Below are 57,671 nucleotides of genomic sequence, written 5' to 3'. Positions count from 1 at the left end.
GCTGTATCATTTGTACTTGGTTTTGCTCTTACTTACATGTTTGGTTACGAAGATGAAGTAGAAGAAGTTTCAGGAGCAATTTCTGAAGCTGAAACTGACCGTTTAACAGAAGAAGCAGTAACTGGTACTGTGGTTTCACCTAGCGAAGGTGTTATCCAAACACCAATCGTTGGTGATGTCGTTGCTCTTTCAAATGTGAATGACCCAGTATTCTCAAGTGGAGCTATGGGACAAGGTATCGCTGTAAAACCAAGTGAAGATGTTGTTTACGCACCAGCTGATGCTGAAGTGACAATTGTCTTCCCAACAGGACATGCTTATGGCCTAAGAACAGCTAACGGAGCTGAAATCTTGATCCACGTTGGTATCGACACTGTTTCAATGAACGGTGAAGGATTTAACCATAAAGTTGCCCAAGGTGACAAGGTTAAAGCTGGAGATGTTCTTGGAACATTTGACTCAGCTAAGATTGCTGCTGCAGGTCTGGATAACACAACAATGGTTATTGTGACAAACACTGCAGACTTTGCTTCAGTAAATCCAGTTGCTTCTGGATCAGTTGCTAAGGGTGACGCAGTCATTGAAGTTAAAGCTTAATAAATCAAAAAACGAACAAATGTCATGTTTGTTCGTTTTTGATTGAATGGTAAAATTTACAGAGGAAAATCTAAAATATTGAGCAATTTTCAGTCTGGAAATATGCTATAATAAAGAAAATAAATACAAGAGGTTAATCATGACAAAACTATACGGAAGCTTGGAAGCGGGCGGTACAAAATTTGTCTGTGCTGTCGGAGATGAAAACTATAACGTTGTAGAAAAAGTACAATTTCCTACAACAACACCTATTGAAACAATCGATAAAACCATCGAGTTCTTCTCAAAATTCGACAATCTTGCAGGACTTGCCATTGGTTCATTTGGTCCAATCGATATCGATAAAAACTCAAAAACTTACGGATTTATCACAACAACTCCAAAACCTAACTGGGCAAATGTAGACTTGCTTGGTGCTCTTCGTCGCGCTCTAAACGTGCCTATGTATTTCACGACAGACGTAAACAGTTCTGCATACGGTGAAGTGGTTGCTCGTAATAATGCCGGCGGTCGTATCGAAAACTTGGTTTATTACACAATCGGTACAGGTATCGGTGCAGGTGTTATCCAACGTGGCGAGTTTATTGGCGGTGTTGGTCACCCTGAGATGGGGCATTATTATGTGGCTAGACACCCAATGGATATTGAAAAAGAATTTAAAGGTGTTTGTCCTTTCCATAATGGATGTTTGGAAGGTTATGCAGCTGGTCCAAGTTTGGAAGCTCGTACAGGTGTTCGTGGGGAAAACATTGAACCCAACAACTCTGTCTGGGATGTTCAAGCCTACTACATTGCTCAAGCTGCAGTGAATGCGACTGTAACTTTCCGTCCAGATCTCATCGTCTTTGGTGGTGGGGTTATGGCTCAACAACATATGCTTGACCGTGTACGTGAGAAATTCACATCCTTGCTCAACGGCTACCTACCAGTTCCAGATGTGCGCGACTATATCGTGACTCCAGCTGTTGCTGGCAATGGTTCAGCTACACTAGGAAACTTCGTTCTTGCTAAGAGCGTTGCAAAATAAGAATATAAAAAACTCCCAACTGAGAAAGTTGGGAGTTTTGCTTTAGTCTTTTTCTATTTTTGTTTCCTGATGGAAAATATTTTGCCAAGTTTCGTGGCGACGCCAGATGCTGGTATGAATGGTATCACCGACTTGGTAGCGGATGAGCTTTGTTTTCTGACTGATAGAAGTTAAATGAAGCTCCTTGATAGCAGAGGTTAATTCTTTTTCAGCCTTATAGGCATCCTTGTCCAGTTCTTGTCCGTCCTGGCGGATATAAATGAAGTCTTCTGCAAGTAATTCCTCCAGTTGATTTCCTTGGTCGATTAGTTGCTCTCTCATGAGCAATTTTTTATAGACATTATCTAGAATTTCATCCTCAGGGATTGGTGCTGGTTCAATATGAATGTCTGTATCAAAGACACCAAATCGTTCTGATAACATGGATTCAACTTGGTCCGCAATTTCGTGACTTTCAAAAACAGACAGGTCTGGGTTCATCTCAAGTGTAATGTCTAGATAAATATTGCTTCCGTAGGTACGACCCCTTTGAGATTTGACCTTGCTAATCTTAGGAATTTCCATGATAGCTTTTTGGTAATCTTCCAGCAAGTGCTCATCAAAACCGTCAGAAAGACTGAAGGATGACTCGATAAAGATATCATAGGCAGTCTTGAGGATAAAGAAGGTAATGATGATGGCGACTAATTTATCCACGATTGGATAGTTGAAGCTACTAGCCAGGATAGCGATAGAAGTTCCAAGAGATGTCACGGCATCTGACAGATTGTCCTTAGCTGCAGCCTTGAGGGCCTTTGATTTAGCTTGCTTACTCAGATGGGTATTGTAGAGATAAACGGCAAACATGATGATGGCAGAGACGACTCCCAGAGTCGCACCAAGTGGGTCAATGCCCGTTTGTTCTCGGCTGAGTATCTTTTGAATGGTGTCACGTAGAACATCAAAGCCAACGTAAAACATGATGATGGAAGTGATGAGACTTGCCAAATCCTCGATTTTCCAGTGACCGAAGCGATGATCTCTATCTGCCGGTTGGCGAGCCAAACGAATCCCGATGAGAAGGGCCACGTTTCCAACGATATCTGAAACGTTGTTAAAACCATCAGCTACCAAACTGGATGAATGGAGGAGGTGTCCGGTCGCTAGCTTAGCTGCAGATAAGAATAGATAGGTCAAGATGCTGATAATGGCACCACGCTCAGCTAATTTTAAGTTTGAAACCGATTGATTCATCTAACTCCCCTTCTAGCATTTTAGTATTCTTTCATTATACTGGTTTTCCAAGGAAAATTCAAATGTGGGAAGTAAGTTAAATACACCTCAAAACTTGAAAACTTTTGAAATTCTGATATAATAGAACTACTCAAGGGAGTAGCTGGCGGGAAACCGCGATAGTGTCGTCATTACGAATTTTTTCCGGCACTATATTAAACAGCGAGACTTGTTTTTTTAAAAAACAGGTCTCTTTTTTTGTAAAAAGAGGCCAAAAAGGAGGAGACTGTTTTGTCAAAAGAACAAAATAAAGACTTGTTTTACACACAGACCTCAGAAGAAGTCCTAAAGAACTTAGACTCATCTATCGAGGGTTTGTCAACTGCTCAAGCTCAAGAACGACTAGCGACTTATGGTCGTAATGAGTTGGAAGAGGGAGAGAAACGTAGCCTACTAGCTAAATTCCTTGATCAATTTAAGGATTTGATGATTATCATCTTGCTTGCGGCAGCGGCACTTTCTGTGATTACAGAAGGAATGGACGGCCTAACGGATGCCATTATCATCTTGGCCGTTGTTGTCTTGAATGCTGCCTTTGGGGTTTACCAGGAAGGGCAAGCAGAAGCAGCCATTGAAGCTCTGAAAAATATGTCTAGCCCGATGGCTCGTGTTCGTCGTGATGGTCATGTCATTGAGATTGACTCAAAAGAATTGGTACCTGGAGATATCGTCTTGCTTGAAGCGGGAGATGTCGTGCCCGCAGATATGCGTTTGTTTGAAGCAGCTTCCCTTAAAATTGAAGAAGCAGCTCTTACAGGAGAGTCTGTCCCAGTTGAAAAAGATGTGACAGGACTTGTTGAAGCAGATGCTGGTATCGGGGATCGTGTTAACATGGCTTACCAAAACTCAAACGTAACATACGGTCGTGGGATTGGTGTCGTGACCAACACTGGTATGTACACAGAAGTTGGTAAGATTGCGGACATGTTGGCTAATGCTGACGAGACAGAGACACCATTGAAGCAAAGCTTGGAACAATTATCTAAGGCCTTGACTTACTTGATCGTTGTGATTGCAGTGATCACTTTCTTGGTTGGTGTCTTTGTTCGTGGAGAACATCCATTAGAAGGCTTGATGGTGGCGGTTGCTCTTGCGGTTGCTGCGATTCCAGAAGGTCTCCCTGCCATTGTAACCATCGTTCTATCTTTGGGAACAACAACCCTTGCCAAACGGAATTCGATTGTTCGTAAATTACCAGCGGTTGAAACTCTTGGTTCAACAGAAATCATCGCATCTGATAAAACAGGTACTTTGACCATGAACCAAATGACGGTTGAAAAAGTTTATACCAACGGTCAATTGCAAAGCTCGGCATCCGAGATTGCTGCTGACAACAATACCCTTCGTATCATGAACTTTGCCAATGACACCAAGGTAGATCCATCTGGTAAGTTGATTGGGGACCCAACTGAGACAGCTCTTGTACAGTTTGGTTTGGACCACAACTTTGATGTTCGTGAAGTCTTGAAGGATGAACCACGTGTAGCTGAATTGCCATTTGACTCAGACCGTAAACTCATGTCTACCATTCATAAGGAAGCAGACGGTTCTTACTTTATCGCTGTCAAGGGTGCACCTGATCAGTTGCTCAAGCGCGTGACTCGTATTGAAGTCAATGGGGAAGTTCGCCCCATCACAGAAGAAGATAAACAAGCTATCCTTGCTACCAACAAAGACTTAGCTAAACAAGCCCTTCGTGTCTTGATGATGGCTTACAAGACAAGTAACGAAATTCCAACCTTGGAATCTGAAATTGTTGAATCTGACCTTATTTTCTCTGGTTTGGTCGGCATGATTGACCCTGAACGTCCAGAAGCTGCAGAAGCTGTTCGTGTCGCTAAGGAAGCGGGTATCCGTCCGATTATGATCACTGGTGACCACCAAGATACAGCGGAAGCTATCGCTAAACGTCTCGGTATCATCGATCCAAATGATACAGAAGACCATGTCTTCACGGGTGCTGAGTTGAATGAACTCACTGATGAAGAATTCCAAAAAGTCTTCAAGCAATACTCTGTTTACGCGCGTGTATCACCTGAGCACAAGGTTCGTATCGTGAAAGCATGGCAAAATGAAGGTAAAGTTGTTGCCATGACAGGTGATGGAGTTAACGATGCGCCTTCACTTAAGACAGCGGATATCGGTATCGGTATGGGGATTACAGGTACAGAAGTTTCTAAGGGAGCTTCGGATATGGTCCTTGCTGATGATAACTTTGCAACCATTATCGTAGCGGTAGAAGAAGGACGTAAGGTCTTCTCAAATATCCAAAAATCAATCCAATACCTCTTGTCTGCCAATATGGCTGAAGTTTTCACCATCTTCTTTGCAACCTTGTTAGGTTGGGATGTGCTTCAACCAGTGCATTTGCTATGGATTAACCTGGTAACAGATACGCTACCAGCCATCGCTCTTGGGGTGGAACCAGCTGAGCCAGGCGTTATGACTCACAAACCTCGTGGACGTAAGTCTAACTTCTTTGATGGTGGTGTCTTCGGAGCAATCATTTATCAAGGGATCTTCCAAACCATGCTCGTTTTAGGTGTTTATGGTTGGGCTCTTCTCTTCCCAGAGCACCAAAGTCATACTGAGATCCATGCGGATGCCCTTACCATGGCTTTTGCAACTCTCGGTTTGATCCAATTGCTCCATGCCTTTAACGTTAAGTCGGTTTACCAATCAATCTTTAAAGTGGGACTCTTTACAAACAAGACCTTTAACTGGTCTATCCCTGTTGCCTTTGTCCTCTTTGTGGTGACAATTTTGGTTCCTGGATTTAATAATCTCTTCCACGTGTCACATTTGAGTTTGACTCAATGGATGGTGGTCGCTGTAGGAGCACTTATGATCGTGGTCCTTGTTGAGATTGTCAAAGCAGTTCAACGAGCACTTGGAAAAGATAAAAACGCTATTTAAGCATTGAAAAGTCATCTTCGGATGGCTTTTTGCTTTTATATATGGTAAACAGAGATAGATTTTATGCTATAATCAAGTTGAGAAAAAGATGGAGGAATAGTAGTTGGAAAAGAAAATTGTAAAAGATATCTTGTTTTTGTCGCAGGTATCTCAGCCTGCTAGTCAGGAAGATTTACCCCTAGCAAAGGATTTGCAGGATACCCTATTGGCTAACCGAGAAAGCTGTGTTGGACTAGCGGCCAATATGATTGGGGTACAAAAACGCGTCATTATTTTTAATATCGGAATGATTCCCATGGTTATGTTTAATCCAGTTCTCCAATCTTTTGAAGGATCATACGAGACAGAGGAAGGTTGTTTGTCTTTGACGGGTGTAAGACCGACAACTAGGTATGAGAAGATTACAGTAAGCTACAGAGATATCCATTGGCAAGAGCAGACCATTACCCTGACAGGTTTTCCGGCTCAGATTTGTCAACACGAATTGGATCATTTGGAAGGGATTATCATATAGGCCTTGTATCCCAGATCAGGGTACATCCTTTAAGCTTAAGGAAACAACCTCGTTTTTCTTGCACTCTTGTTTGAAATTTGTGATAATAAATGAAAGAATAATAAATGGAGGACAGTCAAATGGGGTTTTATCTGATGATTGGTTCGATGTTGCTTGGTCTTTTCGCTTTGAAGATAGGATTTTCTCATCTAAAGGAGAAAAAGTTTAATCTGTCATCTATCTTGGCAAGCTGCCTTGGGACAGCACTAGTTCTCTTTGCAATCTGGTTAGGATTGCCAAAATAAGGAAAGAAGCCTCGGTATTCACCGAGGTTTTTAGGCTCAAATCCTTGGTAGTCCTAAAAAAATATGCTACACTAACACTATGAAAATTCTAATCCCAACCGCAAAAGAAATGAATACCGAAATCCCTAGTTTAGAGGCTAAACCATTGCCTCCTGAAAGTCAGGCAGTGCTGGATGAATTGGCCAGATATTCTGCCCAAGAGCTGGAGAGTTTTTACAAAATATCTGCCGAAAAAGCGCAAGAGGAGTATGACCATATCCAGGCCTTGAAAAATGAAACTGCGACAAACTATCCAGCCTTGCACCTCTTTGATGGACTCATGTATCGCAACCTCAAACGGGACGATCTCACCAAGGAGGAGCAAACATATCTCGAGAAACACCTCATGATAACGTCAGCTTTCTATGGTGTGATTCCAGCCTTTGAACCGATTGCGCCTCACAGACTGGACTTTTTGATGAAACTAAAAGTCGCTGGAAAAAGCTTGAAAAGTCATTGGCAGTCAGCCTATGAGGAGTCAATGAAAGACCAGGAGTTAATCTTTTCTCTCTTGTCATCAGAATTTGAGAATGTTTTTCCTAAAGAAATCCGTGAAAAAATGGTGACCTTTAAGTTTATGGAAGATAGAGATGGGAAACTAAAAATCCATTCAACCATTTCGAAAAAAGCTAGAGGCGCCTTCTTAACATCTTTGACGGAAAATCAGGTAACCTCAGTTGAAGAGATTAAAAAGCTCAGCTTTGCGGGTTTCAATTATCGAGAAGACTTGTCTAGTGACAAGGAATTGGCTTTTGTGAAATAGATAGGAAATAGAGAGAGTGGGACAGAAATCGGTAATTCGTTAGAATTCGATTTCGTCGTCCCACCTCCGCACAGTTGAGTAGGGCTGTAAAAGCTGATGAAATCAGCGTAGTAGAGCCCACTCAACCACTGCGTCTTGCTCGACAATCCATAGACAAATGAGAGGCTAGGACTTTTGTCCCAGCCCTTTTTTGTGATTTGATGATCCTATTTTTAGTTTAGAATGGTAGGAATTTTCACACAATTTTGGTATAATAGGACTATTAGAAAATTTCGAGGAGACAAACATGTCAGTTAAGATTGCTTTACTTGGATTTGGTACAGTTGCCAGTGGCGTACCATTCTTGCTAAAGGAAAATAAAGAAAAAATTGTTCAAGCAGCCCAGTCAGAAATTGAAGTAGCTAAAGTTTTGGTCAAAGACGATCAAGAGAAAGCCCGCTTACTTGAAGCAGGAAATGATTTTAATTTTGTAACAAATATCGATGAAATTTTGTCAGACAAAGACATTACTATTGTTGTTGAGTTGATGGGGCGTATCGAACCTGCTAAAACCTTTATCACTCGTGCTTTAGAAGCAGGGAAACACGTTGTGACAGCTAACAAGGATCTTTTGGCAGTCCATAGTGCAGAATTGCTTGAGGTAGCCAAAGCTCACAATGTTGCTCTATACTATGAAGCAGCTGTTGCAGGAGGAATCCCAATTCTTCGTACTTTGGTTAACTCATTAGCATCAGACAAAATCACACGCGTTCTTGGTGTTGTCAACGGAACATCTAACTTCATGATGACCAAAATGGTAACAGAAGGTTGGTCTTATGAAGATGCTTTGGCAGAAGCCCAACGACTTGGCTTTGCTGAAAGCGACCCTACCAATGACGTTGATGGAATTGATGCGGCTTACAAGATGGTCATCCTCAGTCAGTTCGCCTTTGGAATGAATGTTAAGTTTGAAGATGTGGGTCACCAAGGAATTCGCAACATCACTCTAGAAGATGTGGCAGTAGCTCAAGAACTTGGTTATGTTGTGAAATTAGTTGGTTCTATCGAAGAAACAGCTTCAGGAATTGCTGCTGAGGTTACGCCAACCTTCCTTCCTAAAACTCACCCGCTTGCAAGTGTTAATGGTGTTATGAATGCTGTCTTTGTTGAGTCTATCGGTATCGGCGAGTCTATGTACTATGGACCAGGTGCAGGTCAAAAACCAACTGCAACAAGTGTTGTGGCTGATATTGCCCGCATCGTTCGTCGTCTGAATGATGGAACAATTGGAAAAGCCTTTAATGAATACAGCCGTCCAGTAGTCTTGGCTAAGCCAGAAGACGTCAAAGCCAACTACTATTTCTCAATCTTGGCTCCAGATTCAAAAGGTCAAGTCTTGAAATTGGCTGAGCTATTTAACGCAGAAGATATTTCCTTCAAGCAGATCCTTCAAGATGGTAAGCAAGAAGGCAAGGCTCGTGTTGTCATCATCACTCATAAAATCAACAAGGCGCAACTTGAAAATATTACAGCAGCTTTGAAGGGTGTAGCCGAGTTTGAACTTCTCAACACCTTCAAGGTTTTAGGAGACTAAGATGAAGATTATTGTACCTGCTACAAGTGCCAATGTGGGTCCTGGCTTTGACTCGGTTGGTGTAGCTGTAACCAAGTATCTAGAAATTCAGGTTTGTGAGGAACGTGAAGAATGGATGATTGAGCACCAATTAGGCAAATGGATTCCACGTGATGAACGTAATCTTTTGCTGAAGATTGCTCTACAAATTGTTCCAGACCTCCAACCTAGACGTCTGAAGATGGTTAGTGATATTCCTCTTGCGCGTGGACTAGGTTCATCGAGCTCGGTCATCGTTGCTGGGATTGAACTGGCAAATCAACTCGGAAACTTGAAACTAAGCAAACATGAAAAATTACAATTGGCAACTAAAATCGAAGGGCATCCTGATAATGTTGCACCTGCTATCTATGGAAATCTCGTAATTGCTAGTTCGGTAGAAGGTCAGGTTTCTGCTGTTGTGGCGCCTTTCCCAGAGTGTGCTTTTCTAGCTTATATTCCAAACTATGAATTGCGTACTAGAGATAGTCGTGGTGTCTTGCCAAAGAAACTATCATACAAGGAAGCCGTTGCTGCAAGTTCTATCGCCAATGTGGCTATTGCAGCCCTACTGACTGGAGACATGGTCAAAGCAGGCCAGGCTATTGAGAGTGACCTTTTCCATGAGCGTTACCGTCAAGAACTGGTAAGAGAATTTGCGACGATCAAGAAAGTTGCTAAGAGAAATGGTGCTTATGCGACCTACTTGTCTGGTGCTGGTCCGACTGTCATGGTCTTGGCTGATCCTGATAAGATGCCTAAGATTAAGGCTGAGCTTGAAAAGCAACCTTTCAAAGGCAAGCTTCATGATTTGCAAGTTGATACACAAGGCGTTCGCGTCGAAGCAAAATAAACAGAACAATAGGATGGGGAAACTCTCTATTAGAGGGCTTCCTGTCCTTTTTTTGAAAATGAAACATGGGATATGAAATGATTCCCAGTTTTGTAGACCGCTGGACGGTCAAGGAGGATTTGAAATGGCAGAAATATATTTAGCAGGTGGTTGTTTTTGGGGCTTAGAAGAGTACTTTTCACGTATTTCTGGAGTGCTGCAAACAAGTGTTGGTTATGCTAATGGTCAAGTAGAAACCACCAATTATCAATTGATCAAAGAAACAGATCACGCAGAGACTGTGCAAGTCGTCTACGATGAAAAGGTGGTATCGCTTCGTGAGATCTTGCTCTATTATTTCCGAGTCATTGATCCTTTATCTGTCAACCAACAAGGCAATGACCGTGGTCGTCAGTACCGCACAGGGATTTATTACCTAGATGAAGAGGATTTACCGACTATTAATACAGTAGTTCGTGAACAAGAACTCCTCATCGGTCGTAAAATTGCAGTAGAAGTGGAGAAGCTTCGCCACTATATCTTAGCTGAAGACTATCACCAAGACTACCTCAAGAAAAATCCTGGAGGCTATTGCCATATCGATGTGAGAGATGCTGAGAAACCACTGATAGATGCCGCCAACTATGAAAAACCGAGTCAGGCAGTTTTACGAGAAAGTTTATCAGAAGAGTCCTACCGAGTTACCCAAGAGGCTGCGACGGAAGCTCCTTTTAGCAATGCTTATGACCAAACTTTTGAGGAAGGAATTTATGTCGATATCACGACTGGTGAGCCCCTCTTCTTTGCCAAGGATAAGTTTGCCTCAGGCTGTGGTTGGCCAAGTTTTAGCCGTCCTATTTCCAAGGAACTCATTCATTACTACCAAGACTTGAGTCATGGCATGGAACGTATCGAAGTCCGGTCACGTTCAGGAAATGCTCACTTGGGACATGTCTTTACAGACGGACCTCAGGAACTAGGTGGTTTACGCTATTGTATCAATTCTGCATCCTTACGATTTATCGCTAAGGATGAAATGGAGGAAGCCGGCTACGGCTACCTGCTTCCATATTTGAATAAGTAAAAAGATGGTGGTTTTTCCACCTTCTTCATTTTGGAAATAGAAGGGACTCATGAAACACTTACTTTCTTACTTTAAACCTCATAAACAATAAGAAAAGTTGCCTTCGGGTGACTTTTTTGTTACAATAGCTAGAAAATTATCCAGTATGAATACTTATATAGAAAAGGAGCCTAGGGATGAAAGTCTTTCAGCATGTAAATATCGTGACTTGTGACCAAGATTTCCACGTCTATTTGGATGGGATTTTGGCTATTAAAGAATCTCAAATCGTCTATGTCGGTCAGGAAAATCAAGAGATTCTTAAACAAGCAGATCAAATCATAGACTATCAGGGTGCCTGGATTATGCCTGGCTTGGTTAACTGCCATACTCACTCTGCCATGACAGGCTTGAGAGGTATTCGTGATGATAGTAATCTCCATGAATGGCTAGAGGACTATATCTGGCCAGCAGAAGCAGAATTCACACCAGAGATGACTACAAAGGCCGTCAAAGAGGCGCTAACAGAAATGCTCCAGTCTGGAACAACAACCTTCAACGACATGTACAATCCTAATGGAGTGGATATAACTGAGATTTATGAGGCAGTCAAGGCATCCAAGATGCGTTGTTATTTTTCTCCAACCCTCTTTTCTTCAGAATCTGAGACGACGGCTGAAACTATAGCCAGAACTCGATCTGTTATCGAGACAATCAAAGGCTACCAGGATACAAATTTCAAGGTGATGGTGGCTCCTCATTCGCCCTACAGTTGTAGTCGAGATTTGCTGGAGGCAAGTCTTGGGCTAGCAAAAGAAGAAAACATTCCTCTTCATATCCATGTTGCAGAAACACAGGAAGAGTCAGGCATTATCCTGAAACGCTATGGCAAACGCCCATTAGCCTTCCTAGATGAGCTCGGCTATTTAGATCATAAAGCTGTCTTTGCTCACGGTGTTGAGTTAAATGAAGCAGAGATTGCCCGCTTGGCAGATTCGCAAGTCGCTATCGCCCACAATCCTATCAGCAACCTCAAATTAGCCTCAGGGATTGCACCAGTCGTCCAACTTCAAAAAGCAGGAGTAGCAGTTGGTATTGCGACGGATTCAGTTGCTTCTAACAATAACCTGGATATGTTTGAGGAAGGGCGGACAGCAGCACTCTTACAGAAGATGAAGAGTGGCGATGCCAGCCAATTTCCAATCGAAACTGCCCTCAAGGCACTGACAATTGAGGGTGCTAAGGTGTTAGGAATGGAAGATGAGCTTGGTAGTCTAGAAGTCGGCAAGCAAGCTGATTTCCTCGTCATCCAACCCCAAGGCAAAATCCATCTTCAACCTCAAGAAAACATGCTATCTCATCTAGTATACTCTGTCAAATCCAGTGATGTTAATGATGTCTATATCGCTGGTGAACAAGTCATGAAAGACGGTCAAGTGTTGACGGTTAACTTGTAAAAAAGTAGTATAAATTCTCTAAATCTCACGGGAAAATTCTTGTGAGGTTTTTAAAATTTTGCTAGAAATCAGGCGAGTAGATGTCTTGCAGAAATATATTGATACTAAATTAGAAAAACACCTATTAGATAAAAAAAAAAAATTGTGGTATAATAATAAGATGCAAAAAAAGGAGTATCTATGGACATTTCAGAAATTCGTCAAAAAATTGATGCAAATCGTGAAAAATTAGCTTCTTTCAGGGGGTCTCTTTGACCTCGAAGGTTTAGAGGAAGAAATTGCCATTTTGGAAAACAAAATGACAGAACCTGATTTTTGGAACGATAATATTGCGGCCCAAAAAACGTCGCAAGAATTAAACGAACTCAAAAATACCTATAATACCTTCCACAAGATGGATGAGTTGCAGGATGAAGTTGAGATTTTACTGGACTTTTTGGCAGAGGACGAATCTGTGAAGGATGAGTTGGTTGAAAAACTCTCTGAGTTAGATCAGATGATGACTAGCTACGAAATGACACTTCTCTTGTCAGAGCCCTACGATCACAACAACGCCATCCTTGAAATCCATCCAGGTTCTGGGGGAACAGAGGCTCAAGACTGGGGCGATATGCTCCTTCGTATGTATACTCGCTATGGAAATGCCAAAGGCTTCAAGGTTGAGGTATTGGACTACCAAGCAGGTGATGAGGCAGGAATCAAGTCAGTAACCTTGTCTTTTGAAGGACCAAATGCTTATGGTCTTCTCAAGTCAGAGATGGGAGTTCACCGTTTGGTCCGTATCTCACCATTTGACTCTGCTAAACGTCGCCACACCTCATTTACTTCTGTAGAAGTTATGCCAGAGTTGGATGATACTATCGAAGTTGAAATCCGTGAGGATGATATCAAGATGGATACCTTCCGTTCAGGTGGAGCAGGTGGACAAAACGTCAACAAGGTTTCAACAGGTGTCCGCTTGACTCACATTCCGACAGGGATCGTCGTAGCATCAACCGTCGACCGTACTCAGTACGGAAACCGTGACCGTGCTATGAAGATGCTTCAGGCAAAACTCTACCAGATGGAGCAGGAAAAGAAAGCTGCTGAGGTAGACTCGCTCAAGGGTGAGAAAAAGGAAATTACATGGGGAAGCCAAATCCGCTCCTATGTATTTACGCCTTATACAATGGTAAAAGACCATCGTACCAACTTTGAAGTAGCGCAAGTAGATAAGGTAATGGATGGAGACCTAGATGGTTTCATCGATGCTTATCTGAAATGGCGTATCAGTTAAAAGAAAGGAAGTCACATGTCAATCATTGAAATGAGAGATGTTGTCAAAAAATATGACAACGGGACAACAGCCCTACGTGGCATCACTGTAAATATCGATGCAGGAGAATTTGCCTACATCGTAGGACCTTCAGGTGCTGGTAAATCAACTTTTATCCGTGCCTTGTATCGTGAGGTCAAAATCGACAAAGGAAGCTTGCAAGTTGCAGGTTATAACCTCGTTAAGATTAAAAAGAAAGATATTCCGTTCTTGCGTAGAAACGTTGGAGTAGTCTTTCAGGATTACAAACTTTTGCCAAAGAAAACCGTTTATGAGAACATTGCTTACGCCATGGAGGTTGTTGGTGAAAGTCGTCGTAACATCAAAAAACGTGTTATGGAAGTCTTGGACCTTGTCGGTTTGAAGCACAAGGTTCGTTCATTCCCGAATGAACTTTCAGGTGGTGAGCAACAACGTATCGCCATTGCGCGTGCTATTGTAAACAATCCTAAGGTTTTGATTGCCGACGAACCAACAGGAAACTTGGACCCAGATAACTCATGGGAAATCATGAACCTCTTGGAACGTATCAATCTTCAAGGGACAACTGTTTTGATGGCGACCCACAACAGCCAAATCGTAAATACCTTGCGCCACCGCGTTATTGCCATCGAGAATGGTCGCGTGGTACGTGATGAAGCGAAAGGAGAGTACGGATACGATGATTAGTAGATTTTTCCGCCATCTGTTCGAAGCTTTAAAGAGTTTAAAGCGTAATGGATGGATGACCATTGCTGCTGTCAGTTCAGTAATGATTACCTTGACCTTGGTTGCTATCTTTGCTTCAGTTATCTTCAATACTGCGAAATTAGCAACTGATATTGAAAACAACGTCCGCGTCATGGTTTATGTTCGTAAAGACGTTGAAGACAACAGTGAAACCATTGTAAAAGAAGGCCAGACAGTCACGAACAATGACTACCACAAGGTCTATAACGCCCTTAAAGCTCTGCCAGCTGTAAAAAATGTAACCTTCTCAAGTAAAGAAGAGCAGTACCAAAAGCTGACTGAAACTATGGGTGACGAGTGGAAGGTGTTTGAAGGAGATGCAAACCCTCTTCATGATGCCTACATCGTAGATACCAATTCACCAAGTGATGTAAAACCTGTAGCTGAAGAAGCTAAAAAGATTGAAGGTGTCTCTGAAGTTCAAGACGGTGGTGCCAATACCGAACGTCTCTTCAAGTTGGCTTCCTTCATCCGTGTATGGGGATTGGTCATCGCAGGACTCTTGATCTTCATCGCAGTCTTCTTGATTTCAAATACCATCCGTATTACTATCATTTCACGTAGCCGTGAAATCCAAATCATGCGTTTGGTTGGTGCCAAGAACGGTTATATCCGTGGCCCATTCTTGCTAGAAGGTGCCTTTATCGGATTGTTGGGAGCAGCTCTTCCGTCAGCATTGGTTTACTTTATCTATAACCGAGTGTTCCAATCTGTCAACCCATCCTTGGTTGGTCAAAACCTATCTTTGATTACACCGAATACCTTTATTCCATTGATGATCGGTCTCTTGTTCCTCATCGGAATCTGTATCGGTTCACTTGGTTCAGGAATCTCAATGCGTCGATTCTTGAAAATCTAAGTCACATAACTGGATAAAACACATAAAAAAGTGGGATGTCATCAAGACTTCACAGCTCTTGATGCCCCGCTTTTTCTGTTGGTCTTGGTGCTCAGTCGCTTGCCAATTTTGGCTAAAGAGTGTATGATAGGGAAGGACCTTTTTACTAATATGAAAAATGAACAATGAATGAGGAAAAGATGAAACAATTTTTGGAAAAAGTGAGCATACTCTCCCTGTCGTTAGTATTGATCACATCGTTTTCTATTTCGAGTGCCCTGCCTGCTATGTTTGACTATTATCAGGGCTATTCGACTGGTCAGGTCGAACTCTTGGTCAGCCTCCCATCCTTTGGGATTATGGCCATGCTTTTATTGAACGGAGTTTTAGAGCGTATTTTTCCTGAACGTCTCCAGTTGACCTTGGGACTCTTGATTTTATCCATCAGTGGAACGGCACCTTTCTGGTATCAGGGCTATTACTTTGTCTTTGCTACCCGCTTGCTATTTGGGCTTGGAGTAGGAATGCTCAATGCCAAGGCTATTTCGATCATCAGTGAACGTTACCACGGCAAAACTCGTATCCAAATGCTTGGTTTTCGTGGATCGGCTGAAGTCGTAGGAGCATCCATCTTGACACTGGCAGTCGGTCAGCTCTTAGCCTTTGGCTGGACAGCAACCTTCCTAGCCTATGCAGCTGGTCTAGTAGTTCTCGTACTCTTCCTTCTCTTTGTCCCTTATGGAAACGCAGAAGTTCATGAGTCCAAGCATCAGACAGAAGAAGCAGTAAGATTGACTGCTTCTATGAAAAAGCTTATTTTCTTCCTTGCTATTGCAGCCGCAGTGATTGTTTGTACCAATACGGCCATCACCTTCCGTATCCCTAGTCTCATGATTGAGGCAGGGTTTGGGGATGCTCAGTTGTCCAGTTTGGTACTTAGTGCCATGCAGTTGATTGGGATTCTAGCTGGAATCAGCTTTTCTTTCCTGATTTCGACCTTCAAGGAAAGACTTCTATTGGTCGCTGGTGTCACTTTTGGAATCGGGCAAATCATCATTGCTCTTTCCCCTTCACTCTGGGTGGTGGTTGCAGGTTCTATCCTGGGAGGATTTGCCTATAGCATCGCTCTGACGACAGTCTTTCAGTTGATATCTGAACGAATTCCTGCAAAACTCCTCAACAAAGCAACTTCCTATGCTGTTTTGGGATGTTCTTTTGGAGCATCATTAACACCCTTTGTTCTTTCAGGGATAGGCTTTGTGACTACAGATGGTCGAATGACCTTCATTATTCTAGGAGCATGGATGATTGCTACATCAGTGCTTGTTTCCCTTTTATTGAAAAAAGAAGCCTAACAAAGAAAAACTCAAGGAGAATCCTTGAGTTTTTTTGTATTAGCCAAACATCTGCCAAAAGTAATCGATGATATAAGTCAAGCCATAAGTGTAAACAACCAGGGTAAAGGGTTTGGTCAGGATGATAATGGTCATATACCGCTTGAAGCTCATCTTGGTCAGAGCTGCCAACATGCAGAGAAAATCAGCTGGACTAACTGGCCAAATCATCATAAAGATAAAGAAACGGTCAAAGCGATTGCCCTCATCCAGCCAACCGATATATTTGTCATAGGTGCGCTTGCTGACCATAGACTGGACAAAGGGCGCTCCGTAGAGACGAACCAAGTAAAAGATAATGGCACAACCAATGACAATACCGATATAGTTGTAGATGGTCCCGATGATATGCCCATAGATAAAGACACCTGCAACGGAGGTAAGAGCACCTGGAATGATAGGAACAACCGTCTGCAAAATCTGTAAAAAGATAAAGAGTGGTGGCCCCCAGATACCCGCCTGTTGGATAAAGGCAGATAGGGTTTCCTTGGAGTGCAAGATACCCGCCTGATAGGCCCAGATACAGAATATTACAGTACCAACTCCACCGACGATGGAGGAAATATGAATCGCTTGCTGTAGAAGGGGAGAAACAGCTTTCATTTCTTTCTCGTATGACATGTAAACTCCTCTTGTGTAGTATGATTCTACTATACCATATTTTAGGGAGAAAGACTAGATGGGATACTTCGTGTGACTTTGCCTCAAGTATGGTAAAATGGGAATAAGAAAATGACAGCTTAGAATGAGGAAAATCATGTTAGGATTGAAGTTTAATGGCACTTGGCGCAACTACCAAAAACAGGTATTGGACAATTTCCAAGAATACCAAGCAGATGGTCATGTCCACTTGGTGGCAGCGCCTGGTTCAGGGAAAACAACCATAGGAATCGAGTTGATTGCTCGCTTTGATAAGCCTGCCCTCGTTTTGGTACCGACGGTGACCATTCGGGAACAATGGGTGGATAGGATTCGCCAGGCCTTTTTAGAGGATGAGAACCAGGTCACAAGTCTCGTGTCTCAAAATCTAAAGGATATGAAGCAAATCACCATCGCCACCTATCAAGCCTTTCACAGTGCTATGCAACAGGTACAATCTCAAGAAGATAACGGCGAGGTTGAGGATTTTGTCGGCTTTGACCTGCTTGCCAGACTCAAGGAAAGGGGTGTCGAAACCCTCTGTCTGGACGAATGCCATCACTTGAGAAATGAATGGTGGAAAAGTCTAGAAGACTTCCGTAAAAACTATCAGCAACTGCAAGTCATCTCTCTCACTGCGACACCACCATACGACAGTGAGCCAGAACTCTGGGATCGCTATCTCCAGATGTGTGGCGAGATTGACCAAGAAATCACAGTGCCAGAACTGGTAAAGGAAGACACTCTTTGCCCTCATCAGGACTTTGTCTATATCTGTTTTCCGACTAAGGAAGAAGACAAACGCTTGGAAGAGTTTGAAGACACCAAGTGGCAGTATGTCAGCCAACTAGTCGTTAATCCTGACTTCCAAGAGTTGATTCGGAGTTCCAAGGTTCTCAAAGGGGAAATTTCTGCGGATATGCTCCTTGAGGATCCCAAGTATCTCTCAGCGCTCCTCATTTATCTACAGGCTCAAAAACAGGAAATTCCCAAGCATCTAAAAGATTTACTGGGAGCTGAAGGCTTGCCTGCTCTTAATTACTACTGGCTCGAAGTTCTCTTGCAAGGTCTTCTCTATCAAACTCCTGACTGGTATGAGGATCCGCAGGAGACAAAGAAAAAGATAGAAGCAGAACTGAAATCAAGAGGGTTGATTGAAAAACGTCAGGTTTTCTTGGTAAAATCCAAGGCCAATGACCAAATCCTCAATCAATCTCTAGGAAAACTAGCTGGGATTGCATCTATCTTTGAAACTGAGTATGATAGTCTAGGAAAGAACTTGAGACAGTTAGTCTTGGCGGACTATATCCGCAAGGACTTTGCCAGTTATCTGGGAGATGACCAAGCACCAATCACGCAATTAGGTGTCCTCCCTTATTTTGAAACTATTCGCAGAAGTGCACAAAAGCAAGGCTTGTCTGTCCCTATAGCAGTCCTTTCAGGTAGTGTCGTGATCATACCGGCTAGTGTCAAGGCAGAACTCGAAGCACTCATCCCAAACACTAGCTTAAGCTTCTCTGCCATTGGAAAACTCGACCAAGAGTCTTATCTCCAAGTAGGCTTTCCATCCAGCTTTAAGGGGATGGTCGCAGCAGTGACCGAGCTCTTCCAACGTGGTTCTATCCAGGTCTTGGTCGGAACCAAGTCTCTCTTGGGAGAAGGATGGGATGCACCTTGTGTCAACTCTCTCATCCTCGGAAGTTTTGTCGGAAGCTTTATGCTCAGCAATCAAATGCGGGGGCGTGCCATCCGTATCTGGCCAGGACATCCAGATAAGACTAGCAATATCTGGCACCTAGTAGCCATCAAACCGTACAAAATTCCAGCCTTTTCTAATGAAAATCAAGAAGAACTAGACCTCAATCCATATCAGGACCTACAAACCCTTGCCCGTCGTATGGACCATTTCCTTGGCTTGTCCTATAAGGAAGATACCATTGAAACAGGTCTGGATCGCTTGAACTTTCCTGAGTTCCCATTTAAGAAAAAGAAACTCGAAGACTATAACGAGAAGATCATGCAACTATCCAAGGATCGCGCCTCCCTACGTAAAAAATGGCAGGAATCTCTCATTGTTGCTGACAAGATTGAGATTGTCAATGAAGTTGCGACCGACAGCAAACGAATCCCTCTGCTCGCCCTAGCGGATGCTGAAAAGTGGCTTCGCTATGCTCTGATGGTATTTGCCATTAGTCTCCTAACCTATGTCTTTAGACTAACCTTATTTGCCTTGCCATGGCTGACAGCTCTTTGTGTCCTCTTCCTAGCTATCACAGCCTTTCGCTACTACAGCTACAAGAGTCCTTATAAACGCTTGCGCCAGATCGATGAGGCTATTCGCAAAGCCATGGTGACTGCAGGGCATTTGTCTGATGACCAGTCGCGCGTGCAGGTCGATGAGGACAAGGAAAGCTTTAATGTCTTTGCCTATCTAAAAGGTGGCAGCATGCGAGACAAGGAACTCTTTTCGAGGGCTTTAGGAGAATTCTTTGCGCCAGTGGACAATCAACGCTACCTCTTAGTCGCTCAAAAAGCACCAGCAGGTCAGTCCAAGTATTTCGTAGTCCCTAGCCTCTTTGAAAAACGCAAGGAAGATGCCCAGCTCTTCCAAAATGCCGTCGCACCGCATATAGGCAACCACCAACTCGTCTACACCCGCAACGAAGCAGGCCGAAAAATCCTGCTCGAAGCCAGACTCAAATCCCTAGCCAACAAAAACGACCGTATCATCACTAAGAAAAAGGTTAAAAGTGCTTTGAAATAGAAGGAAGTGAGCGTTTTCTTCTAGGAATATGATATAATAATAGATAATTAAGAATTCGATAAATTGGAGAGATAGTCTGAAAGATATTGTTAATAAAAATAGACAGTTCTGACTAGCAAAAGGAAGTTTTATGGCAAAGAGAAAAGATTTTTCTGAACTAACCAGGGTACAAATCCCAGCAGCTCTGCATCTCATGCGTATGGGCTATACCTATCTTCCTCGAAATGGGAAGGAGATTGCAGAAAGAGATCCAGATACCAACATCCTTGTATCTGTTTTTAAGGAGCAATTTTTAAAATTTAACAACTACTTGACAGAAGATGACTTTGAAAGAGAACTAGCCAATATCAAGTTGGAACTAGATCAAAACGATTTGGGACGTTCTTTCTATAGACGCTTGCAAGGTCAGGAAGATGCCATTTATATTGACTGGGAACATCCTGAAGTCAATACCTTCCATCTGGCACTTGAAGTTACTTGCCAAAATGGTCAGGATGAATTTCGTCCGGATATCGTTATTTTTGTCAATGGTCTGCCTCTTTCTTATATCGAAGTCAAACAGCCCAATGCGATTCGTGATGGCAAGACTGGAATTCAGTCAGAGTAGGACAGAACCAGATACCGTTTTGAAAACCGTAAGTTCCGTCGTTTTAACAATATCACCCAGTTGATATCCTTATCTGATAACTTAGCGTATATCAGTGGACAAGGTCAGCAAAAACAGGGTTCTTATTACGGTTCAAACGCCTATTCAAAAACTAAATTTAATGCCTTCAAGGAAGAAAGAGTAGAAGATTTCCTTCATTCCCTTTCCCCTCTAACCGAGGACCAAATCGACTTTGTCCTAGAAGACATGAAGCGCTTTGCCCTCAAATCTCAGCCAGAGTTTACAACAAATCTAAACCCTGATACACCTTGCAATGCCTTCCTGTCTTCTTTGTACCAGAAGGCACGCTTGCTCTTTATGCTTCGTTTTGGTCTTGTCTATGTAGAAGAAGAGAGTAAGGACGGTCAGATGCAGTTGCAGAAGCACGTCATGCGCTATCCTCAGTATTTTGCGACACGTGCTATCGAAGAAACAATTGCAAAAGGTGTCAAGAAAGGGGTTATCTGGCATACCCAAGGTTCAGGTAAGACTGCCTTGGCTTTCTTCAATATGCGCTATCTAACCAACTATTTCTCAAAAGAGGGAATCGTTCCTCAGTTTTACTTTGTCGTCGATCGTCTGGACTTGGCAGACCAAGCCTTTAAGGAATTTACCAAACGAGGTCTCAAGGTTAAACGCATCAACAACCCTCAAGAGCTCAATCAAAAACAAGACGGCTATGATGTCGCTGTGGTCAATATCCAGAAGTTTAAGGATGATTCAAATCTGACAGACCGCTCTGGATATGATCTCAATCGTCAAAATATCTACTTTATCGATGAAGCCCACCGTTCTTACAATGAACGAGGTTCCTACCTGCCAAATCTTTATCAGGCAGATACCATGGCCATTAAGATTGCCTTGACTGGAACCCCCTTGATCACATACAAGAAAGATGGCAAGACCAAGGAAAGTCATGCGACCACGCGTGATATCTTTGGGGACTATATCCACAAATATTACTACAACCAGTCTATCGATGACGGCTTTACCCTACGCCTGATGCGAGAAGATATCGAGACTTCTTATAAAGATAATCTCAGATCTATCAATGAAGAAATCCAACGAGGTGACCTGTCCAAGGAAGATATCTTTGCTCATCCTCATTATGTAGAGCCCATGCTGGATTTTATCATTGAAGATTTTAATCGAGCGCGTGATTTGGTATTTGATGACCAGACCATCGGTGGCATGATTGTCTGTGACTCGTCTAAGCAGGCGCGTGAGCTTGAAAAGCAATTAGAAGAACGACGTCAAGCAGGCTCAACCACCTTGACTTCCGCTCTCATCCTCCATGATGAGGGAGACAAGGAAGAGAAGAAGGACAAGGTAGATGCCTATAAGGAAGGTAAGATTGACCTCATCATCGTCTACTCTATGCTCCTGACAGGTTTTGATGCACCTCGGCTCAAGCGCCTCTATCTAGGGCGCAAGATCAAGGCTCACAATCTTTTACAAACACTAACCCGAGTCAATCGTCCTTACAAGGATTATCTCTTTGGCTATGTTATTGACTTTGCAGACATCTCGAAAGAGTTTGACAAGACCAATCGTGCCTATCTGGAAGAACTCAATCAAGAGTATGATTCGACCCTGACTGGGGAAAATGGTGAGGATGTTTTTGGCTCGCTCTTTGTGTCAGCAGATGAGATTTCTCAAGAGTTGAGCAAGACCGAGCATATTCTCATCGACTATCCAACGGACAATCTAGAGTACTTCTCCCAAGCTATCAATGATATCAAGGACAAGAAGCAGTTAATCGATCTTCGTAAGGCCTTGGAGTCTATCAAGCAGTACTACAATATCGCCCGTCTCCTTGGTTACGAACACTTGCTCCAGCAGATTGACATTGCCCAGATTGCAACCCTGCTCAATGTCCTCTCTAGACGAATGCTGACACTGTCTCTGATCGATAAACCAGACGATTTCTCCAGTAGGACTCTCTTAAATCTTGCCATGTCTGAAACTAGCTTTAGCTTTGCCAAGATTGCAGAAGAAGAACTCCGCCTAGCAGCCAATGACTTGGAAGATTTGAAACGACGAGTGGCAAGTGGGATTAAAAATCAACGTGATGAAAAGGATCCTGAGTGGGTCTCTCTCTACGAAGAATTCCAGCGCATCATGAAAAAACACCTGATCCATGGGCAAGAAGGCTTCACCATGGAAAATATCAAAGAAACCCAAAAAGACTATGAAGAACTCTTTAAGTCCGTGGAGGACTATCATACTCGTATGAAACGTTTGACCATGAACTTTAACGGAGATGAGATGGCAGCTCGTTCCTACAAGTACGTGACTAACTCGACTATGGTCAGTGATTATCCTGCTATTTACCATGTCATCAAGGGTTCTAAAGTTAGACTGGACCGTAAAATTGGTCAAAATCAAGGAGTACTCGACAACGAGGACTTTCTTAAGAAGATGATTCGAGAAGAAGCTCGGATTGAAATGAAAACCAACCAATCTGCAAGTAGTTTGACAAGAGAGGATTTTAATTATATCGTCGAGTCACTATTTGAAGGATATGAAGAGGAATACCAACACTAATGAATGAAACATACAAAGTCCAAGTCCAAGGCTTGGTAGATGATTTGAAAGCTGTCTTTACCCACGCGGGACTAGGAGGAGAAGCGGGTGAGTACAAACTCCTCACCCAGTCCTTCCTCTACAAATTTTTAAACGACAAGTTTTTGTATCAAGCCAAGATCCTAGATGAGTCCAACACCTATGAAAATTTGTTGGCTATGAGTGAGGAAGACTACGGCTGGCTCTTGGAGGATATCGGTACCAGCACAGCTTGGCTCAAGCCAGACCAGTTGATAGAAACCCTCCACCGTCAGCAAAATGAAGCGACTTTCTACGAAACTTTTGAAAATACCCTCAACCAGATAGCCATTGACAATAACGATATCTTTTCCGTTCACACAGACGGGGATACGGCTATTCGTCTCTTTGATGAGCGTTTGATTACAGATACCATCTCAGATAGTAGTAAACGTAACGAGGTGGCAAAATCAATCATCAATCTCCTTGCTCGCGTCAAGTTTGATGAAACTATCTTTTCACAAGGCTTCGACTTTTTCTCGACTCTCTTTGAGTACATGATTAAGGACTACAATAAAGATGGCGGTGGCAAGTATGCCGAGTACTACACGCCTCACTCTGTCGCTAAGATTATCGCGGATATCTTGGTAGGAAATGACCAACCGTCAAATGTACGTATCTATGACCCATCAGCAGGTTCGGGCACCTTGCTGATGAATCTGGCTAGTCGTATCGGTGTGGATAAGACCACTGTTTATAGTCAGGATATCTCGCAAAAGTCATCCAATCTCCTCCGTCTCAATCTGATCTTGAATGGACTGCAACACTCCATTCATAATATCGTACAGGGAAATACCATCATAGCTAATCGACATCCTGAAAAGATGGACTATATCGTGTCCAATCCTCCTTTCAAGCTGGACTTTTCAGAGTGGCGTGATCAAGTGGAGACCTTGCCAGAAGCTAGTGAGCGATTCTTTGCAGGTGTGCCCAAGGTTCCAGCCAAGTCTAAGGACAAGATGGCGATCTACGAGCTCTTTGTGCAGCATATCATCTACTCCTTGAAGCCAGATGGTCAGGCGGCTGTTGTCTTGCCGACAGGTTTTATCACGGCTCAGTCAGGGATTGACAAGACCATCCGCCAACACTTGGTGGATAATCAAATGCTGGCAGGTGTCGTTTCCATGCCGTCCAATATCTTTGCGACGACAGGTACCAACGTCTCTATCCTCTTTATCGATAAGAAAAACAAGGGCGATGTCGTCCTTATCGATGCCTCAAACCTAGGAACCAAGGTCAAGGAAGGCAAGAACCAAAAGACCGTGCTGTCTCCTGAGGAAGAGCAGAAGATCGTCAAGACCTTTATCAAGAAAGAAGCTGTCGAGGACTTTTCTGTCACCGTCTCTTATGAGGACATCAAGGAGAAAAACTACTCTCTCAGCGCAGGCCAATACTTTGACATCAAGATCGACTATGTAGATATCACAGCAGAAGAGTTTGACGCCAAGATGACCGCCTTTCAAGACAAACTCTCTGACCTCTTCCAGCAATCGCATGCACTGGAGCAGGAGATAGAGAAGCAAATGAAGGGGTTGAAGTATGAGTGAGTGGAAAGAAAAGACATTAGGAGAACTGTCTATTAGGGTTTCGAGTGGATTAACACCTCTAAAGTCTAATAAAGAGTTTTGGGAAAATCCAATTATTCCTTGGTTAAAAACAGATCAACTAGGTGAAAAATACATTTTTGATACGAATACAAAAATTTCAAAAGAAGCATTAGAACAAACTAGTTTAAGAATTTATCCTGAGAACACCATATCTATTGCTATGTATGGAGAAGGAAAGACTAGAGGAAATCTTTCAATAATAAAAGCACCGATGACAACAAATCAGGCTTGTTGTAATATAGAACTAGATACAAAATTAGCAGATGTTGAATATGTTTATTACTATTTAAAAACACAATATGATGCTTTAAGAAAATTATCATCAGGTGTGAGAAAGAATTTAAATTCTAATGACATAAAAAATTACAAAATTTACATACCGGAAAGTGTGAGCTTTCAGAAATCAATAGTTAGAATTTTAACATCACTTGATAATAAGATAAGTGTTAACAACCAAATCAACCAAGAGTTGGAAGCTATGGCTAAGACCCTCTATGACTACTGGTTTGTGCAGTTTGATTTCCCAGACCAGAATGGCAAACCCTACAAATCATCAGGCGGAAAGATGATCTATCACCCAGAACTCAAACGCGAAATCCCAGAGGGGTGGGGAGTGGAGAATCTTTTTGATATTGCAGATGTTCAATATGGATATCCTTTTAGTACTGATTATTTTAATGGTACCGGCGAAGGTGTTCCAGTGATTAGAATTAGAGACATTCTTGGAAATGATATCACTAATTATTCTACAGAAGAAGTAGAAGATAAATATAAAATTAATGTTGGTGATGTTTTAATTGGAATGGATGGGAATTTCCATATGAATTATTGGATTAAAGAGGATTGTTATCTTAATCAACGAGTTGTAAAAGTAAATAGTGATAAATTACCTAATATGGTACTTAAATATCAGATTGAACCTTTTATCAGATTGAGAGAAAAATCAGTCTCAAGAACAACAGTAGGTCATTTAAGTGATAAAGATTTAAAAGCAATCAATGTTATTCTGCCTAAAGATAAGTATTTATCTTCAATTTTTGAAAAATTTGAAATTATATTAGAGAATATAATCATCAATCAACAACAAAACCAAGAACTCACCCAACTTCGCGATTGGCTCTTGCCAATGCTGATGAATGGACAGGCCAAGGTGGAGTAAATCAGTTGTAGATAAGTAAATAAAGGAGAAAGAATGATTACCGAATTGCAACTCCCTTCAGATCGGTTTAATGATACTACATATAGCGGATTGAAGCAAAAGAATTTCATTTACGGAAAAAACGGAACAGGAAAATCAACAATCACTCAAACAATATCAGATTCATTCCACGATACTCATGATGTACGAATTTTTCAAGGATTTGATTCTGTGGCGGAAAATTCAGTATTAAACGCTATTTCGTTAGGAAAAGAAAATGCAAGTATACAACCTCAAATTGATCAAGTAAATCTTGATATTTCTGAATTAGAGAGTGAACTTATTGCTAATGAGAGTAGACCAGATAATCTTTACGCTAGATGTCAAGCTAAGGAAAAAGAATATAAGGAACAAGATAAAGCTATAAAAGATAATTTTAGATCCTCGGCTAGTGAGCTAAAAAGAGAGCATACTAATTTAACTGGAGTTACCTATGATATTCGAAACTTCAAAAATGATATAGAAAGTATTGAAAAAAGCATTTCATGTGTTTCTTTAAGTGATACTGAAAAAGAGCAGTTTCAACAATTAATAAATCAAAAGGAAATTAAGATTGATTCAAAACAATCATTTCCAAATATTGATATAAGTAGATTTTTAAAAGCTACAAATGAAATTATCACAACAGAATTAGCAAAAAGTATCATATTAGAATTTTCAACAATTGAAGAACAAAACTGGGTTAGACAAGGTTTGAATTATCATGACAAGGGAGATGTTTGTGCGTTTTGCAACAATCCAATCTCTGAGCAACGTTTGGACCAATTAAATCATTTCTTTAGTGATAATGTTAAGAAGTTCGAGACAAGATTATCACATGCTATCGAACTTTTAAAAATAAAAAAAGATGAACTTAGTAAAATAAAAGTGATTGATCCTTCTCAATTCTATCCTGTTTATCATGAACAAATTTCAGTTTTAAATACTTCTATCTTGGAATTGATTCGAAAGTATACTAACTTTCTTGATTTCCTTATTGAAACTCTGGAACAACGTAAATCGGATCTTTTTACAACTATGTCTGAAATATCTTATAAGATACCGGATAGTTTTGAATCGATTCATGAACAGTATGGTAAAATTTATGTAGAAAATAAAAAATACGGTCAAAATTTAACCATAAAAAAAGAAGAAGCCAAAAATAAGTTGAGACTCAATTTGGTAAATATTGAGTTATCTGGAATGGACTATAGTCAGGAGATTTCTGATTTAAAGGATTTAGCCATAGAAAAGAAAAGATTGGCAGATGAGTTACAAATCAATAAGAATAATTTGATTGCTTTAAGGAAACAAAAAGATGACCTTATCTCACAGACTATAGACGAAAGTATCGCTGCAGAGAGAATTAACAAAGCATTAAGAAGTTTAGGCAATCATTCGTTTCAGTTAGTCTTAGTTTCAGGTGAACAAAAAGGGCAGTATACGATAAAAAATATTGATGGTAGCACTCGAGATGTAGATACATTAAGTACAGGAGAAAAGAATATTGTATCATTTTTGTGGTTTTTAGCAGATTTGGATAATCCATCCAAAAAAACAGAAAACCCACAAATTATTATTTTCGATGATCCGATGAATTCAAATGATGATACAACACAATATTTAATAATATCGTATTTACAAGATTTGATAAATAATTTATCTGAGACTCAACAATTATTTATTTTAACTCATAATATTCATTTCTACCTAAATGTAAGATACGATTGGTGGAGGAAGGCACATAAGACTAAGTTGACTTTACATCTTAAAAAGATTGATGGGAAAAGTAAGATTTTACCAATCGAAACTCAAGATGAAGATTTAAAAACTAGCTATGATGCTCTATGGACAGAATTGAGATGGCTTTATCAACAAGATAAACCAGATTTTATGTTAAATCCTATTCGTCGAATTTTTGAAACTTTTTCGAAGTTTAATAACATATCTCCTAGTGTTTTATTTAAAAATGATGCTGAAGCTAAAAAATTATTTGATGTTAATTCACATTCAATCGACGATTTAGAAGCTGATCTTAATGGTAAAACTAAAGAAGATATTATTTCAAAAGTCAGTGCTATTTTCCGTAGCAACAATGCACAGTCGCATTTTGAAAAATACTGGCTAGTATCGAATGAAGAATAACTATTACTTAAAAATTATTTATCAATTAATATTTAAATTAAAAATATAGAGATTTAAAATTCCAGCCAAATCAAGCTTTGGCTGGCTTTTATTTTTCATTCATGTTATAATTAAATTACCTAAAAGGTAATTTAATTATAACAGAAAGGGACTTATGAAGCTTATCTATACAAACAAAACTGTTGAAAAGCAGTGCACAGAGCTGAGGCAAGCGAAAAAGGATTTTTCGGATAAGGTTGCTGTAAAGTTGCATTTCTTGATCAACTTTTTAGAAGCAGCGGATTCTTTGGCTAGTGTGACAGCCTTTCCTAAATATCACTTTCACCAACTTAAGGGAAGGAGACAGGGACAGTTTGCTTTAGATATAGATGGTCGAAGGAGTTCCTATCGTTTGATTGTCGGTTTTTGTGAAGAGGATGTAGAAAAGGTCTTTTCCAGTCCCATTGAAATCGAAATCCTAAAAATAGAGGAGGTCAGCAATCACTATGAGTAATAAAATTGTTGAATACAAAGACCTGATTGCTTTTCATCCAGGTCAGTATGTTGAAGAGTTGATTGAAGATTATAACGTAACGCAGAAAGAGTTTGCGGAGCGCTTAGGAGTTTCAGCAAAGACTGTCAGCAAGTTGGTCAATGCTGAGGAGTCCATTAGTAAAGATACGGCTCATAAGTTAGCTAAGCTAAGCGGAGTTTCCATGCAAACTTGGCTCAATCTTCAAAATGCTTACGATGTAAAAGTGGCTGAGATTGTAGAACAAAAAGAGTTAGAAGAAGGTAGTGAGAAAGAAATCTGCGAGATGATTGATTTCAAGTATTTTAAGGCAGAAGGCTATGTTCCAAACAAACGATATAGTTTAAAGGAAAAGATTATCGAGCTTCGCAAGATTCTAGGGATTTCTAGTTTAGAAAAGCTCTTGAACTTTAACCATCTAGTGAGTTATCGCAATACCAAAGATTTTACGGATAAGAGTATCGTGAACTCTAATATCATGCTGGAGTTGGCATCTAAAAAAGCGCGTGATGTAACAACTACCAAACTCAATCGTAGAAAGCTAGAGAGATGTTTACCTGCTTTGAGAGAGTTGACCAGACAGGACCCAGAAGCCTTTCCTCAACGCTTGTACGATATCTTATTAGACTGTGGTGTTGTTTTAGTCGGTCTACCTGCTTTGCCAAATGCTAATCTGAATGGAGCGACTAAAAAATTCAGTAATGGTAGTGCCTTGCTTTTACTCACTGATCGAAATAAAGTATCCGATATTTTCTGGTTCTCGCTCTTTCATGAGATAGGACATATTCTGGAGAATGATTTTTCATCTGATGATGGAAATAGTGAATCCTACCGACGTTCTGAGGAAAAGGCAGATCAGTTTGCAAAAGATTTCTTGATAAGACCCGAAGACTATCAAGCTTTTGTCAAAAAAGGAGGTTTTGATAAGTCGGATATTCTAGATTTTGCAGAGGAAATTGATATTCATCCGAGCGTCGTTTTAGGCAGATTACAAAATGAGGGGATTCTCAGTTTTGACCGTTTCCGAGAACTAAAAGAAAATTATTACTTTGTTTCATGAGTCGTAGGAAGTTTTTAAAGATGAAAAAAGCTTCATATGGTAATTATAACTTCTTTATTCGCTCATAATCCGCTCATAATTCGCTCATTTTATAAATATAACTTTGTTTCCGTATTTCCTGGGAACTAGTAGAAAGTTAGGAGAAATATGGAAAACAACAACCAACGTGCCCTTTGTCAGCAACTCTGGGCGGAAAATAAGTACCTTGTTTTGAGCCATTCCAGCAATATTTACAAGGACATTCGCCAGTATCTCAAGCAAGAAGTGGTAGAAGTGAGTCAGGTTCAAGAGATGATTGACCGTGCCTGCCAGATTCCAGAGCACAGGGGTCAGGTTTGCAATGCCTTTCAGCATATTTGGGGCTATTTTAAGAAGAAAGCAACGGAGACTGAACGCAAGGATTATATGTTTTTACTGGAGCGTTATCACTCTGGTCAAGCCACCAAAGAAGAATTAATTGCTAAGACGAGAGATTTGCTTGAGCATTACCCGAATGCTTATCTGCAAGATTCTACCTTGCTGAAAGGAGACTCCCATGAGACTTTGGCATGAGGCTTTGATTTCACAACTTCCCCGTCCTCAGCTCTTGGGGCAACATCGAGAGTGCTGCGCCCTTCGTGGCAATGGCTGGGGCAGAAAGCATGCGACGGTGGACTATGTCTTTACCCACTCGCCCTATCGTCTCTATGCCTACCATGACTTGATCATGGGGGAGATGGCGCGTCGTGGCTACAATGTCAGTCCAGAGTGGCTGGACAAGAACTACCGTGGCAAGACATGCCCTCCTTATCAAGACTTAGCAGAGGAAAAGCTGAAAAGTCCTATCTATAGCGAACATGACACAGCCTACTATGAGGAGTGTCTGGCAAATCTCCGTGACAAGGGGATCAACCTATAGTCTTTTCTAATAACAAGCCATAGGTAGCTGTCAGTTCATTATTTTTTTGCGAAGAACACAGCAACCTTAAAAGGCTATCAATCTATATTTACCAAAGGATTTGGGGAATCTTCTCCAAATCTTTTTTTGTCTTTTAAATAGAGATATAGTTTCAAACTATATCAAAGCCTAATTTTTTACAATTATACAGACAGTTTCTTTTCTGTTAAGATAGTTTCAACAACAATTTTTGGAGGACAAAACATGTCAACTACAATTATCGGTTTCCCTCGTTTGGGTGAATTCCGCGAATTAAAATTTACAACTGAAAAATACTTTAGAAAAGAAATCTCAGAAGAAGAACTCTTGGCTGCGGCTAAAGAATTGCGTGCAAAACACTGGAACATCGTCAAAGAAAAAGGCATCACTGAAATCCCATCAAATGACTTTTCTCACTATGACAACTTCCTTGATGCTGCTTTCCTTTTCAACGTAGTTCCTGCATCGGTTCAAAACTTGGAATTGTCTGATCTTGAACGTTACTTTGCTTTAGGACGTGGTTACCAAGGAGAAAAAGGGGATGTTCGTGCCCTTCCGATGAAAAAATGGTTCAACACTAACTACCACTACATCGTTCCTAAATTTGAAAAAGACACTCAAGTAAAATTGGCTGGTCACAAGATCTTTGATGAGTTCCAAGAAGCTAAAGAACTTGGTCTTAACACTCGTCCTGTCCTTGTAGGTCCATTCACTTTCCTTCAATTATCAGACTTTGAAGAAGGCGTGAAAGCAGAAGACTTCGTAGATAGCTTAGTAGCTGCTTACCAAGATGTTTTTGCTAAATTGGCTGAACTTGGTGCGACTCGTATCCAACTCGATGAAGCTGCTCTTGTCAAAGACTTGACAGCTGAAGAAAAAGCTCTCTTCTTGAACCTCTACAACAAGCTTTTGGCTGACAAAAAAGGTCTTGAAGTATTGCTTCAAACATACTTCGGTGACGTTCGTGACGTTTACGCTGACCTTGTGAAATTGCCAGTAGATGCGATTGGTCTTGACTTCGTTGAAGGTAAGAAAACTCTTGAACTCGTTAAAGGTGGCTTCCCAGCTGACAAGACTCTTTATGCAGGTATTGTCAATGGTAAGAACATCTGGCGCAACAACTACGAAAAGAGCTTGGCTGTTCTTGAGCAAATCCCAGCTGAAAACATCGTATTGACTAGCTCATGCTCACTTCTTCATGTGCCATTTACAACAGCTAATGAAGAATTTGAACCAGCTATCTTGAACCACTTTGCATTTGCAGTTGAAAAATTGGATGAAATCCGTGACTTGGATGCTATCCGCAACGGTCAAGGAGCAGAAGCTCTTGCAGCTAATAAAGAACTCTTTGCGACTGAACGTGTTGGTGAAAATGCTGAACTTCGTGCGCGTATCGCTGGATTGACAGACGCAGACTACACTCGTTTGCCAGCCTTCGCAGAACGTGAAGCGATTCAAGAAGAAGCATTCAAACTTCCAGCTCTTCCAACAACTACCATCGGTTCATTCCCTCAAACTAAGGAAGTTCGTGCTAAACGTTTGGCCTTCCGTAAGGGTGAATTGTCACAAGAAGAATACGATGCCTTCCTTGCTGAGACTATCGACGAATGGATCAAATGGCAAGAAGAAGTTGGATTTGACGTGCTTGTACACGGTGAATTCGAACGTAACGACATGGTTGAGTACTTCGGTCAAAACTTGTCTGGTTACCTCTTCTCTAAGAATGGTTGGGTACAATCATACGGTATGCGCGGAGTTAAACCACCAATCATCTGGGGTGATGTGACTCGTCTCAACCCAATCACTGTTAAATGGTCTAGCTACGCACAAAGCCGTACGAACAAACCTGTTAAAGGTATGTTGACTGGACCTGTTACAATTCTTAACTGGTCATTCCCACGTGAAGACATCTCTATCAAGGATTCTACTCTTCAAATCGCTCTTGCAATCAAGGATGAAGTTCTTGACCTTGAAGCTGCAGGCGTGAAGATCATCCAAATCGACGAGGCTGCTCTTCGTGAGAAATTGCCACTTCGTCGTAGCGACTGGTACGAAGATTACCTTGACTGGGCTATTCCAGCCTTCCGTTTGGTACACTCAACAGTAGCACCAGACACACAAATCCACACTCACATGTGTTACTCAGAATTTACAGATATCATCCCAGCTATCGACAACTTGGATGCAGACGTTATCTCATTTGAAGCTAGCCGTTCAAACCTTGAAATCTTGGACGAACTCAAAGCGAAAAACTTCCAAACAGAAGTTGGACCTGGGGTTTACGATATCCACTCACCTCGTGTGCCTAACGAAGGCGAAATCGACCACACCATCGAAGCAATCCTTGCGAAAGTTCCAAGCAGAAAAGTTTGGATCAACCCTGACTGTGGTTTGAAAACACGTGGTATTCCAGAAACGAAAGAAAGCTTGATCCGCCTTGTAGAAGCTGCGAAAGCTGCGCGAGAGAAATTGTAAGAAAAGACAGTTCTCTATACATGGTTGATCAGTAAGAAATCAACTAGAAAAAGGTTATTACATATGTCAGGTCAAACACCGTCCCTCTCATTTGAAGTTTTCCCTCCAAACCCAGAAGTAGGCAATGACAAAATTATTGCAGCCCTGAAAGACATGCAGGGCTTGGCACCACACTTCATCAGTGTGACTGCTAGTAATAATAAATTTAATATCAAAGAGACGACGGTTCGTTTGGCAGACTATATCCAAAATGACTTGGAGATCCCAACCATTGCTCACTTGCCAGCTATCTATTTGACTAAGGATAAGGTGGCTGAGACCATTGCGGATTTGGATAAAGTTGGTGTTCAGAAAATCTTGGCTTTGCGTGGAGATATCATTCCAGGTGTTGAGCCACAAAAAGATTTCCGTTACGCCACAGACTTGATTGAGTTTATCAATGAACAGGCACCACACTTTGATATTATTGGAGCTTGTTACCCAGAAGGGCACCCGGATTCGCCAAACCAAATCTCAGATATTCAAAATCTCAAGAGAAAAGTGGATGCAGGCTGTTCAAGTCTTGTCACTCAGCTATTCTTTGACAATGAGCGTTTCTACGATTTCCAAGACAAATGTACCTTGGCAGGGATTGATGTTCCTATTCATGCAGGTATCATGCCAATCCTCAATCGTAACCAAGCTCTTCGTCTCTTGAAGACTTGTGAGAATATCCATCTGCCACGTAAGTTCAAGGCTATCTTGGACAAGTATGAGAATGACCCTGAGTCACTCAGAGCAGCAGGACTTGCCTATGCCGTAGACCAAATCGTGGACTTGGTAACGCAAGACGTTGCAGGTGTGCATCTCTACACTATGAACAATGCAGAAACTGCCCAATATATTCATCAAGCAACCCATGCCTTGTTCAATCATCAACCTTAAAATAATCAAAAGCAAACCATTCTTCTTTTCATAGCAGAATGGTTCTTTTTTATAGAAAAGACCGTACTTTTTAAGAAAAATATGATAAAATAGACTCTGTACGTACTTGATACAAAGATGAGGGTATTTAGGTTATAAAGGTTGCGAAAACGAAACTCAAAAAATCCAAAATGTCTTGAGTAATTGAACCCGGCCGAAAAGCTGTGTAAAAAAGATAAACTGTCTTGTCTTCATCGAAGACTTCGTCAGTTTCCTATTTTTACTTTGCTTTTGACGGCCTTGGTATCTTGATCTTTGTAGGCAAGGCGTATAATATTAACAATCCAAAGGGGATTAAAATGACAAAACATGTGTTTCAAACGACTTTTGCGGGTCGTGAATTGATCGTAGAGACTGGTCAGGTTGCTAAGCAAGCAAATGGCTCTGTTGTCGTGCGTTATGGTGAGTCAACTGTCTTGACTGCAGCCGTTATGTCTAAGAAGATGGCAACTGGGGATTTCTTCCCGCTTCAAGTCAACTACGAAGAAAAAATGTATGCAGCTGGGAAGTTTCCTGGTGGCTTTATGAAACGTGAAGGACGTCCTTCAACAGACGCGACTTTGACAGCGCGTTTGATTGACCGTCCAATCCGTCCAATGTTTGCGGAAGGTTTCCGTAACGAAGTGCAGGTCATCAACACAGTCCTTTCTTACGATGAAAATGCATCTGCACCAATGGCAGCTATGTTTGGTTCATCATTGGCCTTGTCTATCTCAGATATTCCATTTGACGGCCCAATCGCTGGGGTACAAGTAGGCTATGTTGATGGTCAAATTATCATCAACCCAACGCAAGAACAAGCAGAGCAATCGCTTCTTGAATTGACAGTAGCTGGTACGAAACACGCTATCAACATGGTAGAGTCTGGTGCCAAAGAATTGTCAGAAGAAATCATGTTGGAAGCTCTTCTGAAAGGACATGAAGCTGTCAAAGAATTGATTGCCTTCCAAGAAGAAATCGTTGCGGCAGTTGGTAAAGAAAAAGCAGAAGTAGAATTGCTTCATGTAGATGCTGACTTGCAAGCTGAAATCATCGCAGCTTACAACAGTGACCTCCAAAAAGCGGTTCAAGTAGAAGAAAAATTGGCTCGTGAAGCTGCAACTCAAGCAGTGAAGGACCAAGTCACAGCCGTTTACGAAGAAAAATATGCAGACCACGAAGAATTTGACCGTATCATGCGTGATGTGGCTGAAATCTTGGAACAAATGGAACACGCAGAAGTACGCCGTTTGATCACAGAAGACAAGGTACGTCCTGATGGTCGTAAGGTCGATGAAATCCGTCCTTTGGATGCGGTTGTTGACTTCGTTCCACGTGTGCACGGTTCAGGTCTCTTTACTCGTGGGCAAACTCAGGCTCTTTCTATCTTGACTTTGGCGCCAATGGGTGAAACGCAAATCATCGATGGTTTGGATCCAGAGTACAAGAAACGCTTTATGCACCACTATAACTTCCCACAATACTCTGTTGGGGAAACTGGACGTTACGGTGCACCTGGTCGTCGTGAAATTGGTCACGGTGCTCTTGGGGAGCGTGCCCTTGCTCAAGTATTGCCAAGCTTGGAAGAATTTCCATATGCGATTCGTTTGGTAGCAGAAGTATTGGAATCAAACGGTTCTTCATCTCAAGCCTCTATCTGTGCCGGCACTCTTGCCCTTATGGCTGGTGGTGTGCCAATCAAGGCACCAGTAGCAGGGATTGCTATGGGTCTCATCTCAGATGGAAACAACTATACAGTATTGACAGATATCCAAGGTTTGGAAGACCACTTTGGAGATATGGACTTTAAGGTTGCAGGTACTCGCGACGGGATTACAGCCCTTCAAATGGATATTAAGATCCAAGGGATTACTGCTGAAATCTTGACGGAGGCTCTTGCTCAAGCCAAGAAAGCTCGTTTTGAAATCCTTGATGTGATCGAAGCAACTATTCCTGAAGTTCGTCCAGAATTGGCTCCAACTGCTCCGAAAATTGATACCATCAAAATTGATGTGGACAAGATTAAGATTGTCATCGGTAAGGGTGGAGAAACCATCGATAAGATCATCGCTGAAACAGGCGTTAAGATTGACATCGACGAAGAAGGTAACGTATCTATCTACTCTAGCGACCAAGCTGCCATTAACCGTGCTAAAGAAATCATTGCTGGTTTGGTTCGTGAAGCCAAAGTGGACGAAGTCTACCATGCCAAAGTTGTTCGTATCGAGAAATTTGGTGCCTTTGTCAACCTCTTTGACAAGACAGATGCCCTCGTACACATCTCTGAAATGGCTTGGACTCGTACTAATAATGTAGAAGATTTAGTTCAAATTGGTGATTTTGTCGATGTGAAGGTTATTAAGATCGATGAAAAAGGTCGTGTAGATGCTTCTATGAAGGCACTTTTGCCACGTCCGCCAAAACCTGAACGTTCAGAAGAAAAAGGGGATAAAGGTCATCGCCATGGCGATCGTCCTCGTCACCATCACAAGGACCACAAACCTAAGAAAGAAACTACAGAAACACCAAAAGACTCAGAATAAGAAAGGAGAAATGTATGGGATGGTGGCGTGAAACCATTGATATCGTAAAAGAAAATGATCCAGCGGCTCGCACTACCTTGGAAGTCTTGCTGACCTATCCGGGTGTCAAAGCCTTGGCTGCTCACCGTCTCTCTCATTTTCTCTGGAAACATGGCTTTAAGCTTTTAGCTCGTATGCACAGCCAGTTTTGGCGTTTTTGGACACAGATAGAGATTCACCCTGGAGCTCAGATCGAATCAGGTGTCTTTATTGACCATGGGGCAGGACTTGTGATTGGGGAGACAGCTATCGTTGAAAAAGGTGTTCTTCTCTACCACGGAGTGACTCTCGGTGGGACAGGTAAGGATAGTGGTAAACGCCATCCGACTGTTCGCAAAGGAGCTCTTATCTCTGCTCATGCCCAAGTTATCGGACCTGTAGAAATCGGTGAAAATGCCAAAGTCGGTGCCGCTGCGGTTGTTGTAGCAGATGTTCCTAGTGATGTAACGGTTGTCGGTATTCCTGCTAAAATTGTTCGTGTTCACGGGCAAAAGGATGAACCAACCATTCACGAAGTCGAAGAAAAACGTGAATACTACGTCAATAAACTAGAGCAGGCTAGAGAAGCCAGTCACAGGTCGTCTGGTTTGTAATGAGAAGTGACTCTTTAATTAGGAGGTTAGGCCGATGCTATTAGAAGAATTTGAAAATGTACCTGCTGTTATCGAGCCAACTGATCGAAGCCTCCTTAGTGGTGGAGAAATCTGTGATACGATTATTTTATCTTTTAATGGAGAAATCGTTGAACGAGTAAAGCAGTTTGAAGATGTTTACGAAGGTGGCTATCTAACCAATCTAAATGGTAGATTTCCATGGTATATCTATGAAAAAGATGGGAGTAAGGTAGCAGTTGCTATAGCTACGATTGGAGCCCCGATGGTTGTTGGACTCTTAGAAGAACTCAAAGCAAGAGGATTTAAGAACTTTATTGTTTTGGGTTCTTGCGGAGTTCTAGATAAGTCTATTCAGGCAGATAAGATTATCCTACCAAGTTCAGCTCTACGTGATGAAGGTACAAGTTACCATTACGCTCCTGCAAGTGATGAAATAGCTTATGATGAAACTCTACTCTTAACCATAGAAGAAGCTTTAAACAAATCTGATATTGAGCACATTCGAACAAAGGCTTGGACCACAGATGCTTTCTATCGTGAAACAGCTGATAAGGTCAAACGTAGACTTGCAGCAGGTGCGACTGTTGTAGATATGGAAGCCTCAGCAATCATGGCTTGGGCACAATTTCGACAAGCAAAAGTTTATCAATTTTTTTATACAGCTGATTATGTTGACCATCATAATCATGAGTGGGATGCAAGATACGAAGAAAGAAAAGCAGATGCTATGACTTTCTTTGAGATAGCATTAGTAATTGCTAGAGAGTTGGATTGAAACGACTCTTTACGATAAACAAGACACAGAAAGGAGTCAGTGAGTGATTAAAATCTATGACACCATGTCTCGTGATTTGCGAGATTTTGTCCCAATCGAGGACGGCAAGGTTAAGATGTATGTCTGTGGGCCAACTGTATACAATTATATCCACGTGGGGAATGCCCGTTCGACAGTAGCCTTCGATACCATTCGTCGCTACTTTGAGTATCGTGGCTATGAGGTTGCCTATATTTCTAACTTTACGGATGTGGATGATAAGATTATCAACCGTGCCAAGGAAGAAGGCATCACACCTCAGGAAGTGGCGGATAAGTACATCGCTGCCTTCCGTGAAGACGTGACGGCTCTTGGTGTTAAGCCTGCGACTCGTCATCCTCGTGTAGTCGAGTTTATGGCTGATATCATCCGCTTTGTCTCTGACCTGATTGAAAAAGGCTATGCCTATGAGAGTCAAGGGGATGTCTATTTTCGTGTGGAAAAATCCCATAACTATGCTAAGTTAGCCAATAAAACTCTAGAAGACTTGGAGTTAGGTGCTTCAGGTCGGACAGACGAAGAAACAGCTCGCAAGGAAAATCCTGTGGACTTTGCCCTTTGGAAAGCAGCCAAACCAGGTGAGATTTCTTGGGAAAGCCCTTGGGGACCTGGACGTCCAGGATGGCATATCGAGTGTTCGGTTATGTCAACGGAGATTTTGGGTGATACTATCGATATTCACGGTGGTGGAGCTGACCTTGAGTTTCCACACCACACCAACGAAATTGCCCAGTCAGAAGCCAAGACAGGTAAGACCTTTGCCAACTACTGGATGCACAATGGTTTTGTCAACATTGACAATGTCAAGATGTCCAAGTCTTTGGGGAACTTCATTACGGTACACGATGCCCTCGAAACGATCGACGGTCAAGTATTACGTTTCTTCTTTGCGACTCAGCATTACCGCAAACCTATCAACTTTACGGAAAAGGCTGTGCGTGATGCCAGGACCAATCTCAAGTATCTGAAGAACACTTATGAGCAACCATTTACTGGAACTGTAGATGCAGAGGAGTTGCAAACTTTTAAAGATAAGTTCGTAGCTGCCATGGATGAAGATTTCAATACAGCAAATGGTATCACAGTCGTCTTTGAAATGGCCAAGTGGATCAATTCAGGCAACTATGATGCAGCGGTTAAAGAAACTCTTACGGATATGTTAGAGGTCTTTGGTATTGTCTTTGTCGAGGAAGTTTTGGATGAAGAGATCGAAGCTTTAATTCAAAAACGCCAAGAAGCGCGTGCCAATCGTGATTTTGCGACAGCTGACCAAATCCGTGACCAACTGGCTGCTCAAGGGATTAAGCTACTGGATACCAAGGATGGAGTGAGGTGGACACGTGATTGATGTCAATCTCATTAACGGGATTGCGCTAGCTTTTGAAGGAGATGCAGTTTACTCTATGTATATTCGTCGCCATCTCATTCTCAAAGGTATGACCAAGCCCAATAAACTCCACCAAGAGGCGACCAAGTATGTTTCAGCCAAGGCTCAGGCGCGCTTGATTTCCCTTATGTTAGAAGAAGAAGTCCTAACGGAAAAGGAAGAAGAAATCTATAAACGGGGTCGCAATACCAATAGTCATACCAAGGCAAAAAACGCAGATGTTATTACCTATCGTATGTCTACAGGCTTTGAAGCGGTCATGGGTTATCTTCATATGACTGAAAATGTGGAGCGCCTAGAAACCTTGATTTCTTGGTGTATCCAAAAAGTGGAGGGCTAGGAAATGATTGCAAAAGAATTACTAGACTGGTTTCCACAAGCTCAAATCGTAGACCAGCCAATTGATAAGGAAGGTTTTCTTACGCTACCAGTTTCCTCGCAACAGTGGATTTTACTGGAGGAAGTTGGACTAAGTGAACGTGAAAAACAGTTGGTAGCTCTCTTAACCCAGCAGGAACAAACGATCTCGCTCAATCCTTGGTATAGTTATTTGATTGAGGGCAAGGGACAAGCACCGCAAAGTTTTAAAAAGCTACAAGTTGTCTATTGTCACCTTTCCTATTACCAACAGGAAAACCTGACTTCTTGGTTGGATATGATGAGAACCCTCTTTCCTAACTGCGAGACAGTGCTTCAGGTGGGAGCTCAGGATTACCTATTTGTTCTCCAACAGGACAAATACACTTCTGTTCGGTCTATCTTGATGGATACCTTGGAAGCCGTAGAATACGACTTTGGGGTTCGCTTATCCATCATGCTGGGGCAGGTTTGGTCGCAAACAGGAAATCAGAGTTTGACAGATCTCATCAAAGCAGAACGTGACTTGTTTAAAAACTGGTGGCGTCAAGGTCATCAAGGATTCCACACGTTTTCTCAGCTCTACCTTTGGAGTATGGGTGAACAAATGGTGGATCTTGGTTTGATCAAAGATTATCTCCACCAGATGATTTTGGATCAGGATCAAATTCAGGAAATCATTCTCTCCTTATGGGAAAATAGTGCAGTCCTAACTAAAACAGCACAACAGCTCTATCTACACCGCAATTCTCTCCAATACAAGATTGATAAATGGGAAGAGTTGACAGGGCTTCAGTTGAAAGAATTGACAGATTTGACCTTGTGTTATCAGTTGATTTTACCAGATATTATTTAAAGTTTTGTGCAAGTTGCACAGAACTTTTTTATTTTTTTGGTCACCTTGCCATAGAAATGTAAAGCGTTTTCATATATAATAAAACTATCAAAAATTAAAGGAGTTCACCGAAATGGTAGAATTAAATCTTAAAAACATTTACAAAAAATATCCAAACAGCGAACACTACTCAGTTGAAGACTTCAACTTGGACATCAAAGACAAAGAATTTATCGTTTTCGTAGGACCTTCGGGATGTGGTAAATCAACTACTCTCCGTATGATTGCAGGTCTTGAAGACATCACAGAAGGTACTGCATCTATCGATGGCGTTGTTGTCAATGACGTAGCTCCAAAAGACCGTGACATCGCCATGGTATTCCAAAACTACGCTCTTTACCCACACATGACTGTATACGATAACATGGCTTTCGGTTTGAAATTGCGTAAATATAGCAAAGAAGACATCGACAAACGTGTACAAGAAGCAGCAGAAATTCTTGGTTTGAAAGAATTCTTGGATCGTAAACCAGCTGACCTTTCAGGTGGTCAACGTCAACGTGTTGCCATGGGTCGTGCGATTGTCCGTGATGCAAAAGTGTTCTTGATGGACGAACCTTTGTCAAACTTGGATGCGAAACTTCGTGTATCTATGCGTGCTGAAATCGCTAAAATCCACCGTCGTATCGGAGCTACAACTATCTACGTAACTCACGACCAAACAGAAGCGATGACACTTGCAGACCGTATCGTTATCATGTCAGCTACTAAAAACCCTGCTGGTACTGGTACAATCGGACGTGTTGAACAAATCGGTACTCCTCAAGAAGTTTACAAAAACCCAGTTAACAAATTCGTAGCAGGATTCATCGGAAGCCCAGCTATGAACTTCATCAACGTTAAATTGAACGGTGACCACATCGTTGGTGACGGCTTTAACTTGAAAGTTCCAGAAGGTGCTTTGAAAGTTCTTCGCGATAAAGGTTACGAAGGTAAAGAATTGATCTTCGGTATCCGTCCAGAAGACGTGAACGCAGAACCTGCTTTCCTTGAAACATTCCCAGAATCAGTTGTGAAAGCAACTATCTCTGTATCAGAATTGCTTGGTTCAGAATCTCACCTATACTGCCAAGTTGGTAAAGATGAATTCGTTGCTAAGGTTGACGCACGTGACTACTTGCAAGCTGGTGCAACTGTGGAACTTGGATTTGACTTGAACAAAGCACACTTCTTCGATGTAGAAACTGAAAAAACAGTTTACTAAGATATAAGAAATGATCAAACACTGCTAGAAATTTTCTAGCAGTGTTTTTCTTATAAAGCTCTAGGTTCTTCTAGTTTTCATATTGACCCAAAAGTGTTAAAATGGTAGGAAGAACTGGAGAGTATGCATGCCAAAAGAAGTAATTTATTCAGGCGATGAAGTCGTCGCTTTAACGCAACAATATTTATCGAAAGAAGATGTGGCTTTTGTACACAAGGCCTTGGTTTACGCTGTAGAATGTCATAGTGGGCAGTATCGTAAATCGGGCGAGCCCTACATTATCCACCCTATTCAGGTAGCAGGTATTTTAGCCAAGCTCAAGCTGGACGCTGTCACTGTTGCCTGTGGTTTTTTGCATGACGTGGTAGAAGACACAGATGCTACTTTGGATGACTTAGAGCGTGAGTTTGGACATGATGTTCGAGTGATTGTAGACGGTGTTACCAAACTTGGTAAGGTCGAGTATAAATCTTTTGAGGAGCAATTGGCCGAGAATCACCGCAAGATGCTCATGGCCATGTCTGAGGATATCCGTGTTATCTTGGTAAAACTCTCTGACCGCCTGCACAATATGCGCACTCTCAAGCATCTTCGTAAGGACAAGCAAGAGCGTATTTCTAGAGAAACAATGGAAATCTATGCACCACTTGCTCATCGTTTGGGGATTTCAAGTGTGAAGTGGGAACTGGAAGATCTCTCTTTCCGCTATCTCAATCCAACTGAATTTTACAAGATTAGTCACATGATGAAGGAAAAACGTCAAGAACGTGAAGCCTTGGTCGATGAAGTTGTGACGAAGCTTGAGGAATATTCATCTGAGCGCCACCTTACAGGAAAAATCTATGGCCGTCCAAAGCATATCTACTCTATCTATCGCAAGATGCAGGACAAGAAAAAACGATTTGAGGAAATCTATGACCTGATTGCCATTCGCTGTATCTTAGACACTCAGAGTGATGTTTACGCCATGTTGGGTTACGTTCATGAACTATGGAAACCAATGCCAGGCCGTTTCAAGGATTATATTGCCAATCGTAAGGCCAATGGTTACCAGTCTATCCATACGACTGTTTATGGACCAAAAGGGCCGATTGAGTTCCAGATTCGTACCAAGGAAATGCACGAGGTTGCTGAGTACGGGGTTGCGGCTCACTGGGCCTACAAAAAAGGAATCAAAGGTCAGGTTAATAGCAAGGAATCTGCTATCGGAATGAACTGGATTAAGGAGATGATGGAACTCCAAGACCAGGCGGATGATGCCAAGGAATTTGTAGATACTGTCAAAGAAAACTATCTGGCTGAGGAGATTTATGTCTTTACTCCAGATGGAGCGGTTCGTTCTCTTCCAAAGGATTCAGGTCCGATTGACTTTGCCTATGAGATTCATACCAAGATCGGGGAAAAAGCAACAGGTGCCAAGGTTAATGGCCGGATGGTTCCGTTGACGACTAAGTTAAAAACGGGTGACCAGGTTGAAATTATCACCAATCCAAATTCATTTGGACCAAGCCGTGACTGGCTTAACATGGTTAAGACCAGCAAGGCCCGTAACAAAATTCGTCAGTTCTTTAAAAACCAAGATAAAGAATTGTCTATCAATAAAGGTCGTGAATTGCTGATTAGTCAGCTTCAAGAAAACGGCTATGTGGCTAATAAATTCATGGATAAGCGACACATGGATGAGGTTCTCCAAAAAACCAGCTACAAGACAGAAGAATCTCTCTTTGCTGCCATTGGTTTTGGAGAAATTGGTGCTATCACCGTCTTTAATCGCTTAACTGAAAAAGAACGCCGTGAAGAAGAGCGTGCTAAAGCTAAGGCAGAAGCAGAAGAGCTGGTTAAGGGCGGCGAAGTCAAAGTAGAGAACAAGGACACGCTTAAGGTGAAGCATGAAGGTGGCGTTGTCATCGAGGGAGCCTCTGGTCTCTTGGTACGGATTGCCAAATGTTGTAATCCTGTTCCAGGTGATGATATCGTTGGTTATATTACCAAAGGTCGTGGTGTTGCCATCCATCGTGTGGACTGTATGAACCTTCGTTCACAGGAAAACTACGAGCAACGTCTTCTCGATGTTGAGTGGGAAGACCAATTCTCAAGCAAGGAATATATGGCTCATATCGACATCTATGGACTCAACCGTTCTGGTCTTTTGAATGATATTTTGCAAGTCCTATCCAATACAACTAAGAATATCTCAACGGTTAATGCCCAGCCAACCAAGGATATGAAATTTGCCAATATCCATGTATCCTTTGGAATTTCTAACCTTTCAATGTTGACAACTGTGGTTGATAAGATTAAGAGTGTACCAGAAGTCTATTCAGTTAAACGAACAAATGGCTAAATTTGTTGAAATAGTCAGAAAGGATTTCTATGAAAATTATCGTTCAGCGCGTCAAGGAAGCTCAGGTATCTATTGAAGGGCAGATTCATGGTCAGATCAAACAAGGACTCTTGCTCTTAGTGGGTGTTGGACCTGAGGACCAACAGGAAGATTTGGACTATGCAGTCAGAAAACTCGTCAATATGCGAATCTTTTCAGATACTGAAGGCAAGATGAACCTATCTGTCAAGGATATCCAAGGAGAAATTCTCTCCATCTCACAGTTCACTCTGTTTGCCGATACCAAAAAAGGCAATCGTCCAGCCTTTACAGGCGCCGCTAAACCAGATATGGCTGAGGCCTTCTATCAAGATTTTAATCGAGAACTAGCCAAAGAGGTTCCTGTTGAAACAGGTGTTTTCGGAGCAGATATGCAGGTAGAACTGGTCAATGATGGGCCGGTAACCATTATCCTTGATACAAAAAATAGATAAGAAAAACCAAGCTTGTTAGCTTGGTTTTTTTGTGACGTATTTAGTTCATCTTTTCAACATAGAGCTGTTTGGCGATTTCTAGACTTACCAAGAGTTCTTCATTGTTGTGAATCAAAGTAAAGGTATTAGAGAAATCATCAAACTGTTGAACTTGGAGTTTGTCTCCGATATTGATGGCATGTTTTTCCAGATATTTTAGGAGATCAAAGCTATCGTGAACCCGAGTCAGGAGATAGGTTCCAGCTTCTTTAGTTTCTGATAGTGGTAGGTTGTTGATTTCAACCAAAAGCTCTCCTTTAGCAGGAATGGTACCACCGTGAGGGCAAGTTTTTGGGAAACCTAGCATACTTTCTAATCTCTCTACAAAAAAGTCTGAAACGGTATGTTCTAATACTTCAGCTTCCTCATGAATTTGGTCACTGGTATAGTCTAGATGGTGGACCAGAAAAACCTCAATCAGACGATGTTTACGATAAAGTTCTGATACAAGTGTTAGCCCAATATTGGTTAGCAAGTATCCTTTTTTCTTATCTTTTAAGATGAGATTTTCAGACTGCATGCGCTTAATCATTTCAGTTACAGCTGGAGGAGATACCTGCATCCGAGCAGCAATTTCCTTATTGGTAATCTTAGGAACATCCATGCCAATCTCATAAATACATTTTAAGTAGTCTTCTTTATTTGGTGTCATTCGCATTTCCTTGTTTATTATCTCCATCTAGTATACCAAAAAAGAGGCTGGGACAAAAGTCTTAGCCTCTCAATTGTCTTTGGATTGTCGAGCAAAACGCAGTGGTTGAGTGGACTCTACTACGCTGATTTCATCAGCTTTTACAGCCCTACTCAACTGTGCGGAGGTGGGACGACGAAATCGAATTCTAACGAATTACCGATTTCTGTCCCACTCTCTATTGCTACAAGAGCTGGACTTAGTTGAGTTCTTTTGCAGCTGCAATAGCGGCTTCAAAGTCTGGCTCGCTGTTGATATTGTCTACGTATTCGACGTAGCGGATGGTATTATCGGCATCGAGAACAAAAACTGCGCGTGCAAGCAGATGCCATTCATTGATTAAGAGGGCGTAATCGCGTCCAAAGGAGTGGTCGAAGTAGTCTGAAAGCATGATGGCATTCTCAATTCCTTCAGCACCACACCAACGTTTTTGAGCGAAGGGGAGGTCCATAGATACCGTTAGGACAACAGTGTTGTCTAAGCTAGCCAATTCTTGGTTAAAGCGACGAGTCTGTAGCGAGCAGATGCCTGTATCGATAGAAGGGATGACACTCAAAATCTTTTTCTTGCCTTCAAAGTCAGCCAGTGTTTTTTTAGAGAGGTCAGTCGTTGTGAGAGAGAAATCAAGTGCTTTGTCTCCTACTTGTAGTTGTTTTCCTGTAAACGTAACAGGGTTTCCGAGGAATGTAGTCATAAGCTACTCCAATCTTTTTTCTTTCATTTTACATTAAACGTTCAGACTTTTCCAATAGTTTGACCGAAAATTGATTAGACAAAAAACGCCAATACAAGGAGAATAACGTTTTTTAAATGTTTATTTTGCCAATCCTTCAGCAATCTTTTCAAGGTTGTATTTCATCATGTTGTAGTAGCTGTCGCCTTCTTTACCTTCTTCAGCGATTGAGTCCGTAAAGATTTGAGCATAGATTGGGATGTTTGTGTCTTGTGAAACAGTCTTCATTGGACGATCATCGACACTGGATTCAACAAATAGTGATGGAACTTTCATTTGGCGAAGTTTTTCAACCAAAGTCTTGATTTGGTCAGGTGTTCCTTCTTCTTCAGTATTGATTTCCCAGATGTAAGCACTTGGGACACCGTAAGCTTTAGAGAAGTATTTGAAGCATCCTTCGCTGGTTACGATGAGTTTCTTGTCCGCATCAATAGCGTTAAATTTCTCTTTGGCTTCCTTGTCAAGCTTGTCTAGTTTTTCAGTGTATTCTTTGAGATTCTTTTCGTAGAATTCCTTGTTGCTAGGGTCTTTGGCGATGAGTTGCTTAGCAATATTTTGAGCATAGATGATCCCATTTTCAAGATTGAGCCAAGCGTGTGGGTCTTCTTTCCCTTTTTCATTTTCCCCTTCTAGGTAGATGACATCAACGCCTTCACTAACTGCAAAGTAGTCTTTGTTTTCAGTTTTCTTAGCATTCTCAACTAATTTTGTAAACCAGGCATTTCCACCTGTTTCAAGGTTGATACCGTTGTAAAAGATTAAGTCGGCTTGCGAAGTTTTCTTGACGTCTTCTGGTAGTGGCTCGTACTCGTGTGGATCTTGTCCTACAGGCACGATACTATGAAGATCAATCTTGTCTCCTGCGATATTTTTAGTAATATCAGCGATGATAGAGTTAGTTGCTACAACCTTTAGTTTTTGGTTTGTAGATGCTGTGTCTTTTTTTCCGCTAGCACAGGCAGCTAATCCAATGATAGCAAGAAAAAGAACAAGCAATGTACCTAATTTTTTCATTATATTCCTCCAGAGGGGCTCCCTCATTATTGTTTGATTTTTTTATTTTTCAGCTTCAGATAACGTTGTTTTGGTGCGATAAAGAAACTGATGAGAAAGAAACTTGCAGATGTCAGCACGATACTTGAACCTGCAGCCAGGTTAAAGCTATAACCGATAAAAAGTCCCAAGACAGAAGCTAGAGCTCCCAAGCCTGATGAAAGAAAAATCATGGTCTTTAGACTATTGGCGTAAAGATAAGCTGTCGCGGCTGGAGTAATCAGCATGGCTACGATAAGGATGGTTCCGACACTTTGCATAGCAGTCACTGACACCAAAGTCAAGAGTATCATGAGTAGATAGTGGTAGAAATTAACTGGCATGCCCATAGCTTTGGCTAGGAGTTCATCAAAGGATGTAATCAAGAGTTGCTTGAAGAAAATCCCGATAATCAATAGAATGAGAGCTCCCATACCGATGGTAATATACATGTCTATGTCTTGCACAGCTAAGATATTCCCAAAGAGAATATGGAAGAGGTCAGTCGAGCTTTTAGCCACACTAATCAAGATAATGCCCAGAGCCAATAAAGATGAAAAGGTAATCCCAATGGCAGTGTCACTCTTGATAATAGAGTTCCCCTTGATGTAGGTGATGATGACAGAGGCAAGCAGTCCAAAGATGATAGCACCAATAAAGAAGTCAATTCCTAAAATAAAAGAAAGAGCTACACCAGGTAAGACAGCGTGCGAGATAGCATCTCCCATAAGGGACATACCACGGAGAATGATAAAGCATCCGACCGCTCCAGCAACAATACCAATCACAACAGCTGTAATCAAGGCATTTTGGAGAAAGTGGAAGTTCTGCAATCCATCTATAAATTCTGCAATCATAGGTCACCTCCATTGAAAAAGAGTCGGTCACCATAAGCTTGTTTGAGATTGGCTTGGGTGAAGGTCTCCTTTGTTGGACCAAAGGCAATTAGCTCCTTGTTGAGAAGGAGTACCTGGTCAAAATAATGGGCAACCTTGCCGAGGTCATGGTGAACGATAAGGACAGTCTTGCCAGCTTTTTTAAGTTCTCTCAGCGTGTTCATGATGATCTCTTCACTGACAGAGTCAATCCCCACAAAGGGCTCGTCTAAGAGAATATAATCAGCATCTTGAACTAGACAACGGGCAATCAAGACACGCTGGAATTGGCCACCAGAGAGTTGACTAATCTGACGATCTGCGTAGTCAGAAAGTCCAACAATTTCTAGTGCTTCAGCCACCTTTTGCCAGTGGTTTGCTTTTAAAGTGTGAAAGAGTGGAATGGATGGATAGAGTCCCAGAGAGACACATTCTTTTACCTTGATAGGGAAGTTGTAGTCGATATGAATTTTTTGCTCGACATAGGCAACTTTCTTAAGAGATTTTTTCATTTCTTTATCTTCGATAAAAGCATGTCCTTCATGTGGGATAATGCCCAGCATACCTTTTAATAATGTTGATTTCCCGGCGCCGTTTGGACCAATAATTCCGGTAATCGTTGGTCCTTGGAGCACTAGTGAAATATCCTTAAGTGCCAACGTTTCTTTGTAGGAGACACTGAGGTTTTCGATACGTATCATACAATTGTATTCCTCCTAATTTTTAATATACCTTAATTTTATTTTTAAGTCAAGTTAATTTTGGTAAAAATTTAAAATATTAATGATGAAATCAAATAGGAGGAGACGGCATTTTTAATTGCATTCCCTAGGGATTTTTGCTAAGCTAAGAATAAGTGAAAATAGGAAAGCGAGAACAAGATGACACGTTATCAAGATGATTTTTATGATGCCATAAATGGTGAGTGGGAAAAGACTGCTGTTATTCCAGCAGATAAATCGAGAACAGGTGGTTTTATCGACCTTGACGAAGAAATTGAAGAGTTGATGCTAACGACGACAGACAAGTGGTTGGCAGGAGAAGATGTGCCAGAAGATGCCATCTTAGCAAATTTTGTCAAGTACCATAGTATGGTCAGAGATTTCGATAAGCGAGAAGCTGATGGAATTGAGCCAGTTCTTCCTTTATTGAAGGAATACCAGAATTTAGAAAGTTTTGCAGATTTCGCAAGTAAACTAGCAGCATTTGAATTAGCTGGTAAACCAAACTTCCTTCCATTTGGAGTATCACCAGACTTTATGGATGCTAGAACCAATGTTCTCTGGGCTAGTGCTCCAGGAACTATCTTGCCTGATACAACCTACTATGCGGAAGACCATCCTCAGCGTGAGGAATTATTGAACCTTTGGAAAGAAAGTACTTCTAATCTCCTCAAAGCCTATAACTTCTCAGATGAAGAAATCGAAGATCTGCTAGAGAAACGATTGGAATTGGATCGTCGCATCGCAGCTGTCGTCCTTTCAAACGAAGAGAGTTCAGAATACGCCAAACTTTACCATCCGTATTCTTATGAAGATTTCAAAAAGTTTGCGCCTGCCCTTCCATTGGATGACTTTTTCCAAGCGATTCTTGGTCAAGTTCCTGATAAGGTCATTGTAGATGAAGAACGTTTCTGGCAAGCAGCAGAGCAATTCTATAGTGAAGAAGCTTGGCCTTTACTCAAGGCAAGCTTGATCTTGAGTGTGGTCAATCTTTCAACTAGTTATTTGACAGATGAGATTCGTATCTTGTCAGGTGCCTACGGCCGAGCTCTTTCAGGAGTTCCAGAAGCTCAAGACAAACGCAAGGCAGCTTACCATTTAGCTCAAGGACCATTCAAACAAGCCCTGGGTCTTTGGTATGCCCACGAAAAATTCTCTCTAGAAGCCAAGGCAGACGTAGAGAAAAAAGTAGCGACCATGATTGATGTTTATAAGGAACGTTTGGCTAAAAATGACTGGCTGACTCCTGAAACTCGAGAAAAAGCCATCGTCAAACTCAATGTCATCAAGCCTTATATCGGTTATCCAGAAGAACTGCCAGCTCGCTATAAGGACAAGGTAGTGGATGAATCTGCTAGCCTCTTTGAGAATGCCCTAGCCTTTGCGCGTGTGGAAATCAAGCACAGTTGGAGCAAGTGGAATCAGCCGGTTGATTACAAGGAGTGGGGAATGCCTGCTCATATGGTCAATGCCTACTACAATCCACAAAAGAACTTGATTGTCTTCCCAGCTGCTATCTTACAGGCTCCATTCTATGACTTGCATCAGTCATCTTCTGCCAACTATGGTGGTATTGGTGCGGTTATTGCCCATGAAATTTCTCACGCCTTTGATACTAATGGAGCTTCCTTTGATGAAAATGGTAGCCTCAAGGACTGGTGGACAGAGAGCGATTATGCAGCCTTTAAAGAAAAAACACAGAAGGTTATCGACCAGTTTGATGGCCAAGAATCTTACGGTGCAAAAATCAATGGGAAATTAACTGTATCCGAAAACGTTGCCGACCTTGGAGGAATAGCTGCTGCCCTTGAAGCAGCTAAGAGAGAACCAGACTTTTCAGCTGAAGAATTCTTTAACAACTTTGCTCGTATCTGGCGTATGAAAGGCCGCCCAGAGTTGATGAAACTCATGGCTAGCGTTGATGTGCACGCCCCAGCTAAACTTCGTGTCAATGTCCAAGTGCCAAACTTTGATGACTTCTTTACAACCTATGATGTCAAAGAAGGTGACGGCATGTGGCGTTCACCAGAAGACCGTGTGATTATTTGGTAATCAAAAAACCAAGGATGATTGTCCTTGGTTTTTATGTTTTAGAAAAATGGATTGAAAGTTTTTTCGTGAGCGATGGTCGTAGCCGGACCATGTCCTGGATAGACATCGTAGTTTGGAAGGGTGAAGAGCTGGGTTTGGACACTATGAAGGAGTTGTTCCATACTACCAGTTGGCAAATCTGTTCGACCAATGGTTTCTCGAAAAAGGGCATCTCCCGTTAAGACCAAGTGTCCATCTGGGAAAACCAATGAAACTCCACCGATAGAGTGGCCTGGCGTTGGTAAGACCGTGAAGCGGAATTCTTCAATCTGGTATTCTTCATGAAAGACATAAGTGTGTTCAGCTGGTTTGCAGATGACATCTGCCATATCGTCATGTCGAGGGAGACCTGAAAGGTTGTCAACAGGAGTATAGAGCCAAGAAGCTTCACTTTCTGCCACATAGACTGGAGGATTTCCATAAGTATCTCTGACCAAGTCAAGACTCATAATATGGTCGTAGTGAGTGTGGGTCAGAAGAATGGCACAGACCGGTTTGTTGATGGTTTCGATAGTCTTGCGAATGGCCTCCCAGTTGCTACCAGGATCGACTACAATCAGGTGTTGCTCCCCTTCAAGATAATAAGTATTTTCATAGGCAACAGGATTCACAGTTTTATGGATTTTCATAGGATTTCCTCTTTCATAGATTTACATTTTCTAGTATAACACAGAAGAATAAAATAAGGAATCAACAAGAAAGTCCCTCCATAAAGGAAGGGACTTTTAACTTTTTAAAAATGATTTTTCCAGGCTTGGAAGCGTGCATCCAGTAGGAGTTGTGTCAGGTTTTTTAAGATTTCGACTTGCTCGGGCTCCAGTGTCTGGGCTTGAGAAACAAGTTGTCGAACATGGTCAATAGCATTTTTAGAAGACAGTTCATTAATAGAGCTAATTCCAGACTCTAGGATGGTACCAAAGAAGAGATCGAAGTAGAGCTCCAATTCCTCATCGGGCACACTGTCCACCCATTCCTTAAGAGTGTCTTTGATTTGGAGACTTTCGCTACTGATGGACTCTAGTTGGACAAAGTGGTGTCCTTCAGTTTGCCAGCTGAAAGTATTGTGTTGGGCGATACCGCCTAGGGCTAGACTTCGCACGACAATAGGAGTATCAGGCACTTCAAGCATCATTCCAATAACAGACCCCTGGGGTACATAACGGTGAATTTTAGGGATAATGTCTTGGTAGCCAGTGGTTTCAGTCAGATGAGCCTGCAAACCAGGGGCATCGTAGGTATAAATCGCAGATATCTTTTCCTGCAATTCAGGTTGGATTTGACTAGCAGCATAGATGGCTAGATTCCCACCTTTAGAATGTCCAGCAAGCATGACTTTTTGTTTTGGATGTTGGGTAAAGAAATCCTCTAGGTATTCAAGAGCGTGCCTTTGGGCAGGGATTTCCTTCATGTAAGTCATATGGAAATCTTCCTTCCAGCCAATAATACTGTCGTCTGTGCCACGAAAGACAATGAGATAAGTATCTAGGTTCAGACGATAGGTCATAGCAGCGAACTGCTTTTGAAGTTCTGTGTCGACCTCGTTGACAAAATTAGAAAGTTTGCTATTTTTAAAACGTTTGTGTTGGGATAACTGATCGAGGAGCTGAAGTCGTTCTTTATTGGTCAACATGGTACTTTCTCGAGGGACACGTGTTGCAACATCGCTTAAACGATTGACAGGCTGGTCCAATAGATTATCAAAAGAAAGATAGGTCAGCTCTGTCAAGGCAAGTATATCTAGTTCATTTAAGGGAATTCATAAAAAGAATCGTATTGAACGTCAGTTAGGTAGTCAAAAATATTGGCCATGAGAATTCCTTTCTTAACTTTTATCATATCAGATTTACATCAATTTCGCTAGTAGTGAGAAGAATTTTGCTATAATATAGAAAAAGGAGGAGCAGATGCACAAGATTTTACTAGTAGAAGATGATCCAGTTATTCGTCAGCAAGTTGGGAAAATGCTCTCCGAATGGGGTTTTGAAGTAGTTATGGTAGAAGACTTTATGGAAGTTCTGACACTATTTGTTCAATCTCAACCTCATCTGGTTCTCATGGATATCGGCTTGCCTCTCTTTAATGGTTATCACTGGTGCCAGGAGATTCGCAAGATTTCCAAAGTTCCTATTATGTTTCTGTCATCAAGAGACCAGGCTATGGACATCGTTATGGCTATTAATATGGGGGCAGATGATTTTGTGACCAAGCCTTTTGACCAGCAGGTACTGTTAGCTAAGGTACAGGGGTTGTTGCGTCGTTCCTATGAGTTTGGAAGGGATGAAAGTCTCCTAGAGTATGCTGGAGTTATTCTCAATACCAAGTCTATGGATGTGCATGTCAATGGAAAACCTATCAGTTTAACAAAGAATGAATTTCAGATTTTGCGGGTTTTATTTGAACATGCGGGAAATATCGTAGCGCGTGATGATTTGATGCGGGAACTCTGGAATAGCGACTTTTTTATCGACGACAATACCTTGTCTGTTAATGTCGCTCGTTTGCGTAAGAAATTGGAGGAAGAAGGTTTGATTGGTTTTATCGAAACTAAGAAAGGGATAGGGTACGGATTGAAACATGCTTGAACTTAAAAGTTTTTTTCTAGCTTATATCCGTTCGCGTAGCCGTTTTTTTGCTTTTATTCTGTTATTGACGGGTCTCATCTTTCTTTTTGATGTCCTATTTGTTAGTCAAGTGCCCTACTTTAACTATTTCTTCTTTCTATCTACATTTTTGACATTTTTGTTTTTGGTATATGATTTCTTGATAGAATTGCAACGTTATCGTAAGGAATTGCTCTATGGCGAAAGAAAAGCTAAGTCACCAATGGAAGTCCTTCTAACTGAAAAATTAGAGAAAAGTGAATCTGAACTCTATCAAAAGAAATCAGATGCTGAAAACCGCTATAATGATTTGGTGGACTACTATACTCTCTGGGTGCATCAGATAAAAACACCAATTGCAGCCAGTAAACTCCTTGTAAGTGAGGTGGCAGATCGCCAACTGAAACAACAGTTGGAGCAGGAAATTTTTAAGATTGATTCCTATACCAATCTCGTACTCCAATATCTACGCTTAGAAAGCTTCCATGATGATTTGGTGTTGAAGAAAGAAAATATAGAAGATTTGGTCAAGGAAGTCATTCGCAAATATGCCCTTTTCTTTATCCAGAAAGGTCTAAGTATTAATCTGCATGACTTAGACAGGAGCATTGTGACGGATAAAAAATGGCTGTTGGTAGTTATTGAACAAATCCTTTCAAATAGCCTCAAGTACACAAATGTAGGTGGAATTGAAATCTACATGGAAGGTCAGGAACTTTGCATTAAAGATACTGGGATTGGTATCAAAAATAGTGATCGGTTGCGAGTCTTTGAACGTGGATTTTCAGGATATAATGGTCGAATGACCCAGCAGTCATCTGGACTTGGGCTCTATCTAACCCAGAAAATCAGCCAAGAATTAGGACATCAAATTCAAATAGAATCCGAGCTTGGGCAAGGAACAACTGTGAGGATTAAGTTCTCTGAAGTGAATTTACTGATTGAATGAAAAGAATTGTGAAGAGCTTGGAAGAAACCTTTCAAGCTCTTCTTTAGACCTTGATATGGTGAGAAAAACGGCTTCAATTAGATAAAAAATGTAATCTTACAAAAATGTAAGATTAAAGGCCTCTTTTGTAAGGTTATGTTATGGCAAGCCATCTTTTTTTGGAGTAAACTTAGAGCATAAAGAAAAAGGAGAGAAACCATGAAAACAATTTTACAAAAGAAACAAACAAGTAAGCCGAGTCCAAAGGATATCGAGCGAGTTCAGCTTGGCATCGAAATGATGCAAGCTCAGTTTCAATTAATGGGATATTAAAAAGGAGAAGTTAAAATGACACTATTAGATGTAAAACACGTTCAAAAGATTTATAAAACTCGCTTTCAAGGCAACCAAGTAGAAGCCCTGAAAGATATTCACTTTACCGTTGAAAAAGGCGACTACGTCGCTATCATGGGTGAGTCTGGATCTGGTAAATCGACCCTACTCAATATTCTTGCTATGCTTGACAAGCCAACGCGTGGGCAGGTCTTCCTAAACGGAACTGATACAGCTACCATTAAAAATTCTGAAGCATCAAGCTTCCGTCGGGAAAAGTTAGGCTTTGTCTTCCAAGACTTCAATTTGTTAGATACGCTTTCTGTTAAAGACAATATCTTACTCCCTTTGGTATTGTCTAGAAAGCCTATTACAGAAATGATGAAAAAATTGGTTGTGACGGCCGAAAATCTTGGCATCAATCAATTGCAGGAGAAGTACCCTTATGAAATCTCTGGAGGGCAAAAACAACGGGTTGCAGTTGCACGGGCTATCATCACAGAACCAGAAATTCTTCTTGCGGACGAGCCAACAGGAGCCCTAGACTCTAAGTCATCTGCAGCACTACTAGATGTCTTCGATGAGATTAACGAGCGAGGGCAAACCATTCTCATGGTGACCCACTCAACAGCAGCTGCTAGCCGTGCAAAACGTGTTCTTTTCATCAAGGACGGCATTCTCTACAATCAAATCTACCGTGGTGAAAAGACTGAACGTCAGATGTTCCAAGAAATTTCTGATACCTTGACTGTTATGGCAAGTGAGGTGAACTAGTATGTTTCGACTAACCAATAAGTTGGCCATCTCCAACTTAATCAAAAACCGCAAACTCTATTACCCTTTTGCACTAGCAGTTCTCCTTGCAGTTACTATCAGCTATCTATTTTATTCATTAACTTTTAATCCTAAAATGGTAGAAATGCGGGGTGGATCTTCTATTCAATTTACCCTTCAACTAGGTCTGATCGTAGTGACACTTGCATCTGCCATTATCGTACTTTATGCCAATAGTTTTGTCATGAAAAATCGTTCCAAAGAACTGGGTATATATGGCATGTTGGGACTAGAAAAGCGTCATTTGATTAGCATGACCTTTAAGGAACTCTTGATATTTGGGCTTGTAACAGTCACTGCTGGGATTGGGATTGGTGCCCTCTTTGACAATCTGATTTTCGCTTTATTGCTCAAACTTTCAAAGATGAAAGTGGAGTTAGTAGCCACATTCCAATGGTCCGTAGTCCTTTCCATCCTTCTGGTATTTGGTCTTATCTTTTTAGTCATTGTCTTCCTAAATGCTATCCGCATTATCCGTATGGATGCTCTCCAACTATCTCGTGAGAAAGCAAAAGGTGAGAAGAAGGGCCGTTTCCTAGTGTTTCAGACAATCTTGGGACTACTCTCTTTAGGTAGTGGCTATTATCTAGCTCAAAGCGTAACAAATGCTCTATTAGCTATTTCTACCTTCTTTTTAGCTGTAATACTGGTCATTTTAGGAACCTATCTCTTGTTCAATGCTGGGATTACAGTTTTCTTGAAAATGCTCAAGAAAAACAAGAAATATTACTACAAACCTAACAATCTCATCTCTGTTTCTAACCTCATTTTCCGTATGAAGAAAAATGCGGTTGGTTTAGCGACTATCGCCATCCTTTCCACCATGGTTTTGGTCACCATGTCGGCAGCAACCAGTATCTACAATGGTTCTGAAAATATTAAAAAACTCCTGTATCCTCACGATATGTCAATTTCAGGACAAAATGTAGAAGTTGAGGATTTAGACCAACTTTTAACTCAGTATGCCAAGGAAAAGAACCTAACAATCAGCACTAAGGATGTTCTTAGCTATGCAAGTTTCGGCCTTTCTAGTCAAGATGGTACCAAATTAACCACTTTTGAAAAAGGTCAAAATAGTGTTATGCCTAAGACAGTTTTCCTAGTTTTTGATCAAAAAGACTATGAAAAAATGACTGGACAAAAGCTGAACCTTACGAATAATGAGGTGGGACTATTCGCTAAGAACGATGGCCTTAAAGGTCAAAAAGCATTCAGTCTTAACAATCATAACTATACGATCAAGCAAGAAATTCAGCAAGATTTTCTCAGAGACCATGTTGCTAACCAGTATGTACTTTTGATCTCAGATTATAACTACCTTGTTGTCTCAAATTTGCAGGACTTTTTAGATAAATACCAGGATTCTGCGATCTACACTCAGCTATATGGTGGAATGGATGTGACGGCAAGTAAAGAGGAACAACTCAAACTTGCAGATGATTTTGAAAACTACTCTGATAAATTCAGTCACAATCTCAAGAACGAGAATGGTATGGTTTACGGTGCAAACATTGCGAGTGAGTCAACTGTCGAAATGAACGCTCTCTTTGGTGGAGTCCTCTTTATCGGTATTTTTCTCTCTATCATCTTTATGGTAGGTACTGTACTCGTTATCTACTATAAACAAATTTCAGAAGGTTATGAAGACCGTGAACGCTTTGTCATCCTGCAAAAGGTTGGTTTGGATCAAAAACAAATCAAGCAAACCATTAATAAACAAGTCTTGACTGTTTTCTTCCTACCTCTGGCCTTTGCCTTTCTTCATCTGGCTTTTGCCTATCACATGTTGAGCCTGATTCTCAAGGTCGTTGGTGTTGTTGATTCATCCATGATGTTAAGTGTAACACTTTCTATTTGTGGTATCTTTGCTTTAGTCTATGTTCTAATCTTTATGATTACTTCAAGAAGTTATCGTAGAATTGTTCAAATGTAAAAACAGAAACATCAAAAAAGAGAGTGGGACAGAAATCGTTAATTCGTTAGAATTCGATTTCGTCGTCCCACCT

46 protein-coding genes and 2 pseudogenes (1 of these 48 only partly in view) are annotated in these 57,671 nt (G+C 41.4%); 39 read left to right on the top strand and 9 right to left on the bottom strand.

Going from position 1 to position 57,671, the window contains the following annotated elements; translation table 11 throughout:
• Positions 1-597 carry the 3' portion of a sucrose-specific PTS transporter subunit IIBC gene (locus HMPREF2957_RS03990; RefSeq protein WP_070677670.1) on the top strand. Its footprint begins 1,299 nt before the window's first position, so only the last 597 of its 1,896 coding nucleotides appear in the window; its start codon lies off the left edge, out of view; the stop codon is at positions 595-597.
• A gap of 139 nt (positions 598-736) precedes the next feature.
• Positions 737-1,624, top strand: a complete 888-nt coding sequence (scrK, locus tag HMPREF2957_RS03985; RefSeq protein WP_070677668.1) for a fructokinase ScrK — start codon at positions 737-739, stop codon at positions 1,622-1,624.
• Positions 1,625-1,666: 42 nt separating this feature from the next.
• Here scrK and HMPREF2957_RS03980 read toward each other — a convergent pair whose 3' ends face one another.
• Positions 1,667-2,857 (bottom strand): cation diffusion facilitator family transporter, encoded by a 1,191-nt coding sequence (locus HMPREF2957_RS03980; protein WP_070677666.1) that lies wholly within the window; start codon positions 2,855-2,857, stop codon positions 1,667-1,669.
• 270 nt (positions 2,858-3,127) lie between these two features.
• Between HMPREF2957_RS03980 and HMPREF2957_RS03975 the strand changes: the two genes are divergently transcribed.
• From HMPREF2957_RS03975 to HMPREF2957_RS03920, 12 genes are all read left to right on the top strand, one after another.
• On the top strand, positions 3,128-5,812 hold the full coding sequence (locus tag HMPREF2957_RS03975) for a cation-translocating P-type ATPase (RefSeq protein ID WP_070677663.1): 2,685 nt from the start codon (positions 3,128-3,130) through the stop codon (positions 5,810-5,812).
• A gap of 103 nt (positions 5,813-5,915) precedes the next feature.
• Positions 5,916-6,326 (top strand): peptide deformylase, encoded by a 411-nt coding sequence (locus HMPREF2957_RS03970; RefSeq protein ID WP_006148926.1) that lies wholly within the window; start codon positions 5,916-5,918, stop codon positions 6,324-6,326.
• Positions 6,327-6,445: 119 nt separating this feature from the next.
• The gene (locus tag HMPREF2957_RS03965) at positions 6,446-6,610 is read left to right on the top strand and encodes a hypothetical protein (protein WP_006155852.1); all 165 of its coding nucleotides are present in this window, start codon (positions 6,446-6,448) and stop codon (positions 6,608-6,610) included.
• 79 nt (positions 6,611-6,689) lie between these two features.
• Complete coding sequence (gene yaaA / locus HMPREF2957_RS03960) at positions 6,690-7,412, top strand: peroxide stress protein YaaA (RefSeq protein WP_070677661.1); 723 nt, start codon at positions 6,690-6,692, stop codon at positions 7,410-7,412.
• Positions 7,413-7,698: 286 nt separating this feature from the next.
• Positions 7,699-8,985: a homoserine dehydrogenase gene (locus HMPREF2957_RS03955; RefSeq protein WP_070677660.1), complete on the top strand. Its 1,287-nt coding sequence runs from the start codon at positions 7,699-7,701 to the stop codon at positions 8,983-8,985.
• Between the two features lies 1 nt (position 8,986).
• Positions 8,987-9,856, top strand: coding sequence for a homoserine kinase (gene thrB, locus HMPREF2957_RS03950; RefSeq protein ID WP_036752996.1), 870 nt, complete (start codon positions 8,987-8,989; stop codon positions 9,854-9,856).
• A gap of 124 nt (positions 9,857-9,980) precedes the next feature.
• Complete coding sequence (msrB, locus tag HMPREF2957_RS03945; protein ID WP_070677658.1) at positions 9,981-10,919, top strand: peptide-methionine (R)-S-oxide reductase MsrB; 939 nt, start codon at positions 9,981-9,983, stop codon at positions 10,917-10,919.
• A gap of 176 nt (positions 10,920-11,095) precedes the next feature.
• The gene (locus HMPREF2957_RS03940; protein WP_070677656.1) at positions 11,096-12,355 is read left to right on the top strand and encodes a TRZ/ATZ family protein; all 1,260 of its coding nucleotides are present in this window, start codon (positions 11,096-11,098) and stop codon (positions 12,353-12,355) included.
• 180 nt (positions 12,356-12,535) lie between these two features.
• Positions 12,536-13,631 (top strand): peptide chain release factor 2 gene (gene prfB, locus HMPREF2957_RS03935; protein ID WP_142321362.1). Its coding sequence is split into 2 segments (ribosomal slippage): positions 12,536-12,607 and positions 12,609-13,631, totalling 1,095 coding nucleotides; the frame shifts between segments, so codons are not numbered across the junction.
• A gap of 15 nt (positions 13,632-13,646) precedes the next feature.
• A complete protein-coding gene (ftsE, locus tag HMPREF2957_RS03930; protein ID WP_004251332.1) occupies positions 13,647-14,339 on the top strand; it encodes a cell division ATP-binding protein FtsE in 693 nt (230 codons plus the stop codon).
• Complete coding sequence (gene ftsX, locus HMPREF2957_RS03925; RefSeq protein ID WP_004251331.1) at positions 14,332-15,258, top strand: permease-like cell division protein FtsX; 927 nt, start codon at positions 14,332-14,334, stop codon at positions 15,256-15,258. Before ftsE ends, ftsX begins: the two co-directional genes overlap by 8 nt.
• Positions 15,259-15,437: 179 nt before the next feature.
• Positions 15,438-16,592, top strand: coding sequence for an MFS transporter (locus tag HMPREF2957_RS03920; RefSeq protein WP_070677654.1), 1,155 nt, complete (start codon positions 15,438-15,440; stop codon positions 16,590-16,592).
• A 39-nt stretch (positions 16,593-16,631) separates the two neighbouring features.
• Here the strand turns inward: HMPREF2957_RS03920 and HMPREF2957_RS03915 are convergent, their stop codons facing one another.
• Complete coding sequence (locus tag HMPREF2957_RS03915; protein WP_070677652.1) at positions 16,632-17,252, bottom strand: TVP38/TMEM64 family protein; 621 nt, start codon at positions 17,250-17,252, stop codon at positions 16,632-16,634.
• A gap of 136 nt (positions 17,253-17,388) precedes the next feature.
• Here HMPREF2957_RS03915 and HMPREF2957_RS03910 point away from each other — a divergent pair, with 136 nt between their 5' ends.
• The 20 genes and pseudogenes from HMPREF2957_RS03910 to dtd all read left to right on the top strand — a co-directional run bounded on the left by HMPREF2957_RS03910 (position 17,389) and on the right by dtd (position 44,787).
• Positions 17,389-20,034, top strand: coding sequence for a DEAD/DEAH box helicase family protein (locus HMPREF2957_RS03910; RefSeq protein ID WP_070677650.1), 2,646 nt, complete (start codon positions 17,389-17,391; stop codon positions 20,032-20,034).
• Between the two features lie 130 nt (positions 20,035-20,164).
• A pseudogene (locus tag HMPREF2957_RS03905) lies at positions 20,165-23,227 on the top strand (type I restriction endonuclease).
• A complete protein-coding gene (locus tag HMPREF2957_RS03900) occupies positions 23,227-24,831 on the top strand; it encodes an HsdM family class I SAM-dependent methyltransferase (RefSeq protein ID WP_070677648.1) in 1,605 nt (534 codons plus the stop codon). The pseudogene HMPREF2957_RS03905 and the gene HMPREF2957_RS03900 overlap by 1 nt, the downstream one beginning before the upstream one ends.
• Positions 24,824-26,050: a restriction endonuclease subunit S gene (locus HMPREF2957_RS03895; RefSeq protein WP_070677646.1), complete on the top strand. Its 1,227-nt coding sequence runs from the start codon at positions 24,824-24,826 to the stop codon at positions 26,048-26,050. Before HMPREF2957_RS03900 ends, HMPREF2957_RS03895 begins: the two co-directional genes overlap by 8 nt.
• 33 nt (positions 26,051-26,083) lie before the next feature.
• On the top strand, positions 26,084-28,213 hold the full coding sequence (locus HMPREF2957_RS03890) for an AAA family ATPase (RefSeq protein ID WP_070677645.1): 2,130 nt from the start codon (positions 26,084-26,086) through the stop codon (positions 28,211-28,213).
• A gap of 154 nt (positions 28,214-28,367) precedes the next feature.
• On the top strand, positions 28,368-28,706 hold the full coding sequence (locus HMPREF2957_RS03885) for a type II toxin-antitoxin system RelE/ParE family toxin (RefSeq protein WP_070677644.1): 339 nt from the start codon (positions 28,368-28,370) through the stop codon (positions 28,704-28,706).
• Entirely contained in the window at positions 28,699-29,784 is a 1,086-nt protein-coding gene (locus HMPREF2957_RS03880) for a HigA family addiction module antitoxin (RefSeq protein WP_070677642.1), read from the top strand. Before HMPREF2957_RS03885 ends, HMPREF2957_RS03880 begins: the two co-directional genes overlap by 8 nt.
• Before the next feature lie 147 nt (positions 29,785-29,931).
• Entirely contained in the window at positions 29,932-30,336 is a 405-nt protein-coding gene (locus tag HMPREF2957_RS03875) for a YbgA family protein (RefSeq protein WP_070677641.1), read from the top strand.
• Entirely contained in the window at positions 30,320-30,682 is a 363-nt protein-coding gene (locus HMPREF2957_RS03870; RefSeq protein ID WP_070677639.1) for a TIGR02328 family protein, read from the top strand. The genes HMPREF2957_RS03875 and HMPREF2957_RS03870 overlap by 17 nt, the downstream gene beginning before the upstream one ends.
• 243 nt (positions 30,683-30,925) lie before the next feature.
• A complete protein-coding gene (metE, locus tag HMPREF2957_RS03865) occupies positions 30,926-33,175 on the top strand; it encodes a 5-methyltetrahydropteroyltriglutamate--homocysteine S-methyltransferase (RefSeq protein ID WP_070677637.1) in 2,250 nt (749 codons plus the stop codon).
• Between the two features lie 63 nt (positions 33,176-33,238).
• A complete protein-coding gene (gene metF / locus HMPREF2957_RS03860; RefSeq protein WP_070677634.1) occupies positions 33,239-34,099 on the top strand; it encodes a methylenetetrahydrofolate reductase [NAD(P)H] in 861 nt (286 codons plus the stop codon).
• 338 nt (positions 34,100-34,437) lie between these two features.
• Positions 34,438-36,660 (top strand): polyribonucleotide nucleotidyltransferase, encoded by a 2,223-nt coding sequence (gene pnp / locus HMPREF2957_RS03855; protein WP_070677632.1) that lies wholly within the window; start codon positions 34,438-34,440, stop codon positions 36,658-36,660.
• A gap of 14 nt (positions 36,661-36,674) precedes the next feature.
• Positions 36,675-37,292: a serine O-acetyltransferase gene (gene cysE / locus HMPREF2957_RS03850; protein WP_049494272.1), complete on the top strand. Its 618-nt coding sequence runs from the start codon at positions 36,675-36,677 to the stop codon at positions 37,290-37,292.
• A gap of 34 nt (positions 37,293-37,326) precedes the next feature.
• Positions 37,327-38,088, top strand: coding sequence for a nucleoside phosphorylase (locus tag HMPREF2957_RS03845; protein ID WP_004251278.1), 762 nt, complete (start codon positions 37,327-37,329; stop codon positions 38,086-38,088).
• Positions 38,089-38,131: 43 nt separating this feature from the next.
• Positions 38,132-39,475 carry a cysteine--tRNA ligase gene (cysS, locus tag HMPREF2957_RS03840; RefSeq protein WP_070677630.1) on the top strand — a complete coding sequence of 448 codons (1,344 nt, stop codon included), beginning with the start codon at positions 38,132-38,134 and terminating at the stop codon, positions 39,473-39,475.
• Positions 39,468-39,854: a Mini-ribonuclease 3 gene (locus tag HMPREF2957_RS03835; protein WP_070677628.1), complete on the top strand. Its 387-nt coding sequence runs from the start codon at positions 39,468-39,470 to the stop codon at positions 39,852-39,854. The genes cysS and HMPREF2957_RS03835 overlap by 8 nt, the downstream gene beginning before the upstream one ends.
• A gap of 3 nt (positions 39,855-39,857) precedes the next feature.
• The gene (locus HMPREF2957_RS03830; RefSeq protein WP_070677626.1) at positions 39,858-40,727 is read left to right on the top strand and encodes a helix-turn-helix domain-containing protein; all 870 of its coding nucleotides are present in this window, start codon (positions 39,858-39,860) and stop codon (positions 40,725-40,727) included.
• Between the two features lie 112 nt (positions 40,728-40,839).
• A complete protein-coding gene (locus HMPREF2957_RS03825; protein ID WP_070677624.1) occupies positions 40,840-41,970 on the top strand; it encodes an ABC transporter ATP-binding protein in 1,131 nt (376 codons plus the stop codon).
• Between the two features lie 127 nt (positions 41,971-42,097).
• Positions 42,098-44,314, top strand: coding sequence for a RelA/SpoT family protein (locus HMPREF2957_RS03820; protein WP_070677622.1), 2,217 nt, complete (start codon positions 42,098-42,100; stop codon positions 44,312-44,314).
• A 29-nt stretch (positions 44,315-44,343) separates the two neighbouring features.
• Positions 44,344-44,787, top strand: coding sequence for a D-aminoacyl-tRNA deacylase (gene dtd / locus HMPREF2957_RS03815; protein ID WP_070677620.1), 444 nt, complete (start codon positions 44,344-44,346; stop codon positions 44,785-44,787).
• Positions 44,788-44,827: 40 nt separating this feature from the next.
• Here the strand turns inward: dtd and HMPREF2957_RS03810 are convergent, their stop codons facing one another.
• The 5 genes from HMPREF2957_RS03810 to HMPREF2957_RS03790 form a co-directional block, all read right to left on the bottom strand.
• The gene (locus HMPREF2957_RS03810; RefSeq protein ID WP_070677619.1) at positions 44,828-45,478 is read right to left on the bottom strand and encodes a metal-dependent transcriptional regulator; all 651 of its coding nucleotides are present in this window, start codon (positions 45,476-45,478) and stop codon (positions 44,828-44,830) included.
• 238 nt (positions 45,479-45,716) lie between these two features.
• Positions 45,717-46,211 (bottom strand): thiol peroxidase, encoded by a 495-nt coding sequence (tpx, locus tag HMPREF2957_RS03805; RefSeq protein WP_049495462.1) that lies wholly within the window; start codon positions 46,209-46,211, stop codon positions 45,717-45,719.
• Between the two features lie 120 nt (positions 46,212-46,331).
• Entirely contained in the window at positions 46,332-47,264 is a 933-nt protein-coding gene (locus tag HMPREF2957_RS03800) for a metal ABC transporter substrate-binding protein (RefSeq protein WP_036754875.1), read from the bottom strand.
• 26 nt (positions 47,265-47,290) lie between these two features.
• A complete protein-coding gene (locus HMPREF2957_RS03795) occupies positions 47,291-48,139 on the bottom strand; it encodes a metal ABC transporter permease (RefSeq protein ID WP_004251242.1) in 849 nt (282 codons plus the stop codon).
• Complete coding sequence (locus HMPREF2957_RS03790; RefSeq protein ID WP_006152594.1) at positions 48,136-48,858, bottom strand: metal ABC transporter ATP-binding protein; 723 nt, start codon at positions 48,856-48,858, stop codon at positions 48,136-48,138. Before HMPREF2957_RS03790 ends, HMPREF2957_RS03795 begins: the two co-directional genes overlap by 4 nt.
• Before the next feature lie 180 nt (positions 48,859-49,038).
• On the opposite strand from HMPREF2957_RS03790, the gene HMPREF2957_RS03785 reads away from it, so the two are divergent.
• Entirely contained in the window at positions 49,039-50,931 is a 1,893-nt protein-coding gene (locus HMPREF2957_RS03785; protein WP_070677617.1) for a M13 family metallopeptidase, read from the top strand.
• Positions 50,932-50,969: 38 nt separating this feature from the next.
• Here HMPREF2957_RS03785 and HMPREF2957_RS03780 read toward each other — a convergent pair whose 3' ends face one another.
• Together HMPREF2957_RS03780 and HMPREF2957_RS03775 are read right to left on the bottom strand one after the other, a co-directional pair.
• Positions 50,970-51,599: an MBL fold metallo-hydrolase gene (locus HMPREF2957_RS03780; RefSeq protein WP_070677615.1), complete on the bottom strand. Its 630-nt coding sequence runs from the start codon at positions 51,597-51,599 to the stop codon at positions 50,970-50,972.
• 104 nt (positions 51,600-51,703) lie between these two features.
• Positions 51,704-52,779: pseudogene (locus HMPREF2957_RS03775) on the bottom strand (DUF2974 domain-containing protein).
• 95 nt (positions 52,780-52,874) lie between these two features.
• Here HMPREF2957_RS03775 and HMPREF2957_RS03770 point away from each other — a divergent pair.
• From HMPREF2957_RS03770 to HMPREF2957_RS03755, 4 genes are all read left to right on the top strand, one after another.
• The gene (locus HMPREF2957_RS03770) at positions 52,875-53,552 is read left to right on the top strand and encodes a response regulator transcription factor (protein WP_004251237.1); all 678 of its coding nucleotides are present in this window, start codon (positions 52,875-52,877) and stop codon (positions 53,550-53,552) included.
• Positions 53,545-54,519, top strand: a complete 975-nt coding sequence (locus tag HMPREF2957_RS03765; RefSeq protein WP_070459780.1) for a sensor histidine kinase — start codon at positions 53,545-53,547, stop codon at positions 54,517-54,519. The genes HMPREF2957_RS03770 and HMPREF2957_RS03765 overlap by 8 nt, the downstream gene beginning before the upstream one ends.
• Before the next feature lie 327 nt (positions 54,520-54,846).
• Complete coding sequence (locus HMPREF2957_RS03760; protein WP_070677612.1) at positions 54,847-55,605, top strand: ABC transporter ATP-binding protein; 759 nt, start codon at positions 54,847-54,849, stop codon at positions 55,603-55,605.
• Position 55,606: 1 nt separating this feature from the next.
• Positions 55,607-57,598 carry an ABC transporter permease gene (locus tag HMPREF2957_RS03755; protein ID WP_070677611.1) on the top strand — a complete coding sequence of 664 codons (1,992 nt, stop codon included), beginning with the start codon at positions 55,607-55,609 and terminating at the stop codon, positions 57,596-57,598.
• Positions 57,599-57,671 lie beyond the last annotated feature (73 nt).

Origin of the sequence: Streptococcus sp. HMSC062D07 (assembly GCF_001814215.1) — a bacterium.
GTDB classification, from domain to species: domain Bacteria; phylum Bacillota; class Bacilli; order Lactobacillales; family Streptococcaceae; genus Streptococcus; species Streptococcus infantis_I.
The sequence above is the reverse complement of the archived record's forward strand: the minus strand, read 5'-3'. Positions and strand labels throughout refer to the sequence as shown.

Bases quoted from the DNA above. Each gene is read 5' to 3' on its own strand.
- scrK (WP_070677668.1), top strand. From the start codon at position 737: ATGACAAAACTATACGGAAGCTTGGAAGCGGGCGGTACAAAATTTGTC.
- HMPREF2957_RS03980 (WP_070677666.1), bottom strand. From the start codon at position 2,857: ATGAATCAATCGGTTTCAAACTTAAAATTAGCTGAGCGTGGTGCCATT.
- HMPREF2957_RS03965 (WP_006155852.1), top strand. From the start codon at position 6,446: ATGGGGTTTTATCTGATGATTGGTTCGATGTTGCTTGGTCTTTTCGCT.
- yaaA (WP_070677661.1), top strand. From the start codon at position 6,690: ATGAAAATTCTAATCCCAACCGCAAAAGAAATGAATACCGAAATCCCT.
- HMPREF2957_RS03955 (WP_070677660.1), top strand. From the start codon at position 7,699: ATGTCAGTTAAGATTGCTTTACTTGGATTTGGTACAGTTGCCAGTGGC.
- thrB (WP_036752996.1), top strand. From the start codon at position 8,987: ATGAAGATTATTGTACCTGCTACAAGTGCCAATGTGGGTCCTGGCTTT.
- msrB (WP_070677658.1), top strand. From the start codon at position 9,981: ATGGCAGAAATATATTTAGCAGGTGGTTGTTTTTGGGGCTTAGAAGAG.
- HMPREF2957_RS03940 (WP_070677656.1), top strand. From the start codon at position 11,096: ATGAAAGTCTTTCAGCATGTAAATATCGTGACTTGTGACCAAGATTTC.
- ftsE (WP_004251332.1), top strand. From the start codon at position 13,647: ATGTCAATCATTGAAATGAGAGATGTTGTCAAAAAATATGACAACGGG.
- ftsX (WP_004251331.1), top strand. From the start codon at position 14,332: ATGATTAGTAGATTTTTCCGCCATCTGTTCGAAGCTTTAAAGAGTTTA.
- HMPREF2957_RS03920 (WP_070677654.1), top strand. From the start codon at position 15,438: ATGAAACAATTTTTGGAAAAAGTGAGCATACTCTCCCTGTCGTTAGTA.
- HMPREF2957_RS03915 (WP_070677652.1), bottom strand. From the start codon at position 17,252: ATGTCATACGAGAAAGAAATGAAAGCTGTTTCTCCCCTTCTACAGCAA.
- HMPREF2957_RS03910 (WP_070677650.1), top strand. From the start codon at position 17,389: ATGTTAGGATTGAAGTTTAATGGCACTTGGCGCAACTACCAAAAACAG.
- HMPREF2957_RS03900 (WP_070677648.1), top strand. From the start codon at position 23,227: ATGAATGAAACATACAAAGTCCAAGTCCAAGGCTTGGTAGATGATTTG.
- HMPREF2957_RS03895 (WP_070677646.1), top strand. From the start codon at position 24,824: ATGAGTGAGTGGAAAGAAAAGACATTAGGAGAACTGTCTATTAGGGTT.
- HMPREF2957_RS03890 (WP_070677645.1), top strand. From the start codon at position 26,084: ATGATTACCGAATTGCAACTCCCTTCAGATCGGTTTAATGATACTACA.
- HMPREF2957_RS03885 (WP_070677644.1), top strand. From the start codon at position 28,368: ATGAAGCTTATCTATACAAACAAAACTGTTGAAAAGCAGTGCACAGAG.
- HMPREF2957_RS03880 (WP_070677642.1), top strand. From the start codon at position 28,699: ATGAGTAATAAAATTGTTGAATACAAAGACCTGATTGCTTTTCATCCA.
- HMPREF2957_RS03875 (WP_070677641.1), top strand. From the start codon at position 29,932: ATGGAAAACAACAACCAACGTGCCCTTTGTCAGCAACTCTGGGCGGAA.
- HMPREF2957_RS03870 (WP_070677639.1), top strand. From the start codon at position 30,320: ATGAGACTTTGGCATGAGGCTTTGATTTCACAACTTCCCCGTCCTCAG.
- metE (WP_070677637.1), top strand. From the start codon at position 30,926: ATGTCAACTACAATTATCGGTTTCCCTCGTTTGGGTGAATTCCGCGAA.
- metF (WP_070677634.1), top strand. From the start codon at position 33,239: ATGTCAGGTCAAACACCGTCCCTCTCATTTGAAGTTTTCCCTCCAAAC.
- pnp (WP_070677632.1), top strand. From the start codon at position 34,438: ATGACAAAACATGTGTTTCAAACGACTTTTGCGGGTCGTGAATTGATC.
- cysE (WP_049494272.1), top strand. From the start codon at position 36,675: ATGGGATGGTGGCGTGAAACCATTGATATCGTAAAAGAAAATGATCCA.
- HMPREF2957_RS03845 (WP_004251278.1), top strand. From the start codon at position 37,327: ATGCTATTAGAAGAATTTGAAAATGTACCTGCTGTTATCGAGCCAACT.
- HMPREF2957_RS03830 (WP_070677626.1), top strand. From the start codon at position 39,858: ATGATTGCAAAAGAATTACTAGACTGGTTTCCACAAGCTCAAATCGTA.
- HMPREF2957_RS03825 (WP_070677624.1), top strand. From the start codon at position 40,840: ATGGTAGAATTAAATCTTAAAAACATTTACAAAAAATATCCAAACAGC.
- HMPREF2957_RS03820 (WP_070677622.1), top strand. From the start codon at position 42,098: ATGCCAAAAGAAGTAATTTATTCAGGCGATGAAGTCGTCGCTTTAACG.
- dtd (WP_070677620.1), top strand. From the start codon at position 44,344: ATGAAAATTATCGTTCAGCGCGTCAAGGAAGCTCAGGTATCTATTGAA.
- HMPREF2957_RS03810 (WP_070677619.1), bottom strand. From the start codon at position 45,478: ATGACACCAAATAAAGAAGACTACTTAAAATGTATTTATGAGATTGGC.
- tpx (WP_049495462.1), bottom strand. From the start codon at position 46,211: ATGACTACATTCCTCGGAAACCCTGTTACGTTTACAGGAAAACAACTA.
- HMPREF2957_RS03800 (WP_036754875.1), bottom strand. From the start codon at position 47,264: ATGAAAAAATTAGGTACATTGCTTGTTCTTTTTCTTGCTATCATTGGA.
- HMPREF2957_RS03795 (WP_004251242.1), bottom strand. From the start codon at position 48,139: ATGATTGCAGAATTTATAGATGGATTGCAGAACTTCCACTTTCTCCAA.
- HMPREF2957_RS03790 (WP_006152594.1), bottom strand. From the start codon at position 48,858: ATGATACGTATCGAAAACCTCAGTGTCTCCTACAAAGAAACGTTGGCA.
- HMPREF2957_RS03785 (WP_070677617.1), top strand. From the start codon at position 49,039: ATGACACGTTATCAAGATGATTTTTATGATGCCATAAATGGTGAGTGG.
- HMPREF2957_RS03780 (WP_070677615.1), bottom strand. From the start codon at position 51,599: ATGAAAATCCATAAAACTGTGAATCCTGTTGCCTATGAAAATACTTAT.
- HMPREF2957_RS03770 (WP_004251237.1), top strand. From the start codon at position 52,875: ATGCACAAGATTTTACTAGTAGAAGATGATCCAGTTATTCGTCAGCAA.
- HMPREF2957_RS03765 (WP_070459780.1), top strand. From the start codon at position 53,545: ATGCTTGAACTTAAAAGTTTTTTTCTAGCTTATATCCGTTCGCGTAGC.
- HMPREF2957_RS03760 (WP_070677612.1), top strand. From the start codon at position 54,847: ATGACACTATTAGATGTAAAACACGTTCAAAAGATTTATAAAACTCGC.
- HMPREF2957_RS03755 (WP_070677611.1), top strand. From the start codon at position 55,607: ATGTTTCGACTAACCAATAAGTTGGCCATCTCCAACTTAATCAAAAAC.